The sequence below is a fragment of the Streptomyces sp. NPDC049541 genome (genome assembly GCF_044465725.1).
Taxonomy (GTDB): Bacteria; Actinomycetota; Actinomycetes; order Streptomycetales; family Streptomycetaceae; genus Streptomyces.
In genome coordinates, this window is record NZ_JBITLY010000007.1 from 522,460 (window position 1) to 574,081 (window position 51,622).

Here is a 51,622-nt window from a genome sequence, read left to right on the forward strand (position 1 = left end):
CGAGCCGCCGTTCGCGAGCGCGGCCGCGTACACGCCACCGAAGGCCGAACCCGACTTGGTGGGGTTGCCGTTGAGCGCGACCTGCCCCTTGTACTGCGGCTTCAGCAGGTCCTTGAAGGTGGTCGGACAGGTCTTGACGCGCTTGGCGTCGCAGCCGATGGAGATGTAGCCGCCGTAGTCGTTGTACCAGCGGGCCTGCGGGTCCTTCTGCCCGGCGGGCAGGTCGGCGTACGAGGCCACCTTGTACGGCGCGAGCAGGCCCTGCTGGGCGGCGCTGAGGGCGAAGGAGCTGCCGAGGTCGAGGACGTCCGGGGCACGGTCCTGGCCCTTGCGGGAGGTGACGGCGTTGATCTCGTCCTGGCTGGTGCCGTCCGGGTTCTCCACCTCGACCTTGATGCCGTACTTCTTCTTGAAGCCGTCGATCAGGGCGCCGTAGTTGGCCCAGTCGCGGGGCAGCGCGATGGCGTGCAGCGTGCCCTCCTTCTTGGCGGCCTTCACCAGGGCGTCCATGCCGCCGAAGTCGGCGGCGGAGGTGGCCGTGGCGGCGTTCTTGCCGTTGGCGGTGGTCGACGCGTTGTCGGGAGCGGCGCCGCAGGCGCTCAGGGCGAGTGCGGCTACGACGGCGAGGGAGCCGGCCAGGGCGGCTGTTCTCGGCTGGGACACGGTGACTCCAGAAAGGGGCGCAGGGGAGGACGCACAAGGCTGAGAACTTGTCTGAACAAGTTGGCCTCAGTAATGCCGTCTGTGGTGACCACTTCGTAAACAGTGGCGAAATTGTGACCTCCCATTCCCTGCACAGTTCGGGGCAAGCGCGATCAGTTGCCGGTCTCGATTAGGCTGGTCACGCTGTGCACAGCAGCTGACTCGGAGGGATACGGTGGCGACACGACACGAGGAGATCGCCGACGAGCTGCGGCGGGCGATCGACCGTGAGGAGTACACGGTCGGCAGCAGGCTGCCCGCCGAGACGGAACTCGCCGCCCACTACGGCGTCTCGCGCGGCACCGTCCGCCAGGCCGTCGCCGCGCTGACCGCCGAGGGCCTGATCGGCTCCCGCCAGGGTGCCCGGCGGGTCGTCCTGGCCAGCCGCCGCAGCCAGAGCTTCGCCGAACTGCGCAGCTTCGCCCAGTGGGCCCGCGCCATGGGCCGCGAGGCCACCGGACGGGTCGTGGCCCAGGAGTACCTGCCCGCCACCGCGCAGGACGCCGCCCGCCTCCAACTCCGGGAGGGCGCACAGGTGTTGCACGTCCTGCGGGTCCGCGGCCTGGACGGTGAACCGGTCCTCGTCGAGCGCACCGTGTACGCCGACTGGATCTCACCCGCCGTCGAGGCGCTCGACCCGTGCGCCCCCTCCGTCACCCAACTCCTGTACGACAGCACGGGCCTGGTCTTCGCCTACGGCGAGCACGTCATCGACGCGGTCGCGGCGAGCGCGCAGGACGCCGAACTCCTCGGCATCCGCCGTACCAGCCCCCTGCTGCGCGTCCGCCGCGTCACGACGACCCGCGAGGGACGCCCGGTCGAGTGGTCCGACGACCGCTACCGCTCGGACGCCGTGAGCTTCAGCGTGCACAACTCGATAGACAACAACGCGCTGGCCCGCAAGACGGCGGAGTGACCGATCACGTCGCCTGTCTTCTCGGGAGTTCCATGACTTCCAGCGGTGTTGGTCTGGCGGGGCGCGCGACGGCGATCGTGGTCTCCTCATCCCACGAAAGCTGCTCGGCACGAAGTGCCGCGGAGTCCATGCCCGTTGCGGCTTGACGTCATCGTCCGACGGGGCGGGCCAGCAGATCGGTGACGTGTTCACGCACGGTTTGCCACGCCGCCGCGTGGAGCGTGCCGACCGGTGTGTCCCCCAGAGCCCGGATCGCCTCTTCGGTCCCGGCGTGGCAGGGGACGTCGTCCGTGAGCACCTCGTAGCCGTCGCGTACGGCGACGTGCAGGCGGTCGACCCCGTCGTCCTGGGTGTGCACCGCGGCGGCGACCACGAACGGCGGCTGCCCGCCCGCCTCGCCGGGCAGTTTGCGGTAGCTGCTGGCGAGTGGTTCACGCCAGTGCAGGCTGAGCAGGAGGTGGTGCTTGGCGAGGACTTCGGCGAGGTCGGTCTCGTGGACCCGGTCCTGGTCGAGCACCGTCGCCCAGGCCTTCAGCACCAGCGCGGCCGGCAGCAGACAGCGCAGCGTGCTCCCGACGAGGTTGCCGCCGACGGTGGCCGTCCGGCGCACGGCTCCCGTCCCCACCGCGGCGGCCGCACGGCACAGCACCTCGGGCACGCGGTCGTCGACGGTGTTCAGCACGACGGCACCGCCCAGCACCCCGCGCCCGATCACATTCGCCTCCGGCAACCTGCGCAACGACATGGCCTGCTCGGGAAACCCGTCGCGTTGCCAGTCGGCCCAGATCAGTGTCGCCCCGCCGACGGGTACGGCTCCCTCGACGAGGCACTCCTGCGCTTCGGACACGCACTCGGGCAGACGTAGCAGCACGGGAGCCGACCTGCTTTCTCGACGAATTCCTTCTCGGCGAACTGGAGCGGAGGTGCACGGCGTTCTCGGCCACGCGAGCGCCGACCTGGCGTATTTTCCTCACCTGCGTGGAGGCGCGTACAGGGCTCACTGATCTACTGCGTGCGCCCCCTGCGCGGCGCCTCCCCGGAGGCTCGGGGGAGGATGAGGTGTCCGGAGTGGAGAGGTGCGGTACTGGTGAGGAACCGTGGGGCAGTGCAGCGCAGCGAGTCCGCGCTGATCGTGCGGCACGCGCCGCCCGAAGCCGTGGCCGCGGCGATCGTGACGCTGCACGGCGGCCACGAGCTGAGCCACCGGACGGCGCACCCCTGGCAGCCGGCCGCGCTCCGCATGCTTCCGGTCCTGCGGGCGGCCGGAGCGGCCTCGCCCCCGGACGTCCTGCTGGGCCAGGTCCGCTACCGGCACCAGGGCTGGAACGACGCCGATCCCGTCCACGACGCACTGCGGGCGCTGGACGAACTCCAGCGGCTGGCGGGCACGGTGCCCACCGTCCTCGTCGGGCACTCGATGGGAGCCAGGGCGGCCCTGCGGGCCGCGTCGCACCCGCTGGTGTGCGGCGTGCTGGCGCTGGCACCGTGGTGTCCGCCCGTGGACTCCGCCCGCCACCTCGGCAGCGTGCGCCTGCTGGTCCTGCACGGTGACCGCGACCGTGTGACGTCGCCCGCCGAGTCGGCGGACTACGTGCGCCGGGCGAGGGAGACCGGAGCCCGGGCCGGCCTGGTCCTGGTCCGCGGCGGCGACCACGCCATGCTCCGCCGCAGCGGCGACTGGCACCGGGCCACGGCCGAGATCGTCGCCGGGATGTTGCGGCCGGACACGGACCGCGAAGGGCTGGCCGCACGGGCCTGCGCGGCGGAGGGTGCCGTCGACCTGTAGGGGCCGTCCGCCGATGCCCCGGTTCAGCCGGGGACGGTGCTCAGCAGGCTCCCTCGTCCTGCCAGGGCCCCCAGTCGGTGGCGGTCGGCGTCTCGTTCTGGGTCCACCACTTGGCCTTCCAGTTGTGCTTGTTGTACGAGACCTCGTCGCCGGCGGTGTAGACCGCGCTCGAACTCCAGGCGGCCTTGCACGCGGTGGGTGTCGGCGTGGGTGTCGGCGTGGGCGTCGGGGTGGGCGTGGGAGTCGGGTCCGGCGGGGTGGCGCCCGCGAACTTCACCGAGTACTTCGCGAAGTCCCAGGAGTTCTGCGCCACGCTGGAGCAAGTGCCGGAGGTGCGCCCGCCGTTGTCGGGCGGAGTGCACTGCCGGTCGCGGTTGAGGGACCAGAAGGTGAAGCGGTCCATGTTGTGGCCGGTGGCGTAGTCCAGCACGGTCTGGAAGTCGGCCTGGGTGAAGAACTCGCCGGTGTCGCTGCGCCCGTTCATCCCGGAGAAGCCCTCGTGGGCGTAGGCCGTCGCCTGGTCCCAGCCGAACGTCGACCGGAGGATGGCGTTGAAGTTGGTGAGCGCGCTGGTCTGCGAGGCCGCGCCGTTGAAGCCGCCGTCGAAGGGCATGATGGAGAAGTTGTTCGGCGTGAAGCCCTGCGACTTCGCCTCCAGCAGCATCTGCTTGCCGAACCAGCCGGTGCCGTCGGCCGTGCCGGCCGTGGTGACGGAGACGTACAGGCCGGGGTTGTTCTGCTGGAGGATCTTCGCGGCGCCGATCTCGTTCCTGATCGCCGCGGTGTTCTCGTACTCCGGCTCCTCCAGGTCGAAGTCGATCGCATGGAGGCCGTACTTGGTGATGACCTGCTGGTACGCGGCCGCCGTGGCCGCCGCGTCCGAGCACACCTGGCCCAGCTTCGTGCCGCCGTACCCGCCGACGGAGACGGACACGTCGCCGCTCTTGCCGCGGATGGTGTTGATGACGGACTGGACGGCGGTGTCCGAGGAGACGGGGGCGGTGCCGCCCCAAGTGGGGGAGCACCCACCGCCGTTGGGGGCGAGGACGAAGGCGAGCTGGAAGGCCTTGAGGCCGGTGGCGTCCATGACGGCGGCCGGGTCCGGCGGGTCGTTGTCGAGTGGCATGAGGTACGGGGCCGCCGCGTACCAGCGGTTGCTGAGCGCGGCGGTCGCGCCCGAGGCGTTGCCCGCCACCAGGGCTGTGGTTCCTGCGGCGGTGAGTCCGACGGCGGCGGCTGCGCCCAGGCATGCACGTAGACGTCTCACGGTGTGCCTCCGATGGGGGTGGGGGAGTGCCCCAGCTTCCTGCCGGACCGCGACCGCGTCCATGCTTTGGACTAGACCAAACGCGTTCTTGGTCTAGACCATGCGATTCCTTTGCGTTGCACCTGCCAGGCTGGGGGGGTGGGTCTTGTGCGATATGGCCGGTGTGCGGTAATTCGTCATCTGTGAACTACTACGACCTCGGCAGCCACGGGCGGCGCGTGACGACCTCCTCGTCCGAGGCGCAGATGTGGTTCGACCGTGGACTGAACTGGACCTTCGGCTTCAACCACGAAGAGGCCGTGCGCTGCTTCGAGGCCGCCGCCGCGGCGGATCCCTGCTGCGCCATGGCCGACTGGGGCGTGGCCTATGCGCTCGGCCCCAACTACAACAAGCCCTGGGAGTTCTTCGACGAGAAGGACCTGGCCCGGACGGTGGAGCGCACCCACGCCGCCGTGCAGCGCGCCCACGCCAAGGCCGCCGGCGCCACCCCTGTCGAGCAGGCGCTCGTCGAAGCCCTGCGAGCGCGCTATCCGCAGGAGAGAGCCCCGGCCGTCGAGGAGTGCTCCGTGTGGAACACCGCCTACGCCGACAGCATGCGGGCCGTCCACCGACTGGCCCCCGACGACCTCGACGTGGCCACCCTGTACGCCGACGCCCTGATGAACCTCACGCCCTGGCAGCTGTGGGACATCCGCACCGGCACCCCGGCCCCGGGCGCGCGCACCACCGAGGCCAGGGCGGTGCTGGAGCAGGCCCTCGCCACGGAGGCGGGCGCGCACCATCCGGGTCTGCTGCACCTGTACATCCATCTGATGGAGATGTCCCCGACCCCGGAGGCCGCCCTCCCGGCCGGTGACCGGCTGCGCGGTCTGATGCCCGACGCAGGACATCTGCAGCACATGCCGTCACATCTGGAAGTGCTCTGCGGCGACTACCGCCGGGTCGTCTCCGACAACACCACGGCGATCGAAGCCGACGAGAAGTTCCACGCCCGGGCCGGGGCGATGAACTTCTACACCCTGTACCGGTGCCACAACCTCCACTTCAAGATCTACGGAGCGATGTTCCTCGGCCGCTACCGGGACGCGATCGACACGGTGCGCCGGCTCGAGGCGGCCGTGCCGGAGGAGCTGCTGCGCGTCCAGAGCCCGCCCATGGCGGACTGGGTGGAGAGCTTCCTCGCGATGCGCGTGCACGTACTCGTCCGCTTCGGCCGCTGGGACGACATCCTCGCCCTGCCGCTGCCCGCCGACAGGCGCCTGTACTGCGTCAGCACGGCGATGCTGCACTACGCGCGCGGTGTCGCGTTCTCCGCCACCGGCCGGATCGAGGAGGCCGAGGCCGAGCGGCGGCTCTTCCACGACGCGGTCGCCCGGGTCCCCGAGACCCGCATGCTGTTCAACAACACCTGCGCGGACATCCTCGCGATCGCCGCGGCGATGCTGGACGGAGAGCTGGAGTACCGCAAGGGCAACCACGACACCGCGTTCGCGGCCCTGCGCCGCTCGATCGAGCTCGACGACGGCCTTCCCTACGACGAACCCTGGGGCTGGATGCAGCCCACCCGGCACGCCTACGGAGCGCTGCTCCTCGAACAGGGCCTGGTCGCGGAGGCCGAGGCCGTCTACCGGGCCGACCTGGGCCTCGACGACACCCTGCCGCGGGCACAGCAGCACCCCGCCAACGTCTGGGCCCTGCACGGCTTCCACGAGTGCCTCGTACGGCTCGGCAAGGCCGGCGAGGCACAGATCGTGGCCCAGCAGCTGAAGATCGCCACGGCCACCGCGGACGTACCGATCGAGGCCTCCTGCTGCTGCCGACTGGAGACCCGCTCGCATTAGAGTCCTAAAGCCGGTTCAGGCGACTTGCTGCGGCGTCACCGGGGTCGGCTCGGGTCTCTTAGCGGTGAAGCCGTCTCCCGGCACATGGCCGCGCAGCCGCCGCCACAGCCAGGGCCCGACATGGTCCACGGCCCAGCGCACATCGGCCTTCACGGCACGCAGCAGCGGGACCGGGGACAGCGCGGGCAGCGGGTCGGCCCAGCCGTCATGGCCCGGCAGGCCGAACGTGTGGGCCATGCCGGCGGCGATCCGGGCATGTCCGACCGGACTCGCATGCAGGCGGTCGTCGCTCCACAGCCGCGGGTCGGCCGTGAACGCATGCGGAAACAGGTCCAGGACGGCAACCCCGTGCCGTGCCGCGAGCACCCGCAGCCGCGCATTGAGGTCGAGGATGCGAGGCCTGACCCGGCGCGCGACCGGTGACACCTTCCCCAGGTCCGGAAAGGTCATGGTGGCGACGCGCGCGCCCGACGCGGTGAGCCGGGCGAACGTCTCCTCGATGCTCGCGGCGACGGCCTCCGGGTCGTAGCGCGGCCGTACGACATCGTTCATGCCCGCCGTCACCGTCACCAGATCCGGCTGCAGCGCGAGCGCCGGACCGACCTGGTCGGCCCTGATCTGGGTGCTGGTCTTGCCGCGGACGGCGAGATTGGCGTATGTGAGACCGGGTTGCTGCTGCGCGAGGATCTCGGCGAACCGGTCGGCCCAGCCGCGGTGCCCGCCCGCCGGGCCCGGATCGCCGATGCCCTCCGTCAGACTGTCGCCGAGCGCGACGTAGCGCAGATACGGGTGGGAGACGGTCATGCCGCGTGAGTCTATCTTCGGTTCAACCGGAGTTCAGGCCCGCACGGCCGACCCGCGCTCCCGCATCCGCGGCGCACACAACACCCGCTTCCTGCGCACCCGCCTGCCCTCGACCGCCGCGACCGTCAGCCGCGCCGCCTGGGCCGCGATCTCGCTCAGCCCCCAGTCCACCGTGGTCAGCGGTGGCGTGAGCACCCGCGAGACGGGATGGTCGTCGAAGCCGACCACGGAGACGTCCCGGCCGACCTCCAGGGAGTCCTCCGCCGCGGCGGCATACACCCCGTAGGCCAGCGAGTCCGAGAAACAGAACACCGCCGTCGGTGAGTGCGGACCCTGCAGCACGCGCCGCGCCACCGCCGTCGCCTCGCCCAACTCCTGCGGGCAGGGCACCAGTTCGGCCCGCAGGCCCAGCCGGTCGGCCGCCTCGCCGACGTACACATCGGCCGGCCGGTCCGGTGTGCTCGGCCGGGTCGGCGTCAGGACGGTCACCCGGCGGTGGCCCAGCCCGTGCAGATACTCCAGTACGGCGTCGATGCCGGCCCGGTTGTCGAAGATGACCTGCCCTGCCGTGCGGGCCCGGCTCAGCGAGTCGCCGACGGCCACCACCGGCAGCGCGTCCGCGATATCGGCCCAGCCCTGCGCCGAGGGATCCACGGGAGACACCAGCAGCGCGTCGACCCGCTGATCGCGCAGCTGCTTGGCGAGGACCAGCTCGCGGTCGGGGTCGCCGCCCGCGTCCAGGATCAGCGCATAGCGGTCGCCGGCCAGGAGTTCCCGGCCGATGGCGGCCATCAGCTGCTGCTGCCACAGGTCCTGGAGGTCGCCCGCGAGGACGCCGACCATGCTGGTGCGGCCGCTGGCCAGGGCGCGCGCGATCGGGTCGGCCTCGTAGCCGAGCTCGGCCGCGGCCCTGCGCACCCGTTCCTCGGTCTCCTTGGAGACGTGTGTGCCGCGCAGGGCGTAGGAGACGGCTGCGGTGGAGAGGCCCGTGGCCTCGGCCACCTCCCGGAGGGTGGTGCGCTTGGTGGGCCTGGCCATGCCGGGAAGCCTACCGGGGCGGCTGCGCCTTGTGGTCGCATCGCCCCGCCCAGGGCCTCGTCACCGTTGACACGACTCGATGTCAAGCGGTTAAGTCAACCGCATCAGTGAACCGCTTAACATCGTTCTCCCCAGCGAGGACCGCCGCGTGCCCACCGACGTCCACCAGCACATCTGGCCGCCCGCCCTCATCGAGCTGCTGCGCTCCCGCACGACACCCCCGTACCTCGACGCCTGGACCCTGCACCTGGCCGGCGAACCGCCCTTCACAGTGGACCCCGCCGACCACGACCCCGAGGCCCGCATCCGCCTCGCCGCCACCGACGGCCTCGACCTGGCCCTGGTGTCGCTCTCGAGCCCCCTCGGCATCGAACATCTGCCGCCCGCCGAGGCCGTACCCCTGCTGGCCGCCTTCCACGACGGTGCCCTCGCCCTCCCGGCCCCCTTCGCCGTCTGGGCCTCCCCCTGCCTGACGGCACCGGACCCCGAGGCGGTGGAACGCGAACTGCGCCGTGGCTGCGTCGGCCTCCAACTCCCCGCCACCGCCCTCCTCGACGCGGCAGGCTGGGCGCACTGCGCACCCCTCCTCGACGTCCTCACCCGCCACGACAAGCCCCTGTTCGTCCACCCCGGCGCGGCCCCGCCCGCCGACGCCACCCCGCCGTGGTGGCCGGCCCTCGTCCCGTACGCGCAGCAGCTGCACGCCTCCTGGTTCGCCTTCCGCGCCTTCGGCCGCGCCCGCCACCCGGCCCTGCGCGTCTGCTTCGCCGCCCTCGCGGGCCTCGCGCCCCTGCACGGCGAACGCCTCGCCGCACGCGGCGGCGGACGCGGCGAGATCGACTTCGACGTGTTCTACGAGACCTCCTCCTACGGCACTCGGGCGGTCGACGCACTCGTCCGAGCCGTCGGCATCGACGTGGTCGTCAACGGCAGCGACCGCCCCTACGCACCGCCCGCCGTACCCGACCTCGGCTCGGATGCCGCCCTCCACGCCCTGCGCACCGCCAACCCCGCCCGCCTCCTGCACGGCCGCACCTGACCCCGTGCCCCGAGCCTCTCGCAGCCCCGAAAGGAGCCACCCGTGACGTACGAGTCCCTGCCGGAGCGGACCCTCGACAAGCATGAACTGAGGGCACTGGTGACGGACCTCGCCGCCCGCCCGGACCTCTGGCGCGCCCATGTGGCCTTTTCCGACCACGAGCGGCACTACGCCTCCCTGTACCGCGACGCCTACGTCGACGTCTGGCTGCTGTGCTGGACCCGGCAGAACGACACTGGCTGGCACGACCACGACCTCTCCGCCGGCGCCGTCAGCGTCGTACAGGGCGCACTCGAGGAGTCCATCCCGCGCATCGGCGGCAGCCATCTGCGCGTCACCGTCGAGGCCGGCACCTCCTTCTGCTTCGGCCCCGAGCACATCCACCGGCTCACCGGCGCCACCGAGGACGCCGTCTCGATCCACGCCTACTCTCCGCCGCTGTGGCGGCTGGGCCAGTACGACATCTCCGCGGACGGCCTGATGCGCCGCATCTCCGTCTCGTACGCGGACGAGCTGCGCCCCCTGGACGCTCCCGCCGCCTGAGAGGGGTGGTCGCGCAAATCCCGCCTCCGTACGGCGAGTTCGTACTTCCGGGGGAGTGCCCGGGAAAGCGCCGCGGGGCCCGCCAAGTGTCCGATTCCGCCGGGCTCACCCAATTGGCCGCGCTCGGAGCGAAATTGGCCGCAGGGGTGTGCAAGGTGGCTGCATGAACACAACACAGGGGAACAGCCCCACTCGCCTCGGCCGCGCCAACAAGATCGCTTTCCGACTTCCGCGAATATTCGCGGTGAGTGCCGTGCTGGGCATCGCCTGCGTGGCAGGAGCGGCAACCGCCGCTTCCGCCGCTGACGCGACGCCCACCACGCAGCTCACCACAAAGACGACCGCTGCCGAGCGGACCTCGGCACACGGCCACGGTGAAGGAAGAGGTCACCGTGGCCATGGTGGTGGTGACGACGGCGACAACGAGTGCAATGGCCTGATCGTCCTTCTCTGCGTCTGACCCGCGGCAGAGCCGCCTTCACCCACAGGGCGGGCGGGAAGAGGGAGTTGTCCCTCTTCCCGCCCGCCTTTGACGCCGAGGCGTACAAGCTCCAGCAGTGGCACGGCCCGGCCCGAATCGACAAACCTGCCATCGCCCACCCGGCCGCGTAGGAGCGGATCATGTCCCGGGACGCAGTCCTCGCGGAGGTGACACGCCGAGCCCTTCCGCGGCGAAGAGGCGGCGGGCAGCGGCCGGGGTGAGATCGCGGTTGCGCTCGGCGTCTGCACGCGGTTTCGCCTCGGGCTGCACGGTGATCAGCGCCCTCGGTCCCGCCCTGAAACGGTCCACGACAGGCACCCAGGTGACCGACGGAACCCGCTCCCTCGTGCAGGTCATGGACAGGCAGCAGGGTGACCCGCTTCATCAATGACCGAGGCGTCCCCGGCTGCCTCGACCACACCATCGCCGGCATCACCAACCCGACCGCTGTGCCGGACGCATCCGTTCCCGCTTCCTTGGCCACGACACGGTCGGCTCCGCCAGGAGCCGCGCCGGCATCGCCGACCCCGCGGAGCGCCTAGTGTCGTCGCCATGGCAGAAGACTCCCTGCGCTCCATCACCGTAGAGCGCACCAGCACCGGACACTTCGTCGCGACCAACGCCCGCGGCGGCACGATCAGCTTCGGGACCGGTTCCGAACCCGGCCGGGAGGACGAATTCACCCCGGTCGAGTTGCTGCTCGCCGCACTCGGCGGCTGCACGGCGGTCGATGTGGACATCGCCACCAGCCGTCACGCGGAGCCGGCCAGGTTCTCCGTCGCGGTCACCGGCAACAAGATCAATGACGAGCTGGGGAACCGGATGACCGATCTCCAGGTCACCTTCTCCGTCGCCTTCCCGGACGGCGAGGGCGCGGACCGGGCCCGCGCGATTCTCCCCCGGGCCGTCAAGACGTCCCACGACCGGCTCTGCACGGTCAGCCGCACGGTCGAGACCGGCACGCCCGTCACCGTGACGGTCGCGGAAGCCTGACCACACGTCACGTATCGGCCGAACTGGTTCGGTCGCCCGGCTCGGTGTCACCGCTGAGCCCGCACGGCGAGCGCGGCGGAGAGCCCGGCGCCGACGGCCATGGCGATCCGTCGGCCGGGGCGGCCAGGGCGCAGGGCAGTGGGGGCCGGGCGTCCTCCAGTCGTGCCTTGGGACGCCAGGCCCCGGAAACCCGGTGTACGGGTCAGATCCGCCCGGTCACCCGGCCAGCTCCTTCGTGATGCGGTCGAGCATGAAGGCCGAGGATTCCTCCGCGCTCCTCCCAGGCGAAGACGCAGGCCGTGGCCACGCCGTCGAAGTTCAGTTCGCGCAGCGTCCCGAAGAAGGCGTCCCGGTCGACCTCGCCCTGGCCGATGTCGAGATGCTGGTGGACAAGGGCCGGGGATCAGGGCTTCCACCCGGACCTCATCGACGGCATCACCCGGAGGCGGGACGGCTCGGCTACGACGTCGTGCTCTCCGCCGCCGCCCAGGCCCGAAGCGAGGCCAAGGCCCTCGAGGCCCTGCTCGGCCACCGCTGCGAGGCGCTGATCCTGCTCGGCCCCGACGCCGAGCCCGCCTACCTCGACGGGCTCGGGCAGCGCGCTGTCACCGTCTCGGTCCGCCGCAGGGTGCCACGCGCCCGCGTGGACTTCGTGCACAGCGCCGAGGGCGTACGGCAGGCGACGGACCACCTCGTCGAGCTGGGGCACCGCGGGATCGTGCACATCGACGGGGGCCGCGGCCCGGGCTCCGCCGGCCGCCGGCACGCCTACCGGGCGGCTATGCGCAGCCATGGTCTGGAGGCGGACGCGTGGGTGATCCCCGGCGAGCACAACGAGCAGTCCGGCATCGAGACCGACCGGTGCTGCTGGCGGAGCGCGACCGGGGGCTGCCGCTGCTGACGGCTGTTCTCGCGGGCAACGACCGTTGTGCGGGGGCCAGCTGGTGGTCCGGGGCACCAGCGGACCGGCCCCGCGACCGCCGGCCTGAGAGGCGACCGGCGTACGGCTCCACCGGGTGCTGGTTCGTCAACCCGTAGAGCTTGAAATATCAAACACACTCGTCCAGACTCTCGTTTGATACTTCAAACGCATCGTGGAGCTCTCCGCGCCCTTCTCCCTGGAGTCGCCATGTCTGTTGCCTCTGACGCCGTCGCCGTGCGCCGTGGTCCACTCGTCGTGGCGGGAGGTGTGCTGGTCGCGATCGTCGTGGCCTCCGCGGCGGACGCGGTCCTGGCTCTCCTCGCCCTGGCCGCGGGCGCGCCGGATGACTTCAAGCCGCTGAAGGCGTCCTCGTACATATTCCTGACGGCGGTCGGCGTGGTGGCCGGCGCGGTCGGCTGGGCCATTGTGCGCAAGGTGGCGAAGGAGCCCGAGGCGCTGGTGCGGTGGTTGGTGCCGACCCTCGTCGTGGTCTCGTTCGTTCCCGACTTCCTGCTCTTCGGTGCCGGCGGTGCAATCGGTGTCGGTGCGCTGCTCCTGATGCACGTCGTGGTCGCGGCGGCCGCGGTGTTCACCTACCGCAAGGTCATGCCGCTGTCGTAGGAACAGACCGGCAGGCGTGAGTCGGGGATGCACGCCCCCCGGCTCACGCGTCGCGGCGCAGGGCGTCCGAGATGGGCATCGCGCCGCCGTGGGAGGTGAGGCCGCCGTCCACCGGGATCTCGGCTCCGGTGATGAAGGCGGAGTCGTCCGAGAGCAGGAAGGTGACGAGCGGGGTGATGTCGTCCACCGTGCCGGTGCGGCCGAGCGGGGTCAGGCGGAGGTTCGCCTCGCGGAAGGCCGGAGCCGCGGAGGCGGTCATGTCCGTCTCGATGAAACCGGGGTGGATGGTGTTCACACGGATGCCTCGGGGCCCCAGTTCCATGGCCGTGGTCTTCGACAGGCCGCGCAGCGCCCACTTGGAGGCCGTGTAGGCGACCGGGTAGTGAGCGGTGAGCGCCGCGGACGAACCGACGTTCACGATCGACGCCCCCGCACGCATCAGCGGCACCAGGTACTGGATGCCGAGGAGCGGTCCGGTGACGTTGACGGCGTGGACGCGGGCCATGTCCTCGGGGCGTACCTCGTCGACGCGGGCGCGCCAGGTGACGCCCGCGTTGTTGACCAGGCCGTGCACCTGCCCGTACGACTCCCGCAGTTCGGCGGCGAGGCCGGCCCAGTCCTGCTCGCTGGTGACGTCGAGGCGGCGACAGCCAGGCCCCTCCGCCACATCGGTGGCGATCACCCGGGCGCCCTCGCGGGCGAGTGCCTCGGCCTCCGCGGCGCCCTGGCCGCCCGCCGCACCCGTCACCACGACGACCTTGCCGAGCAGCCGCTTCCGACCGAGGCCGCTCACGGCCGCTCCCGCGAGCGGCGCCGGCCGGCCGGGACGGGCAGCGGATCGGGCCCGCTCACCACGGTGTTGGAGACACTGCCGAGGCCCTCGACGGTGAGCGTGACCGTGTCGCCGGGCCTGAGCGGCGCCGGGTCCTGTCTGCCTCGTACGCCCCACAGCTCGGCGAGGCAGCCGCCGTTGCCGCAGGTGCCCGAGCCCAGGACGTCACCGGGGCGCACCCAGGTCCCGCGCGAGGCGTAGGCGACCATCTCCTCGAACGTCCAGCTCATGTTGGACAGCAGGTCCTTGCCGACCACCTCGCCGTTCACCGCGGCGGTGAGAGCGAGCCGCAGGAACCCGTCCTCGTCGCGGTACTCGTCCAGCTCGTCGGCGGTGACCAGGTACGGGCCCACAGTGGTGGCGGTGTCCTTGCCCTTGCACGGGCCGAGACCCACCCGCATCTCGGCGGACTGCAGGTCGCGGGCGGACCAGTCGTTCAGGATCGTGTAGCCGACGATGTGCTCGCGGGCCTGCTCGGGAGTGAGGTCGCGGCCCTCCTTGCCGATCACGGCGGCGACCTCGAGCTCGAAGTCCAGCACACTGGACCCCGGCGGCATGGGGATGTCGTCGCCCGGGCCGTACACCGCGTAGGGGTTGGTGAAGTAGAACGTGGGGGCCGCATACCACTGCTCGGGCACGCCCGCGCTTCCGTCCACCGACCGCCGTACGCCTTCCACGTGCTCCTCGAAGGTGACGAAGTCCCGCAGGGTGGGCGGCTGGAGCGGTGCCAGCAGTCGTACGTCCGAGACATGGGGGCCGGCCGGTACGTCGACCATCACTGAGCCCGCGTCGAGCAGTTCGGGCAGACCGCTGCCCTCGGCGAGCAGACCGGTCAGCGAGCTGACGCCCGGCAGGGGGTAGAGCGTGCCGTTGTCATCGACGACGGCCACTTGGCGTCGGGTGCGGTACTCGTACGTGGCGAAACGCATGGGCGGTGTCCTGTCGGAGGGGAGGGCGGGCGCGAAGACCGGGGGCGCGGCGGGGAGTCAGGGCATGACAGGGCTGCCGCGCCCCCGGTGACAGGGGGTGCCGGTCAGACCGGCGGGGCGACGAAGACGCCCCGGTCCACGTCGTTGAAGGACTCCTTGGCGACCAGTTCGTTCATGGGGTTCGCGGTGCCCCACTGGTCGGTGACCTCGGGCTGGGAGAAGTCGTAGACGTGCGGGTGCCAGGTGTCCTCGTCCAGGACCTCCAGCTCCGTCGTGTACTCGACGGTGTTGCCGTGCGGGTCGAGGAAGTAGGTGAACGTGTTGTCGCCCGCCATGTGGCGGCCGGGACCCCAGATCTTGCGGATCCCGGCCCGCATCACCCGCCCGGAGCCGCGCATGTACTCGTCCAGTCCGCGCATCTCGAAGGAGACGTGGTGCAGGGAGGTGTGGGGACCCTTCGCGATGGCCATCGAGTGGTGCTGGTTGGAGATCCGCATGAAGTGCATGACCTCGCCCATGTGCGGCGAGCTGAGCGTGTCGGAGAGACGGAAGCCCATGTGGCGCTCGTACCACTCCCGGGTGCGGTTCAGATCGGGGGAGTTGAGGACGACGTGCGACAGCTTGACCGGGATGGACTCCTTCTCCTCGATCCTGCGGTGCTGCCGTACCTCGACGTCGGCGGAGACCTCGATGGTGCGCCCGTCGACGTCGAAGAAGCGGAAGCCGTAGCCGCCGCCGGGGGTGTCCACCTTGCCCGGCTGCGAGATCAACTGCACTCCGTCGGCCAGGAGTTGATCGGCGAACGTGTCCACGTCGGCCGCGCTCGCGGCGCCGTAGGACACGAGGTCGAGGCGCTTCTCGTCGGCCTTGCGCAGGCGGATCACATACTGCTCGGGGCTGCCTTCGGCGGCCAGGAAGGAGATGCCGGAGTCCTCGGCGACCTTGGTCAGACCCCATACTCCGGAGTAGAAGTCGAGCTGCTTGTCGTAGTCGGGCACGGCGAGGTCGACATGCCGCAGGTGGGTGAGCAGACGGTTGCTCATGGGGGCTTCCTTTTCAGACGAGGTTGAGCAGGGCGGCGGCGTTGCCGCCCCGCACCGCGTGGAAGTCGGGCTCGGGCAGGTCCGCGGCACGCAGTGCGCCCAGCGGGTCGTCGGTGCCCATGTCGAAGGGGAAGTCGGAGCCGAGCAGGACCCGCTCCGGCCGGGCGGCCCGGAGCAACTCCCGCAGTACGTGGGGGTCGTGGACGAGGGAGTCGAAGTAGAGCTGCCGCAGATAGCTGCTCGGCTCCCGCGCGCAGCCCCGGGCGTCGGGGCGGGCCCGCCAGGCGTGGTCGGAGCGGCCGATGTGGGTGGGCAGATAGCCGCCGCCGTGCGCCGCGATCAGCTTCAGCCCCGGATGGCGGTCCAGGACGCCGGAGAAGATCAGATGGGAGAGGGCGACCGCGTTCTCGGTGGGCTGGCCGACTGTGTTGGAGAGGTACCACTGGTCCAGGCGCTCGTCGAGCGTGCAGCCGAACGGGTGCAGGAAGACCAGCGCGCCGGTCTCCTCCGCCCGGGACCACAACGGTTCGTACGCGGGATCCGACAACTCGCGGCCGGGCGCGTGGGAGGAGATCTCCACGCCCTTCAGCCCCTGGTCCAGCGCGTGGTCGAGCAACTCCACGGCCAGGCCGGGGTGTTGGAGGGGGATCAGGCCCAGGCCGTGCAGCCGGTCGGGGGCCTTCGCGCAGTGCGCGGCGGTGCCCTCGTTCGCCAACCGGCATACCCGCCGGGCCAGTTCGGGCTCGGCCCAGTAGTGGTAGTGCGACGGGGAGGGGCTGACCAGCTGGACGTCCACACCCTGCGCGTCCATCGCCGCCAGCCGCACGTCGACGTCCGTCAGCTTCGGCACACGGGCGCCGACCATCGGACCGCTCACGGCCAGGGCCGCCGGCCCGTTGCGGCGGGCGTCGAGCTCGCGGGCCCCGGCAAGTCCGGGATGTCCGGCGACGGCCTCCTCGACCTCCGCGAGCAGGAGGTGGGCGTGGACGTCGATCGTCGGTGTCGACGAGAGGTCGGCGGGATCGGTCACGGGAGCTCCTTCAGCGCGTTCATGGTGCGGCCGATCAGCCCGGGCACGTCGGCGTCGTGCACCCCGTCGAGCACCCACTGGCCGAGCTGGACGGAGGCGTCGACGACCATGCGCACCCGGGGCAGCCGCCGGTCCCGGTAGTCGGTGAAGAGCTGGTCGTCCCAGTCGTCACGGGTGGTCAGCAGCTCGCAGAGGACGGAGGCGTCCTCGAGGGACATCGCCGCGCCCTGCGCCAGGGTGGGCGGACAGCAGTGGGCGGCGTCCCCGACCAGCACGACCCGGCCGCGGTGCCAGGGGCCCTCCACCAGGTGGCGGTCGAACCAGGTGTAGTTGACCTTTGCCGGATCGTCGATGTGCTTCACGATCTCGGGCCAGAAGCCGCCGTAGCCCTGTGCGAGGGCGCGCATCTCGTCGGCGTACGACTGCTGCGGGATCGACGCACGGTCCCGGCACCCCTCGACGACGTAGGCGTAGAGGGTGCTCTCGCTGGTGGGGCAGTATCCGGCGATGTAGGCCGGTCCGCCGTAGGCGAGGTCGGTGCGTTCCAGGCCCTCGGGGCGAGGGGCGGCGATGCGCCAGATGGCCATGCCGGTGGGTTCGGGCTTGTCCGTGATGCCGATCGCGGCGCGGGTCGCCGAGTTGAGGCCGTCGGCGGCGACCACCAGGTCGTACCGGCCCTCGGTGCCGTCGCTGAAGCGCACGGAGACGCCGTCGCCGTCCTGCTCCAGGGACTCGGCGGTGACGCCCAGGTGCACGGTGGCGCCGGACGCGCGGACCGCGTCGCTCAGGATCTGCTGCAGACGGGGGCGCTGCATGCCGACGGTGGCGGGCAGGTCCGGGCCGCCGGTCTGGATGTCCTCGGCGACGAAGAGCACGGTGCCGTCGGTGGCGGTCATCCCGACCGAACCGAAGGCGAACCCGGAGGCGCTCACCTGCTCCCAGACGCCCAGTTCGCGCAGCACCCTGAGGGCGTTGCCCTGGAGGGTGATGCCGGAGCCGGTGGAGGAGTGCCAGTCGGGGCTGGCCTCGATCAGGTCCACCGTGATGCCCGCACGGCGCAGCAGGATCGTGACGGCGTTGCCGGAGGCGCCCCCGCCGACGACGAGGACGGAACGGGCGTGAGGATCGGTCATGTAGGGGATACCTCCCGGACGGGGCCGCACGGCTTCGGGCGGCGGGGGATGCGGCTCGCCCCGTGAGGGCGGCTGTGGGCGTTACTTGACGGCGATGGGGTTGACCGGGGAGCCGACCGCACCGGTGATGGGCAGCGGCGCGGCGGTGAGCCAGAACTCGTACACGCCGTCTTCGGCGCAGTCCGCGCCGAGCGCGTCGAGGTCCCACATCTCACCGATCAGCAGGCCGATGTTGGGGATGGCGACCTGGTGCAGCGGCTGGAAGGCGTTCTCGAACTCGTTGGGCCGTACCTCGAAGCCCCAGGTGTCGGTGGCGATGGCGGCGATCTCGGTGCCGTGCAGCCAGCCGGCGGTGGTGAACGACAGGCCCGGCGCCGGCCCGCCCGCATAGTCGCCCCAGCCCTCGCGCCGGGCGCGGGCGAGGCGCCCGGTCCGTACGAGGACGATGTCGCCGCGTCCGACGGCCACCCCGTGCGCCGCGGCGGTCGCGGTCAGATGCTCCTCGGTGATCGCGAACCCGTCGGCCAACTCGCCTTCGCTGCCCACCACTCGGCCGACGTCGAGGAGGACTCCGCGCCCGGCGACATGGGGTGCCATGTGCTCGATGCCGGTGACGAGGTCCCCGTCGGAGGTGACGACCTTCTCCGCCGGGCGTCCGTTCCAGGCCTTGCCGTGGTCGAAGATGTGGCCGAGCCCGTCCCACTGGGTGGAGCACTGCAACGGCATGGCGATCACGTCGTCGGCGCCGCCGATGCCGTGCGGGAAGCCCTGGTTGCCGAGGGCGGCGTCGGTGCCGGTGTCGAGCATCGTGTGGACGGGGTTGGTCCGCCGGCGCCAGCCCTTCTGCGGACCGTTCATGTCGAAGGACTGCGACAGCGAGAAACTGACCCCCCGTCGCACGAGCGCAGCGCCCTCGCGCCGCTTGGCCTCGTCGAGGAAGTTGAGGGTGCCGAGCACGTCGTCCTCACCCCAACGCCCCCAGTTCGAGAAGGCCTTGGCGGCCTCGGCGATCGCCCCTGCCGGGTCGTGACGGCCGAGCGTCATGACGCCTTCTCCGCCACACAGCGGGTGCGCTGAACACCCAGACCGGTGATGGAGCCCTCCATGACGTCGCCGTCGCGCAGCAGACGGCCCCAGTGGATACCGTTGCCGGCCGGGCTGCCGGTCAACACCAGGTCGCCGGGCAGGAGTCGGGAGGTCTGGGAGATGTACGACACCAGCCGCGCGACGCCGAAGAGCATGTCCTTGGTGGACTCGTCCTGCATGGTGTCGCCGTTCAGCTTCAGCGTGACCCGAAGGTCCCCCGGATCCGCGATCGACCCGGCCGGCACGAGCCACGGCCCGAGCGGTGTGAAACCGGGGGCGTTCTTGCACCGCAGCCAGTCGGTGCCGATGGCCTTCATGTCCCGGCGGAAGACGGTGGCACGGTCGGTGAGGTCATTGGCGATCGTGTACCCGGCGACGTACTCCAAGGCCTCCTCGACCGGCACCCGGTAGGCGGGCTTGGCGACGACGGCCGCCAACTCCAGCTCCCAGTCCGGCTTTTCGGCCCACTCGGGCAGTACGACGTCGTCGTACGGTCCCGCGATGGTGCTCGGCAGGCCGATGAACACGTACGGCAGGTCCTCGGCGGCCCGGCGGTCCATGACCGCGGCGATCTCCGCACGCGCCTCCTCGACCGTGCGCGGGTCGTCCGGCGAGCGGTGGGCGACCTCCAGGTCGATCACGTGCTGCCGGTAGTTGGCGCCGGACTGGAAGATCTGGCGGGGCTCCAGCGGGGCGTGCACCCGCAGGCCCTCCAGCGGCCGCCAGTCGAGGGCGGTGTCGGCCGCCAGGGCGTGCAGCACGGGGAGGGCCTGCTCCCACCGCTCCACCACGGCACGCATCCCGGACGGTGCCCAGTCCAGGGCCTTGCTCAGGTCGAGTACCCGGTCCTCGGCCAAGAGGCCGGGGAAAGGCTCTGCGTCGTCCTGGGCCGAGAACGTGCCGAGTGCGAACGGGCCGGCAGGTTGCGCGAGCGTTGCCATCAGATTTCCTCCTGCTGGGTTGCGGACTACTCTGGCCCTGATCAACCAATCAGGGAAATCAATCCTGTGAATGCACCACATCCATGGCATGGATGGCCCGCGGGATGGCCGCCCTCACCCGTCAGCTCGCTCCAGGTGGTAGCAAGTGAACCTGTCCCGTCTCGACCTCAACCTGGTCGTCGCCCTGCGTGCGCTGCTGGAGGAGCGCAACGTCACCCGGGCCGGCGAGCGCATCGGACTGAGCCAGCCCGCCATGAGCGCGGCGCTGGCCAGGCTGCGCCGTCATTTCGGCGACGAATTGCTCGCCCGCACCGGGAACTCCTACGAGCTGACACCGCTCGGCGTCGCCCTGCGGGACCGCAGCGTGACCGCCTGCGACCTGCTGGAACGCGTCTTCTCCAGCCAGGCCGACTTCGACCCGGCCGCCGAGACCCGGGAGTTCACGCTGCTCGCCTCCGACTACGGCACGGCCGTGTTCGGCGCCGCACTCGCCCGCGCCCTGCACCACGAGGCGCCCGGCATCCGGCTCACCTTCCAGCACACGCCGCCCTCCGTCGTGGAGAACCCCGCCACCGCGCTGAGCACGGTCGACGGCCTTCTGATGCCGCACGGCGTCATCGACGGCCTGCCCGCCGTCGACCTGCACCAGGACCGATGGCTGTGCCTGGTCGCCGACGACAATCCCGAGATCGGTGACGAACTCACCCTCGACCACCTGGCACGTCTGCCCTGGGTCGTCTACCAGCGCCCCTACGACGCCCCGGCCGCCCGCCAGCTCAGCATGATCGGCATCAGCCCCCGGGTGGAGGTCTCCGTGCAGGCCTTCCAGCTGCTGCCCCACATGGTCGAGGGCACCAGCCGGGTCGCGATGATCCAGGAACGCCTGGCCCGCGGAGCGGTCCGCTCCGCCGCGGTACGCGTCCTGCCCTGCCCCTTCGAGGCGGTACCGGTGCAGGAGGCGATGTGGTGGCACCCCGTCCATACCCAGGACGCGGCCCACATCTGGCTCCGGCAGAAGGCGGCTGAGGTGGGCGCGACGCTGACGGGCAACGGCCACGGGCCGGCGGTTGCCGGGGCACGGGGCACCGGGCGGACGCCGGGCCGGCCGTGATCCGGTTCGGGGTCTGCCTGGTGGGTGGGCTCGGGCGGGGTGGGCGGCGTGTGGCCGAGGGGTGACGGCACATCTGGTTGCGGCAGAAGGCGGCTGAGGTGGGCGCGACGGTGAGGGGCAACGGCCACGGGCCGGCGGTTGCCGGGGCACGGGGCGCTGGGCGGGCGCCGGGCCGGCCGTGATCCGGTTCGGGGTCTGCGTGGTGCGTGGGCGGGTTGTGGCCGAGGGGTGACGGCATATTTGGTTGCGGCAGAAGGCGGCTGAGGTGGGCGCGACGGTGAGGTGCAACGGCCACGGGCTGGCGGTTGCCGGGGCACGGGGCGCTGGGGGGCGCCGGGCCGGTCGTGATCCGGTTCGGGGTCTGCCTGGTGGGTGGGCTGGGGCGCGCGCCGGGTCGGCGGGTTGTGGCCGGCGGGCTGCGGGCCCGGCGCCGCCAGGGGCCGGGCCCGCAGCCCGCTGTCGACCCCTGAACGGCGCGTCGGTGGCCGTCGGTGTACGCGGCCTCAGGCGAGCGACTCCGGCAGCGCCCTGGACTCGACGGCGGGCGCGCGGCGGTGGGCCGCCAGCAGTCCCGCCGCGACGAGAGCGGCGGCCAGCCCCAGTACGCCCACCGCGCCGGCGAGGGTGCCGACCGCCGACTCCACGGCGAGCAGCACCAGCGGGCAGACGAACTCACCGGCGAAGAACGCTGCCGTCCACAGTCCCGTGCCGCGACCGCGGTCCTCGAAGGCCAGCCGGGACATGGCGCCGGTGAGCAGGGCGGGCAGCAGCATGCCCGTACCCACACAGTTGATCACCGCTCCGACGACCAGCAGCGGCGCATTGCCCGCGAGGAACATCACCCCGAAGCCGACCCCGCAGACGGCGAGAACGGCCGGCAGCATCCCGTCCGGGGAGCGCCCGAGACGGGCGAAGGTGATCGCCCCACCCACGGTCGCGGCACTGGCGAGCGCCGTGGCGAGGCCGATCACACCGGAGTTCTTCGTCCCGAGGTCGTCCAGCAGGTACGACATCTCCACCGGCACGGTGTAGAAGACCATCGCACCGAAGAAGGTCAGGACGCAGCTGCCCCGCAACTGCCGCCAGGGGAAAGGCCGCCGGACCTCCGGCGCGGCCGGCGCCTCGACGGCGGCCGGGCGTGCAGCAGGGTCGGGCAGGGCGGTCGCCATCAGCGGGGCGAGCGCCAGGCTCACGGCGTACACCCAGAAGGGCGCGCGCCAGCCCGCCGATCCGGCGGCGCCGCCCAGCACGAAGAACGCGGTCGCCGAGGCTGAGGCGCACATGGTCTGCAGGGCTAGGTACTTCACCCGCCGCGGTCCCGAGTAGTAGTCGCCGATCAGCGTGGTGCAACACGTCATGATCGCGGCCTCGGCGACCCCGACGAGGGCGCGGCTGGCGATGATGGCGCCGAGCGAGTCCAGCCAGAGCGGCGCGGTGCCGAACAGGGCGTACAGCAGGGTCGCCACGATCAGCAGACGCTTGCGGCCGAGCCGGTCCACGATCACGCCGGCGAACGGGGCGAGCAGGGCCAGCGCCAGCGCCGGAACGGTCAGCGCCAGAGGCACCAGCGTCTTGGCACCGGGAACGGATCCGAAGTGGTCCTGCATCTTCGGCAGTACCGGCGCGATGAGCACTGCCCCCAGGATCGGCAGACAACTGCCCGCCATCAGCAGGGTCACCCGCAGCAGATGGGCTGGCCCCGATATGGCTACGGGTGGCGAAGCGGCGTCCTCGACCGCGGCGGCTGAGGGCGGCGGGGCGGAACCGGGCATGGCGACTCCAGGCGACGTGTAAGGAATGGGGCATGCCTGTCAGGGGCGCCGTCGGCGCTCGGCATGCAGGCGACGGTGCCGCGCGACTGCGGCTGGTCCGGACAGCGGCGCGCGGGCAGGGACGACTATGGGCCCCTTTGGAGCCCGGCCGCCATCCTTGGCGCGATCCGAATCCCGTATCCGGAGCATCCACGCGATGGATGAGGCCGATCTGGGTTTGAAATTTCAACCACAAGCCGGGCGGGATGCGCCCGGCGAATGCTGTGGCCTCAACTGCCTTGCATCCAGGCACGTGTGCCGAACGACGCACACGCCCGCGAGGCCACCGCGGCCGCACCCCGCAGTGCCTGCACGAAGCCCTCCGACGTCAGGGGCCCCTGAACGGCGAGCTGATGAGCGAGCGCCCCGTGCAGCACATCCCCCGCGCCCAGGGTGTCCGCCACACGGCCCGCGGGCACGTCCACCGTCCCACTGCTGTCGGGGCCCGCCCACACGATGGGCCGACCGCCCCGGCTGACCGCCGACCAGGGGACCCCGTGCTCCCGCAGAAACCGCAGCGTGTCCGCAGGCGTGCTCGCGCCGGGCGGGCGGAAGTCGGCCGAGCAGACGGCCACGTCGATGAAAGGCAGCAGGTCCCGCGTGCCGTCCTTCCAGCTGCCCCCGTCGAGGACGGTCGGACGGCCGGCGGTGCGCGCGAGCCGTGCGGCGGCCACGGCCAGGTCCATGTGATGGCCGTCGAACTCCGCGATGTCGCAGGCGGCCACCAGCAGGTCGAGATCGTCGGGCGGGGCGAGCCGGTGGCCTTTCGCGTTGGTCGAGGCGACGGCGCGTTCCCCGGTGGACGCAGTCACCAGAACGGACGAGACGGCCGGTGGCTCGGCCGACTCCGCCGCCAGGTCCGACACGGCCACGCCCAGGCCGCCGAGGTCTTCCTTGATCCCGAGCCCCAGCGGATGGGAGCCGATCGCGGTGAGCAGCCGGGCCGTGCCACCCAGGTGGCTGAAGGCCGCGGCCGCGTTCGCCGCCGGACCGCCTGCCGCGACGACCTGCTCACGAGCCGTCAGTTTCTCGTTCGAAGCCGGCGCATGCTCCACGAGCTGAATGACGTCCAGCGTGCACAAACCGACGAACAGCCCTCGGGGACGTCCTTCCGTCGCCTGCACCACCCACCAGCACCTCCTCCTGCACGGCATGCGGTCACACCCATTGGAGTACTCCGACCCCGGTAATGCCTTCATTGGGCGGTACATGGCGTGCGGTGCGGCGCGCGCCGGGGTCAGATGGGTTGCGTGCCAAGCTGCTTCCGTCCTCAGCACGGCCGCTCGCGCTGGCGTCTCATCGCTGCCCTGACCGGCCTCCTCCTCACCCTGCCCGCATTGCCGCCCGCGTACTCGGCGGCCGGACCCTGGCCCGATCCACCCGTGCGTGGCGGCGCCTACATGGGAATGGGCGTCGGAAAGTACGAAGGAATGGGCGCCCACTCCGACCCCGATCCCGACCCGCCGCCCCTGCAGGTCGGCCAGACCGAAGGTGTCGACGTCTCCAGCTACCAGGGCGAAGTCGCCTGGTCCGCCTTGTGGAGCAGCGGCACCCGCTGGTCCTACACCAAGGCCACAGAGGGGACGTCCTACCAGAACCCCTACTTCGCCCAGCAGTACGACGGCGCCTATCGCGTCGGCATGGTCCGCGGGGCGTACCACTTCGCCACGCCGGACTCCAGCAGCGGCACCGCGCAGGCCGACTACTTCGTCGACCACGGCGGGCGCTGGTCCGCCGACGGCCGGACCCTGCCCGGTGCCCTCGACATCGAGTGGAACCCCTACGGTGACGCCTGTTACGGCAAGACCAAGAGCGGCATGGTGGCCTGGATCCGTGCCTTCCTGAACCGCTACAAGGCCCGCACCGGTCGCACCGCCGTGATCTATACGGCCACGAACTGGTGGAACAGCTGCACGGGCGGCTACAAGGGCTTCGGCTCCACCAACCCCCTGTGGGTCGCCCGGTACGCCTCGACGGTCGGCGAGCTTCCGGCGGGCTGGTCGACGTACATGATGTGGCAGTACACCTCCTCCGGTGCGACCGTCGGCGACCACGACAAGTTCAACGCCCCCGCGGACAAACTGCGGGAGTTCGCGGCCGCCCACCGGGGCGACGACTGACCGTTTCCTTCGCCGGCGGAGGCCGGCCGCCCGTGCAGGAACGGCCGCAGGGAGATGCGGCCGCGCCTGCACGGGCGGGGCGCCCTGCAGGAACGGTCAGGGCCTGCGGGAACGCGAACGCAGCATGCGGCGGACCGTGTCCGAGCGTTCGAGGAGCGTGTTGCGGACCACCGGGACCGCCTCGGCCGCGATCTGCTGGGCGGTCTCGATGTAGCCGGAGTCGATGGCGTGGGGCGGGAACAGGTGGCTCGTGTACCCCATCGCCGGGATCATTCCCCCCTGGTGCAGATGGGGGATCACCTCCAGGTAGCGCTGCGTGTAGGGGCTGAGCAGGTCGTCCTGGCCGGGACGCCAGAAGGCCGCCGCCACCTGGCCGACCCCGGAGACGGGAACGGTGCGGTCGACGACGAGCTGCTGCCAGACCTCTGCCTTGGCGGCCGCGTCGGGCACCGCGGCCCGCACGGTGAGGGCGCGGATCCAGGCGTCGGGGTCCGGGTCACGTTCCAGCAGGAGACGGGCCTCGGACGAGACGTCCCCGCCCAGTTCGGCCGCGCGGACGAGCGCGCGCCAGTGCAGGTCGACGTCGTCGCCCGCCTGTTCGCGCAGCCAGGCGAGGTCCTCGTCGGTCGTGGCGGAACGGGCCAGCCCGCGCAGGGCGACCTGGCGGCGGCCGGGGTCCGCGGCGAGCTCCCGACAGGTCCTGGCCACCGCCGCCGTCAGCTCCGCGCGGTCGCCGGGCGGCGCCCACAGTTCGGCGATGTTCGCGGCGAGCGTCAGATACGGCTCGATCACGGCGTCCGACGTCTCGGCCGCAAGGACCGCGGTGATGCACTGCCCGGCTTCCACGGCCGTGGCCTCGCCCGTGGTCAGCATGTCCCACACGGTGGCGGCGGCCACGCCCCGGGAGAGGGCCGTGGGCAGGTCCGCGGCCGAACGGAAGAGGGCGTCCCGGGTCGTGGGGTCCGGGCGGGCCGTGGCGAAGGTCAGATCGTCGTCGTTGATCAGCAGCACGTCCGGCGCGGGAGGCAGGCCGAGGACGGGGGTACGGGGCTGTGTCACCTCGATCCGTTCCAGCGCCGTGCGCTCCAGCGCCTGTCCGTTCCGGGCGTACGCGCCCACCGCCAGAACCTGGGGGCGCGGGGTGCCGGCGGCCACCAGGGTGACGCTCCCGCCCTCGCGCTCCAGCCGGAAGCGGTCGGTGCCGGCCGTCGCCAGCCAGGCGGTGCGCCAGCCGTCCAGGTCCCGCCCGCTGGCCTTGCCGAGGGAGTCGATCAGATCCTGGAGCGTGGTGTTGCCCCACGCGTGGCGGGCGAAGTAGGCGGCCATACCGGCCCGGAAGCTCTCCTCGCCGACATACGTCATGAGCTGCTGCAGGACGGAGGCACCCTTGGGATAGGTGATGTTGTCGAAGATCGACGCGGCCTGGGCGACATCGTGGATGGGCTGGTGGATCGGGTGGGAGACCGGCCCTTGGTCGGCCAGATAGGCCTTCAGCTTGTCGCTCACCAGGTGCCCCGCCCAGGCGTCCGTGTAGCGGGTGGCGCGCTCGGCGGCCCAGTGGCAGGCGAACTCCGCGAATGCCTCGTTCAGCCAGAGGTCGTCCCACCAGCGCATGGTGACGATGTTGCCGAACCACATGTGCGCCATCTCGTGCAGCAGCACCTTGGCGAGCAGCTCCCGCTCGGCGGGCGTCGGCGCAGCCCTCCGCAGGAACACGTCCGACCAGGTCACACAGCCGTAGTTCTCCATCGCCCCGCCGAACTCGGGCATGAACACCTGGTCGTACCTGCGCTGCGGGAACGGCATCGCGAAGGCCTCGCCGTAGAAGGCAAGACCCTGCTGAGTGAGGGTGAAGATCTCGTCCGCGTCACGGTCGAGGACCTCGGCGAGCGAGCGGCGCGCGTACAGGCCGAGGTCGTGGCCGTCGGCCTCGCGGCGGATCTCGTGGAAGGGACCCGCGTTGACGACCGTGTTGTACGTGGACAGCGGCGGCGTGTCCGGGAAGATCCAGCGGCGGGCCGTCCCCAGCTCCTCGATACGTGCCTCGCCGGAGTTGCTGGTGACGGTCCAGGCGGCGGGGGCCGTGACGGTGAAGGCGTGCGGGGCCTTGAGGTCGGGCTGGTCGAAGCACGCCCAGACGAACCGGGCCTCGTCCGGTTCGAAGCTCGTCCACACATAGACCTCGCCGTCGGCGGGGTCGGTCGCCTTGTGCACGCCCTCGCCCGCGGTCGTGTCGGCCTGGATGCTCTCCACGCGCAGCACGTTGTGCCGGGCCAGGCCGGGCAGGGGGATCCGGCCGTCGTCGCCGGGGGTGAGAGCGATGCCGTTCAGGGTGGCGCCGACGACCTGTGCCGCGCAGTCCACGAAGCTTTCGGCACCCGGCTGGTGGCAGGTGAAGGTCACGGTGGACACGCACCGCACCTCGGGTCCGTCGGGCAGTGCCGTGAGGTCGACGTCCACGTCGTACCGCTCGACGGTCAACAGCGCGGCCCGGTGCTCGGCTTCGTCACGGGTCAGGCTTCGGATCCCCATGCATCCTCCTCGTCAGACAGCGGGCGTCAGCGTATGCCGGACCGCGGCGGAGCGCGCAGGGTTTTCCGGCGCACCGAACGGGCGCCGGGTGCCGGGCGATGGGCGGAGGGCGCGGGTGGCCGACACCGGCCGCCCGCGCCCTCACTGCTGCTTGCCGAGGAGGTCAGGCGGCGCCTGCTCCTGCTGCGGAGTCAGCCTGCTGACGAACTCCTGCAGCGGGCTGGCGCCTGCGGAACTTGGGCAGGCGTGGCGGGGTGAGGAAGCCCTCCGCGCAGGCGCTGGCGATGCCGATGCGCGGCAGGTCTGCCGTCTTCTCGAACAGCAGGAAGCGGGGCTCCCAGACCGGCCGGTACTTGGCGTTGGCGCGGTAGAGGGACTCGATCTGCCACCAGCGGGAGAAGAAGGTGAGGATCGAGCGCCACAGCCGTAGCACCGGTCCGGCGCCGAGGCGCGCGCCGCGCTCGAAGACGGCGCGGAACATGGCGAAGTTCAGCGACACCCGTTGTACGTCCAACTCCTTTGCGCGCAGCAGCAGTTCGACGACCATGAACTCCATCAGGCCGTTCTCGCCGTCCCGGTCGCGGCGCATGAGGTCGAGGGACAGTCCGTGCTCGCCCCAGGGCACGAAGCTCAGCAGCGCCCGCAACTCGCCTTCGCCGTCGCGGCACTCCAGCATCACGCAGTTTCCGTCGCCCGGGTCGCCGAGCCGGCCGAGCGCCATGGAAAAGCCGCGCTCGGTGGCGCCGTCGCGCCATTGGTCGGCGCGTTCGACCAGCGTCGCCATCTCGTCGTCGGGGATGTCCGCGTGGCGGCGCATGCTCACGGTGTACCCGGCCCGCCGCACCCGGTTGTGCGCCTGACGTACGACGCGCATCGCGCGGCCCTCGAGGGTGAAGTCGGCGACGTCCACGATGGCCTCGTCGCCGAGTTCGAGGGCGTCCAGGCCGTGCCGGGCGTAGATCGTGCCGGCCTCCTCGCTCGCGCCCATCACGGCGGGCGTCCAGGCGTGGCGGCGGGCCTCGGCGAGCCAGGCGTCGATGGCGCCGGGCCATGCCTCCGGGTCGCCGATCGGGTCGCCGGAGGCGAGGGTGACGCCGCCGACCACGCGGTAGGCGACGGCGGCCTTGCCGGTCGGCGACCAGATGACCGCCTTGTCGCGGCGGAGCACGAAGTAGCCGAGGGAGTCGCGCTCGCCGTGCCGGTCGAGCAGCGCGCGCAGCCGCTCCTCGTCCTCCGCGCCGAGCAGGTCCCGGCCGCGGGGCGAGCGGAAGAAGACGTACAGGACGAGGCAGAAGGTCGCCGCGACCATGATGTTGACGATGACGTCCACCCAGCGGGGCGCCTGCACGGCATCCACGCGGTCGGCGAGCGGGCCGACGCTGATGCCCCGCAACAGCGTGTACGCGACCTTGTCGAACAGCGTGGCACCGTGGAGTTTGTTGGTCGCCCCGACCAGCAGCGTGCCGATCGCGCCGCTGACCAGCATGCCGCCCGCTCCGACGGCGAGCGCCAGCTTCGGGTTGGACGGGTCCCCGACCGCCTCGAATTCCCGGCGCCCGATCAGCAGCGCGGCCACGAACAGGCCGGTGAGCAGGGCCGACCCCCAGTTGAAGACGTGCCCCCGGAACGGGCTCTGGGTGAGTGCGACGGCATACAGCACGAAGAGCGGCCCGGCAAGGACCATGTTGACCGTCCAGGCGGCCCGCTTCCTGCGCCGCATCACCAGCGACAGGAAGATCGCGAGTGCGGCCGAGACCAGGCCGGCGGTGGCCAGGTACGGAGTGAAGTAGTCACCCGCGTGGTGCGCGTGGAACCGGTGGGCCGTGTGGGAGGCGTAGATCCGGCCGGTGTTGTGCTCGTCCACCTCGCGCCGGAACGGCACGGACACGACCGCCACGATGTTGACCAGGGCGATCAGCCGCAGGTACCAGACGGTGAAGGCGGCTGCCCGTGCCCGCAGCCGGGAGGGGGCGGGCGGTTGTTCGGGGGCGGAGCGCCGGCGGGGGATCAGGGCCGACTGCTGCTGGGCGGTCATGACTGGGGTCACCTTGGGGAGTGGGCGGTGGGATCGGTACGGGTGGGGACGGGACACGGGGCAGGGCCGTCGCGTGCCCGACCCCTTCTACCCTGTAGTCCGGGCGAACGCCAGCGGGAGGTGGCCTCGGCGAGGTCCCTCACCGGCCTACAGGTCCCGGCGGATCGAGAGCCTGACCGTACGAGACCCTGAGCCTGAAGCCGGCCGGGCACGCCGTGTACTGTCTCGCGGTCGGAGCGCAGCTCCTTGTTCATCTCTCTTCCCGCGTGCTTGCCGTCCACCTCGCCCTACGTCTTGTAGGGCGAGAGCACCCTACATCTTGTAGGACTGCTGAGGTGCGGTCCGGACGGCGAAGACCGCCGGCCCCGGTGGCCGACCAGTTCACCTTCGCGCAGTTGAGGACGGAAGGCTGCCGGTGCCGGTTGTCTGTGCGGACAGATCTGCCGGTCACCTTGACCGTCCCTTGGTGCTCTCTTGGTGAAACGCGCCGTTCCGCGGGGAGTTGATGCGCTATGACACCCTCGCGCCCGGATGGTGCGGCGGCTCGCGGCGGTGGTGCTCTGCGGTGGTCTGCCGGCCGGGTGCACGACGGGGGACGACAGCCCCGTACCGGCCCCGCGTTCGCTGCCCCCGCAGAGCCGGTCGGCGGCACCACCGGGCAGCCGGACCGGACGGCGTACCACCGAGTGCCGGTCGCGACAGGTCACAGGCATGGTCAAGGGCCGGTCATAGGCGGGAAAGTCGCGCCCTGACAGGCGTATCCTGTGAGCGGTTTGACCAGACACCTCGTTCGGTGAGGCGTCTTCACGGACACAGGCCACTGATCCCACCCGTCGAGAGACGCTCCGGATCAGGACAGGTCTCCCCGGCCCAAGGGGTGACCCCAAGTGGCTTCCCCCGCGCGGTCGGCGGGGGATCACGCCGTGGAGTGCCAAAGCTCTGACGAGTTGGGGTGCGGCGGAGCCGAGTGCTCCCGGTTGCCCCTTGCCGTATGGCCGCGACGCCCGTTGCGTGGCCGGGACCGGGAGGAGGCGAGATGGACAGTAGTCCGGGCCACAGTCGGCCCTTCTCCGTGTTGTCCGCGCTGTCCTTCCGTGGCCTCGGACAGCCCGTCCTTCCCTGACTGCTGCCGCGCACCCGCCTTGCCGGGCCGGGCGCCGGCGTGCCGTCGTCGTGCTGTGTGCCGACGGTTCGGGAGGGCGCGTGCTGCCCAGGGCTGCCCGGTGCCCCGCCACGGTGGGGCAAGGGGGTGTTCGTCTTGGCTGCCCACACTCTGCTCATGTCCACCTCGGCCCGCCTGCGCGACCGGCGGGTCACTCTGGAACGCCGTGCCACCGCGTCCAAGGCGGTCCGTACGTCACTGGTGTCGCTCGCGGGGCTCGTCGGAGGTCCGGTCACCAACCAGTCCGGCGAGGAGGTCGGGCGCGTCGTCGACGTCGTCGCACGGCTGTACGGGCCCGAGCCCTACCCGCCCGTCACCGGGCTGATCCTGCGCATCGGCCGGCGGCGGACCTTCCTGCCGGCCGACGCCGTCGGCAAGTTCCATGCGGGACAGGTACGGCTGCGCACCGCGCGGGTCGACCTGCGTGACTTCGCCCGCCGCCCGGGCGAGGTGCTGCTGGCCAAGGACGTCCTCGACCACCAACTGGTCGACGTGGACGGGGTCCAGGTCACCCGCGCCGCCGACCTGTATCTCGCGCCCCTGGTCGACCAGGTCGTCCTGGTCGGGGTCGACGTCTCGCTGCCCACGCTGCTGCGCCGGCTCGGCCCCCGCCGCTGGCAGGCGAGGCCGACCCCGGAGCGGGTGCTGGACTGGCAGGCGGTGGCCCCCTTCGCCGAACAGGCCACCGAGGGGCCGCCCGAGGTGCGGCTGCGCGCCTCCAGGACCGCACTGCGCCGGCTGCGCCCGGCAGATCTGGCCGACATCCTCGAAGACCTCGGCCGCGCCGAACGCCAGCAGCTGCTCGGCTGGCTGGAACCGGAGCAGGCAGCCGACGCACTGGAGGAGATGGAACCGGCCGAACTGGAGAACCTGCTGCGCGAGGCCAAACCGGAATACGCCGCCCGGCTGGTGGACGAGATGGAGCCGGACGAGGCCGCCGACGCCCTGCGCGACCTCACCGGCGAGGAACGCGAGGCGCTGCTGACCCGTATGCCGAAGGGGGAGGCGGCCGAGCTGCGGAGGCTGCTGACCCACCGTGAGGGCACCGCGGGCGGCGCCATGACCACCCTGCTGGTCACCGCCCGCCGCGACGCGACCGTCGCCGACATACGGGCACTCCTGGCCGAACAGGTCGAGCACCGCACCGAGGTCGACGCCGTCGCCGTCGTCGACGACGAGGGCCGGGTCGTGTGCGACATCCCCCTCTTCGACCTGGCGGTGGCCGAGGACACGGCCCCGGTCGCCGACCTGGTGACCTGGCGGGCCCAGTTCGGCCCGCCCGTCACCGTGCAGGCGGACACCCCGCTGTCCGACGCCGCCGACCAGCTGGTCGCGGCCCGCGCCTCCTCCCTCCTGGTGGTCGACGACGGCGACCGCCCGCTCGGCCGGATCCTGGCCGACGACCTGCTCGACGCCCTGCTGCCCGAACGCGGGCGCCTGCACTTCCGGAGGTTCCTGCAGTGACCCGCGACCTCGACACCACCCCCGCCACCCCGGAAACCCCCACGCGCCGCGCCGGCTGGCGGCGCATCACCCTGGTCGCGGCGATCGCCGGCCCCGGCCTGGTCGCCGCGAACGCCGGCAACGACGCCGCCGGCATCGCCACCTACGCCTCCGCGGGCGCCCAGTTCACCTACGGCACCCTGTTCTTCATGGTGCTGGTCACCATCGCCCTGGTCATGGTGCAGGAGATGGCCGTACGCCTCGGCGCCCACACCGGCAAGGGCCTCGGTGCCCTGATCCGCGAGCAGTTCAGCCTCCGTCTGAGCGCACTCGCCGTGTTCTGTCTGCTGCTGGCCAACACCGGCCTGGTGGTCAGTGAGTTCGCGGGGATCGGCGCAGCGTTCGAACTCCTCGGCGTCCCCAAATGGGCGGTCATCCCACCCGCCGCGATCCTCCTGTGGGCCCTCGTGCTGTTCGGCTCCTACCACTGGGCCGAACGCATCTTCCTGATCATGTCGCTGGCGTTCTTCGCCTACCCGGTCGCGATGATCCTCGGCCACCCCGACTGGGGCGCCGTGGGCCACCACCTGGTGGTCCCGCACGTCGAGCCGAGCAAGGACTTCATCCTGCTGGCGGTCGCGCTGATCGGTACGACGGTCAGCCCGTACATGCAGTTCTACGCCGCCGCAGGCGTCGTCGACCGGGGTGCCAAGCCCGCCGACTACCCCCTCATCCGCGCCGACGCGATCCTCGGCGCCGTCTTCGCCTGCATCATCAGCCTGACCATCATCATCGCCACCGCCTCGGCCATCGGCGGAACCGGTCCGCTGAACTCCGCCGCCCAGGCAGCCGAGGCCCTCAAACCGGTCGCCGGCCAGAACGCGGAACTCCTCTTCGCCCTCGGACTGATCGGCGCCTCCGCCCTGGCCGGAGCCGTGGTCCCCCTCTCCGCCAGCTACGCCATAGGCGAGGCCGCCGGTGTGGAACGCTCCGTCTCCCGCAGCTTCCGCGACGCCCCGCTGTTCCTGGGGCTGTTCACCGCCCAGATCGTGCTCGGCGCCACGGTCGCCATGACACCGGTCGACGTCATTCAACTCCTCATCGGCACCCAGGTCCTCCAGGGCCTGATCAGCCCCATCGTCCTGGTGTACCTCCTGGTGCTGACCAACCGCCGCTCCGTCCTCGGCCCAGCCGCCAACGGCCCCCGCTACCGCATCGCGGCCACCGCCGTGGTCGTCGGTGTCGGCGCCATGTCCACCATCCTTCTGATGCAGACAGTGCTCGGCTGGTTCGGCCTCGCCTGACACCCCCACCGGGGGCGTCAGGCGTCGCGCTCCATGACTACGAGCTTTCGGAGTGCTCCGGCGCCTGGAAACCGCCGAGCTTCGGCTCGAGCAGTTCGGCCAGCCGCAGCGGGGTGCGGTCCTCGAACATCGGGCCGATCAGCTGCACGCCCACCGGCAGACCCTCGGCGGACCGGCCCGTCGGTACGGCGGTGGCGGGCAGTCCGGGCATGGTGGCCAGACCGGCCCACACGAGCTGGTCCAAGTACGGGTACTCGACGCCGTCGATGTCGAGCCGACGACTCATCAGATCGGGATTGTGGTCGTGCGGGAACGCCGGAGTGGGCGTGACGGGACACACCACGGCGTCGAACTCGGCGAAGACCTGCCGCCAGCCGTGGCGGTGCAGTTCACGGCGGTGGTTCGCCTCCATCCAGTCGCGGTGGCTGAGCACCGTGCCGCGCAGCCGCGCCGCGCCAAGACTCCGGTCCTCCGCGCTCAGTCCGGCGGCATGGGTTCGCAGCTGCTCGTACGTGTCGACGGAAAAACGTGCGGCGGAGTTCGAAAACAGCAGCTGCGTGTAGATTTCGGCAGCTTCGGTGAGGCTGGGCAGCAGCGGACTGTGCCGTTCGACGCGGGCGCCGGCGTCGGCAAGAGCGTCGGCCACCCGCCCCACGCCCGCCCGCACAGCGGACCCGGTCGGGATGAGCGGATGCTCGTCGAGAACCAGAACCCGGAAGTCGCGGAGCTGCTCGTGGCGCGCGGGCGGCAGCCGCAACTCGTGCGCCACACCGAGCGTCAGCGGGTCAGGTCCGGCCATGACGTCGAGCAGCAGCGCGAGGTCGCGGGCGCTGCGCGCCATCGGACCGACGACGGCGAGGTCGGGCTCGGCGGGCAACGCCGGCGCGGGCGGCGGGACCATACCGCGGGTCGCCGCCAGCCCCACGGTCGGCTTGTGGGCGTACACACCGCAGAAATGTGCCGGGGTGCGCAGTGAACCGCCGATGTCGGAGCCGATGGACAGCGCGCCGAATCCGCAGGCGAGGGCCGCCGCTGATCCACCGGAGGACCCACCCGGGGTTCGGCCGTGATCCCACGGGTTGTTGGTGGTGCCGTAGATCTCGTTGAAGCTCTGCACATCCTGCAACAGCAAGGGCACATTGGTCTTGCCGAGCACCACCGCTCCTGCGGCCTTGAGCCGCGACACCTGCACCGCGTCCTCGGCCGGCAGATAGTTCCGGTGCGGCGGTATGCCCCAGGTCGTGGGCAGTCCGGCGACGTTGTAGGACTCCTTGACCGTGACCGGAATGCCGAGCAGCGGCCGGTCCTCGCCGCGGGCGCGGGCCTGGTCCGCGTCGTGCGCGGCGGTCCGCGCACGGTCGAAGTCCGGCACACAGATCGCGTTGACCGCCTTGTCGTCCCGCTCGATACGGGCGATCGCCTCGTCGGTCAGCTCCACCGAAGTCACTTCACCGGCGCGCAGGGCAGCGGAGAGTTCTTCGGCCGTCAGAAAATTCCACTCCATGAACGGACCGTACAGGTGTCCCGGAGGGGCCATGAAATGCCTTTGTGCGCAAGGCAGTCAGCGGAAAACCATTGGCCGCGGACCTGCTGTTCATGCCAGGCTCTCCTCCATCAAAGGGGCGTAGCTCAGCTGGCCAGAGCGCCGGTCTCCAAAACCGGATGTCGCAGGTTCAAATCCTGCCTCCCCTGCCAGCGAGCATGTCGGCGCGTCCGGCTCGGCCGCGACGCGACCCCGGCCCCGGCGGGTGCGACCGTCAGTGAACTCCTCCCTCAGAAAGTCCGGTTGGCCTCGTTGACATCCCATCAGCTCAGGCGTTTCACTCGACACTCGTGGATGGCAACGTTGTCAGGTCGCCGCAGAAAGCTTCCGACAACGTTGTCTGCCGTCGGCGCTGCGCCGTTCGCCGAGCGCCGGCACCTGATGTGCGAAGCACGAACCGCTGCGGAGGCAACCGATGGTGAGACCCCGACGTTCAGCTGCGCCACGTGATCGAAAGAGACGCCGTCAGCGCCTGGCGGCAGTCTGTGTGCTGGGCATGGCCGCCCTGCCGCTCTCGGCAGTGGGCAGCGCCGATGCCGCGAGCACGGCGACGCCGCCCTTCGTGAAGGATCCCGCGTCCCTCGTCAACCCGCTCATCGGCACCTCCGGTGCCGTGGACACCTTCCCCGGTCCCGACATGCCGGCGGGCATGGTGCAGTGGGGCCCCGACACGACGCCCCACCGTCCCGACGGTGGCGGCTACGAGTACAACGACAACAGGATCTCAGGCTTCAGCCTCACCCACGTTTCGGGCCCCGGCTGCCCCGTAGCGGGCGACCTGCCCATCCTGCCGGTGACCGGCGCGCTGTCCGGCAGCCTCGGCGACACGTCCGTCGGCTTCAGCCACAGCGACGAGAAGGCGGCCATCGGCTCCTACAAGGTCACCGACGCGAACGGTGTCAAGACGGAGCTGACCGACACCACCCGTGCAGGCCTCGGCCGCTTCACCTTCCCGGCGGGTCGGCAGGCGAACCTGCTGTTCAAGCTCAGCGGCGGTGCCACACAGGTGGACGGCACCCGGGTCCAGGTGGTGAACGACCGCGAGATCAGCGGCGCGATCGACAGCGGCCACTTCTGCGGCGCGAAGAACAGGTACACGCTGCACTTCGACATCAAGTTCGACCGGTCCTTCACCGAGAGCGGCACCTGGGTCGGCACCACCATCAACCCCGACGCGAGGTCACTGAAGGCGGGCAAGGTCCGGCAGACCCCGCAGGCCTCCCCGTCGGCACCGCTGAAGGAGAAGCACTTCACCGTCCCGGCGAAGCCGGCCCCCACGATCCACGGGAGCAGCGCCAACGCCTCCGGCACTTCCTCCCCGGCACCGAGCGCCAGTACCGCGCCCCGGTCGTCGGCCACGACCCGCGCGGCCCAGCCCCCCACCACGGGCGCGAACGGCATGTACCTGACCTTCGACACCTCCGCCGACCCCACGGTGAGCGCGAAGGTCGGCATCTCGTACACGAACGACGCCAACGCGGCGGACAACCTCGCCACCGAGATCAACACATGGAACCTCGACGCCGTCGAACAGGCCAACCACCAGGCCTGGAACGCGGTGCTCAACAAGCTCCAGATCGGCGGCGGCACCTCCGACCAGCAGACGCAGTTCTACACCGCGCTCTACCATGCGCTGCTGCACCCGAACGTCTTCTCCGACGCCAACGGCCAGTACATGGGCATGGACAACCAGGTCCACAGACTGGCCAAGGGCCAGAGGGCCCAGTACGCCAACTACTCGGGCTGGGACACCTACCGCTCCCAGACCCAGCTGATGGCGATGGTGGAGCCCAAGGTCGCGAGTGATGTCGTCACCTCGATGCTCAACGGCTACGACCAGACCGGCCTGCTGCCCAAGTGGGCCTCGAACAACGGCGAGAGCTATGTGATGGTCGGCGACCCGGCCGCCGGCATCATCGCCGGCGCGTACGCCTTCGGCGCGACGAACTTCGACGCGGACAAGGCGCTGGCCGCTCTCCAGCACGAGGCCACCGTCCCCAACAACAACCGCCCGGGCGAGGCCGTACGGGACGCGAAGGGCTATCTCCCGCTGGACGAGAACGACTACGGTTGCTGCAACTTCTACGGCCCGGTCTCCACTCAACTGGAGTACGACTCGGCCGACTACGCGCTGGCCGCGTTCGCGAAGTCGTTGGGCAAGACGGACGTGTACGAGAAGTTCGCCACCCGGGCCCAGGACTGGATGAACGTCTTCAACCCGCAGACCGGCCATCTGCAGGCCAAGAACAAGGACGGCCAGTTCGCGGGCGGATTCACCCCCGGTACCTCCAACGGGTTCGTCGAGGGCACCTCCGCCCAGTACACCCCCATGGTCCCGTTCAACCTGCAGCAGCTGATCCAGGCTCGTGGTGGAGCCAAGGCGTACGCGTCCTTCCTGGACAGCCTCCTCGACAACATCACCAGCCCCGGCAACACCGACGCCGACCTGAGCAACGAGCCCAGCGTGGAGATCCCCTGGGAGTACGACTACACGGGCCAGCCGTGGAAGACCCAGGCGGCCGTCCGCGAAGCCCAGCAGAAGCTGTACTTCAACGCCCCGGTCGGCTCCTTCGGCAACGACGACCTCGGCGCGATGAGCTCCTGGTACGTCTGGTCCGAACTCGGCATGTACCCCGAGACTCCGGGTACGGACACCCTGGCGCTCGGCAGCCCCGCGTTCCAGGTGGCTCAGGCGACCCTGGCCGGCGGCAGGACGGTGCGGATCAACGCACCGCAGGCCGCGCCCGACGCGCCGTACGTGCAGTCCCTCAACGTCAAGGGCAAGGAGTGGAAGACCTCCTGGCTGACGTACGGGCAGTTCAAGGGCGCGGGCAGCATCGACTTCACGCTCGGCACCCAGCCCAACACCTCCTGGGCGTCCGACCCCTCGGCGGCACCGCCCTCGGACACCACGGGCGGCAACCGGGTGCTGGCCGCGACCGGCCCCTCCAGCGACGGCCTGGTGCTCCAGCCGGGCGCGTCCGGTGACGGCACCCTCGACCTGACCAACCTCGGCAGCAAGGCCGTCACGGTCGACTGGAAGGCCACGGCTCCCTCCGCCGTCACCTTGGACACCTCGTCCGGATCGCTGACCGTGCCGGCGTCGGGCAGCGCCGAGGCGAAGGTCCATGTGACGGCAGGCACGAGCGAGGGAACCTATCCGGTCACCTTTGCGCTGACCGACCACGGCTCCGGCGCGACGCTGAGCGGCGCAAGCCTGCGCGTGGCCGTGGCCAAGGCCGGCGCCCTGTGGCCGTACCACACCAATGAGGGCATCTATCCCGACGGCGCCACCTTCTCGGGCGGCTTCGACAACGACGGCTGGGCCTACTCGCAGAACGCGCTGTCAGCGGCGGGTGTCACGAGCGGCTCGACCCTCACCGTCGACGGCGTCTCCTACACCTGGCCGACCGTGACATCCGGTCAGCTGGACAACCTGGAGATGGCCGGCCAGACCATCCCCATGCCTGCCGGTACCTCGGGTGCGTCGCTGGGCCTGCTCGGCGCGGCGACCAACGCGCCGAGCGACGGCATCTCGGGCACGGTGACCGTCACCTACACCGACGGCACCACCTCGAAGGCGACGGTCGGCTTCTCGGACTGGACACTGAACGGCGGGGCCGGCAAGCCCATCGAGGGCGACACCACGGCCGTCACGACGTCGTACCGCAATACCGCGAGCGGAGGCCGGGACAGCGTGAAGACCTACGTCTTCGCCACGAAGGTCCCGCTGGACGCGTCCAAGCAGGTCGCGTCGATCACGCTGCCGGTGACGGGTTCGACGGGCACCGACCACCTGTTCGCCTACGGCTTCGGCCAGTAAAGGCTCTGGCGGCAGTGATGAATCAGGGGCCGCTTCCCGGGCGTCCGCCCGGGAAGCGGCCCCTGTGTCAACCGCACGTCAGTGTCGGCGTCGCCCAGTCGCCGTGGTCGTTGCCGTTTCCGTCACCGGCGTCGCCGACCTTGAGGTCGACCACCTGGGCGCCGCTGACGTCGACGTCGATCGGCACCGCGGCCTGTTTGCCGTGGATCGTCGGCGTGGTCACCAGGGTCTTGCCGTCGGCGATCACGGAGAACGTGACCGTTCCCGCACCTCCTGTCTCGTCGTCGACGCCGACGTCCGCCGTCAACCGGGAGCAGTTTCCGGCGAGATAGAGCTGGACGTCGCTGACGGAGTTGGTGCCCAGGCCCTTGCTGTAGCGGACCTGGTTGATGGTGATCGGACGGCCGTCCCCGGCCGCCTGTTCGCCGACGCTGCTGTCGCGCTCCACCGGGCCCCAGCCGTTGGTGGACGACAGGAACGGCAGGTCGCTGACCGCGCTCGTGCCGGCCGGCGGGGCGGGCGGGATTCCGCCGACGATGCGCTCGTCACCGCCCACGGCCTGCCGTCCGCTCTGCCGGTAGTGCACCGTCGCCGTGAGCGCCGAGGCGGACGGCAGTGTCCCGGTCGGCGGCTGGACCTTCCAGGTGAAGGTGGCCGATCCGCCGGGCTGTACGCGCTTGACCGAAGTGGGGCTCGGGGCGCCGACGCTCCAGCCGTCGGGGGCGGAGAGCGAGGCCGTCACCTGGGAGGCGGACGGCCGGTCCTCCGGCACCCGTACCGTGGCCTCGGCCGTGAAGGCCTGGCCCGGCTGAGCCGTGTCCGGTACGTCCAGGGCGACGTCAGCCCCCGGACGAGCGGGCATCGCGTACTTCTTGTGGTCGTAGCGGGGGCTGTCGTTCTGCGCCACACGCAGGGACGAGGCGTAGCTGCCGTAATCGGTGAGTGAGACCTTGCCCAGCCCGCCGGTGCTGCCGTCCAGGTTCCACACGGCGATCGCGATGCTGTTGCGGCCGTTCGGGTTGAGGATCCCGTTGGGGACCGGGAAGGTGTGCTGGGGGCCGAGGTAGTTGACGTAGTTGCCGACCTGCCAGCCGTTCACGAAGATCGTCGCGCGGTACTTGCGGGACGGGTCGTCGGTGAACGTCAGCCCGAGCGAGGTGTCCTGGCCGCGCGGCAGGTCCAGTGTCGCGTCGGTCCGGTACCAGGAGACTCCCGGACGGGTGTCGGTCGTCGGCAGGGACACCCGGTTCCACTTGTCGTCCGGGTAGCCGGGCAGGGACCAGCCGGCGCGTTCGCCGTACAGGCCGCCCGTCGACAGCGGGCCGCGCACGGTGTCCTGGAGGTCCTCGCCGCCGCGTACGCCCTGCAGCCTCCAGGTGACGGAGGTCAGCGGCGCCCCGACGAGGGAGGCGCTGGTCAGTCCGCGTGCGGTCTTGTTGCCGTTGGTCGAGTTGTAGTCCTCCTCGTGTCCCATGTTCACGGTGAGCACGGAGAGGACGTTGTCACCCTTCTCCTTGACCGAGCCGGCCGGGAAGGTGAAGTCGGCGCTGCCTGTGGTGGAGCTGCCCAGGAAGGTGCCGTTGAGCCAGGCGGAGAAGGCCTGTGCGTCTCCTCCGGAGTCCGAGACCAGGTGGATGCCGGTCTCCTTGCCGGTGGCGCGGAAGCGGCCGCGGTACCAGGTGTTTCCGGTGTGGAAGCCGTAGTCGTCGGCGTAGAGCACCGGCAGCGAGTTGACGCCGGAGACGCTGTTGGTGGTGGTCTTGTCGGCGACCTGCCAGCTGGTGTCGTCGAAGGCGGGGGCCGCTTCGGGGGACTCGTCGGCGTGCTTCCAGGTCGTTAGGGCCGGGAGGTGCACCGGGGCGGCCACGGGGATCGTCCCGGTGAGGCTGTCCGTGTCGGTGGCCCGGGTCTTCAGGGTCCTGCCGTTCCAGGTGACCTGGTCGGCGGAGGTGAACACCTCGATGTTCTTGTCGTCGGCGTTGTCGCCGGTCAGTGCAACGGTGCGGCCGCCGTCCAGGCTGGTCGCCGTGCGCAGCAGGTGGGTGCCGCGGACGAGCACCGGGCCGCTCGCCGTGTCCTGACGCCAGAAGGTGTTGGCGGTGGCCTTGTCGCCGACGAGCAGCAGGAGCGGGGGCTTTCCGCCGCCGCTGATGCTGATGCGGAGCAGACCCTTGTGCGTGTAGTTCAGCCGCAGGTCACCGGTGTCCTTGTCCCAGGTGGTGGTGACCGTGCCGCCGCTGGTGGTCACGGTGGGCTCGGAGGAGTAGCGCAGCACGGTCTCTCCGTCGCTGCCCGGGTCGCCGTAGAGCACGGCCACATCCCGGTTCCCGATGGCGGCGCTGGTCATGATCTCCGAGGTCGAGTACTGCAACTGCGCGTCGCCGAGGCGGTAGTTGGCGGTGATCACGTGGGAGTCGCGTCCGTCGAGGGTGATCGCGGTGCCCGGCTGCTGGGGCACGACCGGGTAGGTCGGCTCCTCGGCGGCGGCACCCGTCGGGACGTCGATGGCGTCGACGGCCACGTAGTTGTCCGTGGATCCCGAGCTGTGGGTCCCGGCGACGACGATCTTCAGCGTGTGCGACCCGGCCGTCAGACCGGTCTTCTGGAAGATGACCGCCTGGTTCTCGCCGCCGGAGTCGTCGACCGTGGCCACCTTGGTGCCGTCGAGGTAGACGTCGGCGTTGCCGTGGTTGTCGGTCTTCGAGCCGATCCAGCGGATCGCGGTGCCGTCGAAGGGGACGGTGAGCGAGTCACCGGCCTTGTTGGAGAACGACTCGGTGTGCTTGTAGTCGCCCCCGGTGTAGCTCGTGTCGGCCACGTGCGACCAGGAACCGCTGTACTGCAGCGCGGGGTCGGGGTCGTCCCAGGTGTAGGTGGTGTCCGCGGACGGCTGGGCGTTGAAGTCCAGCGAGATGTGGGTCTTGTCCACCGCCGTGGAGGTGGAGTTGCCGTGCCGCAGGACGTGGAACTGCGTCTTGGTGTCGGGGTTCATCCGGGCCGTGTCGACGACCGCGGAGTCGTCCGGTGGTGTGGTCCTGATCGCCTCGGTCTTGGTGAGCGGGGCGACCGACTGCGTGAAGTACCCGATGAGCTTGTCCTCGTAGTACTTCGGATCGAGCTGACGGTTCTCGCGGATCGCGGCGCCGTAGTCGTAGGACGTGTAGTTCTCCGGCATGCCCAGCCAGCCCCAGTTGGTGCCGCCGTAGGTCATGTAGAAGCTCTGGGCGGTCGCGCCGACGGCTATGTTCTGCTTGTAGAACACGTTGGCGAACTGGTCGTTGATCAGCTGGGCGCACTTGTCGTAGCCCGGCCCGCCCCAGGGGTCGAAGGCGCCGCCCTGGAACTCGGGCGAGTACAGCGGCTTGCCGTCCGGGTGGTCGTAACTGATGTCGGGGACGCCGTTCCACTTCGAGGGATTCGAGCAGTTGAATCCCTGCGGGTACGAGTCCGGGCCGTCGACGTCCAGGGCTCCCGCACCGGAGTTGAAGGTGCCGTTGTTGTTGCCGGTCAGCGGTACGGTGATGCCGTCGGCGCGGGCCTTGTCCTCCAGGTGCTGCATATAGGAGCGGCCGGCCGCCGAGCCGTTGTAGTACTCGTTCTCGACCTGGTAGGCGATCACCGACCCGGTGCCGTTGGTCAGCTGGTGCCGGGCGATGATCCGGTCGATCTGCGTCAGCCACTCGTCCGCGTACTTCAGGAACTGCGGGTCGTCACTGCGGTTGTGACCGGCCTTGGTGGTCATCCAGCCGGGCAGACCGCCGCTGTCGACCTCCGCGTTGATGTACGGCGCCGGGCGGGCGATGACATAGAGCCCGGCGTCCTGCGCCATGTCGAGCAGCTTGTCGACGTCACGTACCCCGCTGAAGTCGTACACACCCGGCTTCGGCGAGTGGTATCCCCAGTCGAAGTACAGCGAGGTGGAGTTGAAGCCGGCGGCCTTCATCTTCTGGAAGATGTCCCGCCACAGGTCAGGACTCGGGAGCCGGAAGTAGTGGAACTCGCCGGACCACAGATAGGTGCGCTTGCCGTCGACGAGGAAGGAATAGCCGTCGAGCTTCACCGTGTGCGTCGGTGGACTTGCGGCAGACGCGGCGGGGGCCTGACCGCCCCTGTCCTGCGCCGCCGCGGGTGCGGTCATGCCCGCCGCCAGGGCGATGGTCGCGGCTGTCGCAAGGACTGCCCTCCACCACCTGCCGCGACGGGGTCTCGCGGCCTCCGAACCGAACCGATCACTTCGCACTGCGGCCTCCATACCGCCTGAGCGATCAGCATCAAACAGACTCAGGCAAAGTCGAACAGTAGAGCCACGCAAGACGCAACACAATGGGGCGGGAGCACACGGTTGCGATGGCAGTGGTGCCATGAAATCCGTAGGCATGGCCGGAGTTGAGGACTGGTGAGGGAACGCGGCCACGGAACGGTCGGGACGGGGTCCCCAAGGCCGAGCTGATGCTCCATCAGTTCGGGTGGTCCACCAAGGCGTTGCGGTACGACAGGGCCGGGAGCCCCGGTCTGCGTGAAGGGCCGTTGTCAGTGCCTCCCCATAGAGTGAAAGCATCATTCGGGGCAGCTCGGAGGGGGAGCAGAAGCATGTCCGCAAACAAGATCCAGCACAAGGTGAACCATGTCGCGCTGGTGGTGGACTGTTCGGGTTCCATGCGTCCGCATGAAAGTCAACTCATCCGTGTCGTGGACGAGTTCGTGGCGGGACTGAAGGCCGAATCAGACAGCCTGGGCCATGAAACCAGGATCAGCCTCTACTCCTTCGACCACAAGGTGGAGAACCTGGTCTGGGACATGGACGTGAAGCATCTGCCGTCCATGCGGGGTCTGTACCGGGTCAACAATGGCGCGACGGCCCTCATTGAGGCTTCGCTCAAGTCCCTGGACGACCTAGGTCATATCTGGGAGGAATACGGCGAACACAGCTTCCTCCAGATCGTGGTGACGGACGGCGAGGAGAACGCATCGGGGGGCGACAGGCGGCACGACGGCGACATGACCATCCTCGGCCCCTGGCTCGACAAAATCACGGCGAAGATGGGCGGGCTCCCGGGTCACTGGACGTCGGCGATCCTCGTTCCGAACTCCCTGGCCAAGCGGACCGCCCAGAACTACGGTTTTCCGGCCGGGAACATCGCCATCTGGGATGCGGATTCCCAGAAGGGCGTCGAGGAGGCGATCGGCACCGTGCGCGCTGCCGCGACCAGCTTCCTGCGGGGGCGAGAGCAAGGCGTGCGCGGCACCAAGAACCTGTTCGCCGTGGGGCAGGACATATCACTGGACGAGGTCCGGGCGAACCTCGAACCGATTCCGGCGAACAAATACCGGCTGCTGAAGGTGGACCAGGAGGTCGAGATCCGTCCCTTCGTCAACTCCCACCCAGGCGTGACGTACGAACGGGGTTCGTGTTACTACCAGTTGGGCGCCCGCGCACAAGTTCAGCTGAACAAAGAAGTCATCGTGGTCGACAAGGACACCGACCGTGCCTACACGGGCGACGCGGCGCGCACCCTGCTGTTCGGCACGGGTATCCAGGGGACCGTCTCCGTGAAGGCGGGGAACAACCCCAAGCTGGAGGTATACGTGCAGAGCCGTTCGGTGAACCGGAAACTCAAGCCGAAGACACGTCTGCTCATCATGCTCTGAAACCACACGGGTAAGAACCCGGGGTCCGAGGACGAGTTCGCCTTCGGACCCCGGCGTGGACGCGTGTCTACTCGCGGTCGTCAACAGTGCAAACGTCGCCTCAGGCAGCCGTACCCCGACGGAACAACGCGGTCCACAGGAATGTGACGCCGAACAGTGCGGACTCGGGCGGTTGCTCCCGCATGCGGCGCAGTTCCACCTCCACCAGGTCAGAAAAGATCCAGCGCAGCGACTCGGGCGTGTAGGCGAGGCCGCCCTGCAACTGGCGTTCACGGTAGAGGTCCGCGTCGGTGAGTTCCGAGCCCATGCCCGCCTCGCCGGCGGCGAAGCTGGTGAGTGCGAGGTGGCCGCCCGGTGCGAGGACGCGGTCGAGGAGGGCCAGGTAGCTGACGCGGCGGTGCGGCGGTAGGTGGTGGAAGCACCCCGAGTCGACGACCAGGTCGTATGGGCCACTCAACTCGGCGGTGGGGAGCGCGAAGGCGTCGCCGCACAGGAAGCGGACGTCGACTCCCGCCCTGTGAGCCCGGTCCTCACCCCAGGCGACGGCCACAGGGGAGAGGTCGACGGCGTCCACCACGAAGCCGCGCGAGGCGAGGTACAGGGCATTGCGGCCCGGCCCGCATCCCAGGTCCAGGGCCCGGCCGGGAGTGATCAGGCCCTGGTCGAGGTGGGTGGCCAGGTTCTCGTCCGGTTTGGACACGAAGAACGGGACCGGCCTTGAGCGGTCGGCATAGAAGCGGTCCCAGAAGCCCTTGCCGTCGCCCGTCGTCAGGCGGTCGGCCTCGGAATCAGATGCGAAGAACCCGTCCAGGAGCGCGAGAACGTCCTCGACGGTGCGTACGGTCCGGTCCATCCGGCCCCCTTTCGACCGACGTCGATCGTAGGAGCGAGGATCAGAAGAGACCAGGTCAGGCGATTTGTGTCGACGACGGGAACGGGTTGCTGGCCGCCCCGGGGGACACCATCAACCACCCCACCCCAGGCCTCGACTCTGCGTCCGCTCAACCCCCCGTCAAGGGCCGGAAAGGGGCCATCCCGGGCTGCGGCGGGGAGACCTTTTCGACGAGTTTTCCAGCGGTGAAGGGCGTCGTAGGTCCGGCCAGGCTCAGGAGGCCTCCGGGGCAGTGGCGTGGTCCGCTGTCTTCTGGACGGCGGGGATCAGGTCTGCGAGCCGTTCGAGTTGGTCGCGCTGGGAGTGCAGGTCCAGGGCGCCGAGTCGTACGACGATGTGCCGGGCACCGGCGGCGGCGTACAGCCCCAGGCTCTCGACCACGTGGTGGGCGGAGCCGGCCACGACGGTCTGGATCCTCTCCAGCTCAGTCAGCGGCATGCCGTAGGTGGCTCGTGCGTAGGCGTCCAGTGCTCGACGGCCCCGCTCGGTGTCGTCGTCCAACCGTACGGAGACGAACAGTGCGGGGGTGATGTCCTCGGCGGCGCGCCCGGCGTCGGCTGCCGCCTGGTGGACATGGCGAAGACCGGAGGCGTAGTCGGCGGGATCGGGCGGGTAGGGCAGCCAGCCGTCGTACATCCGTCCGGTGCGGGACAGTGCTGCGGGTGCTGCGCCGCCGAGCCAGATCGGCGGGCCACCGGCCTGGGACGGCCTGGTCGTCGGCGGGATGTCGTCGAACCGGAGGATCTCGCCATGGAAGGAGTCTGCGCCGTCCCACAGGGCCCGCCACAGCGCGACGGTCTCGTCCAGGCGGGCGAAGCGCCTTTCCCATGGCAGCTCGGACAGCGTGTAGAGGGGCTGTCCGAAGCGGCCGGGGAAGCCGGCACCGACGGTCACGGTGAGCCGGCCACCGGACAACACGTCGATCGAGCCGAGCGACTGCGCGGCCTGGATCGGCCGCCGCAGGAACGGCAACAGTGCAGCCGTACCCAGCGTCACGGTGTCGGTCGTCGGGGCGAGCGCGGCCAGCATCGTGAGCGCCTCGATGCGCGGGCTGATCAAGGAGTCGTTGACGAAGAGCGAGGAGAATCCCAGGCGTTCGGCCTGGCGGCCGAAGGCGACGAGCTCGCGGGGGTCGTCGGCCGGGCCCCACTGGGCGGTTCCGGTCGGAAGCAGTACGCCGATGTCCATGCCGGCGATCGTCGGCGACCGGTGCGAGAGGCCACAATTCCCTGCGGGGAATGGCCAGGGAACCGGCGCCACCGTTAGAACAGGCCCGTGGACTTCCCCCGTGCGCTTCGCGAACGTCGTACCGGCCGGCATCTCAGCCAACTCGAGCTGGCGCTCCGGGCGGGCACCACGCAGCGCCATCTCAGCTTCATCGAATCCGGCAGGTCCGTCCCCGGCCGGAAAATGGTCGTACGTCTGGCGGAGTCGCTGGAACTGCCCCTGCGGGAGCGCAACGAGCTGTTGCTTGCCGCCGGGTATGCGCCCGCCTACCCCGAGAGCACGCTCGACGACCCGGCGCTGGCTCCCGTGCGCACGGCGATCGATCACATCCTGCGCGGGCATCTGCCGTATCCGGCGCTGGTGGTGGACCGCAGCGGTGACCTGATCGCCGCGAATTCCGCATTCGACCGGATCACCGAGGGGGCGAGCCCCGAGCTGGTCGGCCCGGGCACGAACATTTACCGCCTCGCGCTGCATCCCGACGGCCTCGCTCCCCGCATCCGTAATCTAGCCGAATGGGCACGCCACATCCTGGCGCGCCTCGGCCACCTGGAGGAGTTGCGTGCCGAACTCGCCGAATATGTTCCTCAACTCGATCCGTCCGCCGGGCTCCTCGGTTTCGCAGTCCCGCTCCATCTGCAGTCTTCGTACGGTGAGCTGCACCTGATCACGACCGTGACCACCTTTGCCACAGCCGTCGACGTAACCCTTGCCGAGCTGAAGCTCGAGGCGTTCCTGCCCGCCGACGCGGCGACAGCCGAGGCGCTCTCGGTGGCCGCCGCGGGCGCCGCTGCTGCGGATTAGGCCCCCCGGGTCGTGGCGCGTGGTCTGTTCGGAGTGTCCGGTGTGTTTGACGGAATTGGCGATTATTTGCTGTAAAAATCCCGGTGCCGAGTGTGCGAGTGAAGAGTAGGAGAAGTCATGTCTGTGATCCTGACTTTGGTGGTCGCCGGTGATCCGAAGGGGATGGAGCAGTACGCCTCAGCCAACACGGAGAAGATGGAGGCCGTCCTCGAAGCCGCGAAGCGGCATGGCCTCATTGCGCACCGCTTCTACGGTTCCGAGGACGGCGGCAGCTTGATGGTGCTCGACGAGTGGCCCGACCGGCAGAGCTTCGAGTCGTTTTTCCAGGAGCAGGGACCCGAGATCAGGCCGATGTTCGAAGCCGCAGGGGTGTCAGCGCAGATCGAGCCGACGTTCTGGCGGGAGCTCTCGACAAACGACGCCTATGGTTGGGGCGTCTGAGAGGAATTCTCGGCGTCGTTGAATTTGGCGGGCGCTGTTCGGTGTCACAGGGTCCGGGCCGCGGCGGCGTCGCGGAGGAGTGCGGTGAAGGTCAGGGCGGCGGGGGTGGGGGAGTGGTCGGCCATGCGGACCAGGAGGATGCGGCGGATGGGGGCCGGTGGCTGGAGGGGCAGGACGGTGACGCCGGGGCGGGTGCCCTCCAGGGCCAGGGTGGGGGCGAGGGCGACGCCGATGCCGGCGGCGACCATGGCCTGGGCTTCCTGGTAGTCGTGGGCCTCGTAGGCGATGTGGGGCTCGAAGCCGACGGCGCGGCAGCCGCGGACGAGGGCCTCGGCCACCGGGTGATGCTCGGCGCGGGTGATCCAGGGGTCGTCCGCGAAGTCGGCCAGTGAGGCGGCGGCACGGCCGGCGAGCGGATGGTGGTCGCTGACGAGAAGGGCCGGCGGGTCGTCGAGGAGTGGGGTGACGACGATGTCCTCCCGGTCGATTCGGCTCCAGTCGTAGTCCCACATCAGCGACATTTCGATCTCCCGGTTCTCCAGCATGGTCCGGAGTCCGGCGATACGGGCGCTGCGGACGGTCAGCCGTACGTCGGGGTGGGCGTCCCGGAAGGCGATCACGGCCTGCGGGAGGAGCGACGCGCCGACGGTGGGGAAGGTGCCGATGCGCAGCGTGCCCGCGCGCAGTCCTGCGTAGTCGGCGAGTTCGTTCTCCGCGGCCCGCAGCTCGCGTTCGATCCGGTGGCCCCGTTCGGCCAGCGCCCGTCCGGCGTCTGTGAGGGTGACGCCGCGGGCGTGCCGTTCAAGCAGCGGCTGGCCCGCCTCCGTCTCCAGGCGGCTGATCTGCTGCGACACCGCTGACGGGGTGTAGTTGAGGGCGCGGGCCGTCGCGGTCACCGAGCCGCGCCGGGCGACCTCCGTGAACAGCAGGATGCGCCGGACGTCGAGCACGTCGCCACCTCCAGCGTTTACTTCAGCTTAATAGCCATGCAGATTTCCGAGATTGTACTTCACGCTGACGTAACCCACCGTGGAGGACACCACGCACGGCGAGGCCGTCGGTGGACTTCCCTTTCCACGTCTGTGAGGAGTCGGTTGTGCTGCGTCTGCAGGGCGAGATGATCCGCGGAGGAACCAGCAAGTGCTGGATCTTCGACCACCGCGACGTGGTCGCCACGGGTGTGGACGTCGACGCCGTGCTGCTCGCCGCCTTCAACGCGGCGGACCCCCGTCAGATCGACGGCGTGGGCGGCGCCTCCTCCACCACCTCGAAGGCCGCGGTCGTACAGCCGTCGAGCCTGCCCGGCGTGGACATCGAGTACGCCTTCGCACAGGTCGGGATCGGCGACGAGCGCGTGGAGTGGGCCAGCAACTGCGGCAACTGCGCCACCGCAGTGGCCCTGTACGCCGTCCACCACGATCTCGTGCCGATCGCGTCGGACACCACCACCGTCCGCATGCTCAACGTCAACACCGGGGCCCGCCTCACCGGCACCATCCCCACCCCGGCGGGCGTGGCCCCGGAGCAGGGGGCGGCCGTGGTGCCGGGGACCTCGGCGCGCGGTGTACCGGTCCTGCTCGGGTTCGAGGACCCGGCGGGCTCGACGACCGGACGCGCTCTGCCGACCGGCCGGGCACTGGACGAACTGACCGGCCCGGACGGCCCCGTCGAGGCATCCCTGGTGGACGCCGGCGCTCCGGCCGCGCTGTTCGAGGCCAAGGCGTTCGGCCTCGACGGCACGGAACCCCTCACCGAGTTCGCCACCGCAGTGCCCGCACTGACCCTGCTGCGCCGCCAGGCAGCGCTGGCCATGGGCCTGGCCCAAGAGGGCGATCCCATCAGCCACGCGGTGCCGAAGGTGGGCATCGTCGCCCGACCCGCCCCCTACCGCACCACCCAGGGCACACTCGTCAACCAGGACGAGTACGACCTGGCCGTACGCATGGTGTCCATGCACGCGCCGCACCCGGCGATCGGCCTGACCTCCGCCGTGGCCCTGGCCACGGCCGCCGCCACCCCCGGCACCCTCGCCCACCGCGTCGCCCGGCAGACCGCCGACGGCACGCTGCGCCTGGGCACCCCCGCCGGCGTGGTCACCACCCGAGCCGTCCCCGCACCGGACGGCGCGTCCCCCACGGTGCTGCTGCACCGCGCCGCCCGGCGTATCGCCCGAGCCGAACTCCTCGTTCCCGTCCTGGAAGGACGCCCCGCATGAGCCGCAACGACGCCGCCCCGGGTACCGTCACCGCACCACCTGGCCGCGCCCGCCGCACGTTGTCCCACCTCTACGTCCAGTGCCTGATCGGCGTTCTCCTCGGCGCCGCCGTGGGCGGGCTGTGGCCCTCCTTCGGCGCCGACCTCAAGCCGCTCGGGGACGGCTTCATCGCGCTGGTGAAGATGCTCATCGCGCCGATCATCTTCTGCACGGTCGTCCACGGCATCGCCTCCATGGGCAACGCCCGCGCCGTCGGCCGCGTGAGCCTGAAGGCCCTGGTCTACTTCGAGGTGCTGACCACCGTCGCCATGGTGATCGGCCTGGTCGTCGTCAACGTCGTCAAGCCGGGCAGCGGTCTGCACATCGATGTCTCGACCCTGTCCACCAAGGGACTGCCGCCGGAGGCGACCACGGCCCACGAGGGCTTCGCCGAGTTCGTCCTCGCCATCATCCCGGCCACCCTGGTCGGCGCCCTGACCGGCAACGAAATCCTGCCGGTACTGCTGGTGTCGGTGCTCTTCGGCTTCGGTCTGCACGCCAGCGGGGAGGCCGGCCTGGGCATCGCCCGGGGCATCGAGAAGTTCTCCACGGTCCTGTTCACGCTCATCCGCTGGATCATGCGGCTCGCCCCCATCGGCGCTTTCGGCTCCATGGCCTTCACCATCGGCAACTACGGGCTGGGCACCCTGCGCCATCTCGCCCTGCTGGTCGGCTCGTTCTGGCTGACCGCGCTGTTCTTCGTCCTGGTGGTCCTCGGGACCGTGATGCGCCTGAACGGACTGCGGCTGCTGCCCTTCCTGCGCTACATCAAGGAGGAGCTGCTGATCGTCCTGGGCACCTCCTCCACCGAGCCCGTCCTGCCGCGCATGATGGCCAAGCTCCAGCACGCGGGCGCCTCGAAACCGGTCGTCGGCATCACGCTGCCCGCCGGGTACTCCTTCAACCTCGACGGCACCGCCATCTACCTGACCATGGGCTCGGTCTTCCTCGCCCAGGCCCTCGGCATCGACCTCAGCCTCACCCAGCAGCTGACCATGCTCGCCGTCATGCTGCTCACCTCCAAGGGCGCCGCAGGCGTCACCGGCTCCGGCTTCATCGCCCTGGCCGCCACTCTCAGCGCCGTCCCGCACGTGCCGGTCGCCGCCCTGGCGCTGATCTTCGGCATCGACCGGTTCATGTCCGAAGCCCGCGCCCTGACCAGCCTGGTCGGCAACGGCGTCGCCACCCTGGCCGTCGCCCACTGGGAGGGCGAGCTCGACGAGGCCCGGGCCAAGGCCGTCCTGCGCGGCGAAATCCCGTACGCCCCCGCCCCCGCTCCTGCTGCGGCGACCGCCGAGCCCGGCACGAAGGAGACGCCCGCACCCACCCGCGATCCGGTCCCCGCCGCAAGCTGACGCCGCGGGGGGGGGGGGGGGGGGGGGGGGGGGGGGGGGCGGGCGGCGCCCCCCCCCCCCCCCCCCCCCCCCCCCCCCGGCTCCGCGGCATGCGCGTCGTTGATCTGCTTCACGTCTGGTAGGACGTGCCGGGGTCCGCAGAAGTCCTCGTGCCTGAGGGGCTTCACCC

The 51,622-nt window shown here is 70.6% G+C and carries 39 protein-coding genes, 1 tRNA gene, 2 pseudogenes and 1 riboswitch (1 of these 43 cut by a window edge); of the genes and pseudogenes, 20 read left to right on the forward strand and 22 right to left on the reverse strand.

Translation table 11 applies throughout. The features are described from left to right. On the reverse strand, positions 1 to 663 hold the 5' portion of the coding sequence (locus tag ACIBW9_RS27940; protein ID WP_398959577.1) for an ABC transporter substrate-binding protein. 489 nt of this gene lie to the left of the window's left edge; 663 of the gene's 1,152 nt are visible here — the first part of the coding sequence; the start codon lies at positions 661 to 663; its stop codon lies off the left edge, out of view. Positions 664 to 877: 214 nt separating this feature from the next. Here ACIBW9_RS27940 and ACIBW9_RS27945 point away from each other — a divergent pair, with 214 nt between their 5' ends. Next, complete coding sequence (locus ACIBW9_RS27945; protein ID WP_398959579.1) at positions 878 to 1,618, forward strand: GntR family transcriptional regulator; 741 nt, start codon at positions 878 to 880, stop codon at positions 1,616 to 1,618. A 148-nt stretch (positions 1,619 to 1,766) separates the two neighbouring features. On the opposite strand, the gene ACIBW9_RS27950 is transcribed toward ACIBW9_RS27945, so the two are convergent. Beyond that, entirely contained in the window at positions 1,767 to 2,489 is a 723-nt protein-coding gene (locus ACIBW9_RS27950; protein WP_398959581.1) for an FAD binding domain-containing protein, read from the reverse strand. 234 nt (positions 2,490 to 2,723) lie between these two features. On the opposite strand from ACIBW9_RS27950, the gene ACIBW9_RS27955 reads away from it, so the two are divergent. Next, positions 2,724 to 3,404, forward strand: a complete 681-nt coding sequence (locus tag ACIBW9_RS27955; RefSeq protein ID WP_398959583.1) for a dienelactone hydrolase family protein — start codon at positions 2,724 to 2,726, stop codon at positions 3,402 to 3,404. Positions 3,405 to 3,444: 40 nt separating this feature from the next. On the opposite strand, the gene ACIBW9_RS27960 is transcribed toward ACIBW9_RS27955, so the two are convergent. Further along, a complete protein-coding gene (locus ACIBW9_RS27960; RefSeq protein WP_398959585.1) occupies positions 3,445 to 4,671 on the reverse strand; it encodes a carbohydrate-binding protein in 1,227 nt (408 codons plus the stop codon). A 182-nt stretch (positions 4,672 to 4,853) separates the two neighbouring features. Between ACIBW9_RS27960 and ACIBW9_RS27965 the strand changes: the two genes are divergently transcribed. Next, entirely contained in the window at positions 4,854 to 6,512 is a 1,659-nt protein-coding gene (locus tag ACIBW9_RS27965) for a hypothetical protein (RefSeq protein WP_398959587.1), read from the forward strand. Between the two features lie 15 nt (positions 6,513 to 6,527). On the opposite strand, the gene ACIBW9_RS27970 is transcribed toward ACIBW9_RS27965, so the two are convergent. Further along, complete coding sequence (locus ACIBW9_RS27970) at positions 6,528 to 7,316, reverse strand: SGNH/GDSL hydrolase family protein (RefSeq protein WP_398959589.1); 789 nt, start codon at positions 7,314 to 7,316, stop codon at positions 6,528 to 6,530. A gap of 33 nt (positions 7,317 to 7,349) precedes the next feature. Then, positions 7,350 to 8,354, reverse strand: coding sequence for a LacI family DNA-binding transcriptional regulator (locus tag ACIBW9_RS27975; RefSeq protein WP_398959591.1), 1,005 nt, complete (start codon positions 8,352 to 8,354; stop codon positions 7,350 to 7,352). Positions 8,355 to 8,502: 148 nt separating this feature from the next. On the opposite strand from ACIBW9_RS27975, the gene ACIBW9_RS27980 reads away from it, so the two are divergent. From ACIBW9_RS27980 to ACIBW9_RS27995, 4 genes are all read left to right on the forward strand, one after another. Beyond that, a complete protein-coding gene (locus tag ACIBW9_RS27980; RefSeq protein WP_398959593.1) occupies positions 8,503 to 9,393 on the forward strand; it encodes an amidohydrolase family protein in 891 nt (296 codons plus the stop codon). Between the two features lie 42 nt (positions 9,394 to 9,435). Beyond that, a complete protein-coding gene (locus ACIBW9_RS27985; RefSeq protein WP_398959595.1) occupies positions 9,436 to 9,936 on the forward strand; it encodes a cysteine dioxygenase in 501 nt (166 codons plus the stop codon). 163 nt (positions 9,937 to 10,099) lie between these two features. After that, a complete protein-coding gene (locus ACIBW9_RS27990) occupies positions 10,100 to 10,396 on the forward strand; it encodes a hypothetical protein (RefSeq protein WP_398959597.1) in 297 nt (98 codons plus the stop codon). Positions 10,397 to 10,969: 573 nt separating this feature from the next. After that, complete coding sequence (locus ACIBW9_RS27995; protein WP_398959599.1) at positions 10,970 to 11,410, forward strand: OsmC family protein; 441 nt, start codon at positions 10,970 to 10,972, stop codon at positions 11,408 to 11,410. Positions 11,411 to 11,626: 216 nt separating this feature from the next. Here the strand turns inward: ACIBW9_RS27995 and ACIBW9_RS28000 are convergent. Next, positions 11,627 to 11,807, reverse strand: a pseudogene (locus ACIBW9_RS28000) (sugar phosphate isomerase/epimerase); the annotation flags it as partial. Between the two features lie 7 nt (positions 11,808 to 11,814). On the opposite strand from ACIBW9_RS28000, the pseudogene ACIBW9_RS28005 reads away from it, so the two are divergent. Together ACIBW9_RS28005 and ACIBW9_RS28010 are read left to right on the forward strand one after the other, a co-directional pair. After that, positions 11,815 to 12,343 (forward strand): annotated as a pseudogene (locus tag ACIBW9_RS28005) (substrate-binding domain-containing protein); the annotation flags it as partial. Between the two features lie 196 nt (positions 12,344 to 12,539). Then, a complete protein-coding gene (locus tag ACIBW9_RS28010) occupies positions 12,540 to 12,953 on the forward strand; it encodes a DUF6069 family protein (protein WP_398959601.1) in 414 nt (137 codons plus the stop codon). 43 nt (positions 12,954 to 12,996) lie between these two features. On the opposite strand, the gene ACIBW9_RS28015 is transcribed toward ACIBW9_RS28010, so the two are convergent. From ACIBW9_RS28015 to ACIBW9_RS28045, 7 genes are all read right to left on the reverse strand, one after another. Further along, a complete protein-coding gene (locus tag ACIBW9_RS28015; RefSeq protein WP_398959603.1) occupies positions 12,997 to 13,746 on the reverse strand; it encodes an SDR family oxidoreductase in 750 nt (249 codons plus the stop codon). Then, positions 13,743 to 14,714: a fumarylacetoacetate hydrolase family protein gene (locus ACIBW9_RS28020; RefSeq protein ID WP_398959605.1), complete on the reverse strand. Its 972-nt coding sequence runs from the start codon at positions 14,712 to 14,714 to the stop codon at positions 13,743 to 13,745. The genes ACIBW9_RS28015 and ACIBW9_RS28020 overlap by 4 nt, the downstream gene beginning before the upstream one ends. A 104-nt stretch (positions 14,715 to 14,818) precedes the next feature. Continuing rightward, on the reverse strand, positions 14,819 to 15,757 hold the full coding sequence (locus tag ACIBW9_RS28025; protein ID WP_398959607.1) for a VOC family protein: 939 nt from the start codon (positions 15,755 to 15,757) through the stop codon (positions 14,819 to 14,821). A gap of 13 nt (positions 15,758 to 15,770) precedes the next feature. After that, positions 15,771 to 16,787 (reverse strand): amidohydrolase family protein, encoded by a 1,017-nt coding sequence (locus ACIBW9_RS28030; RefSeq protein ID WP_398959609.1) that lies wholly within the window; start codon positions 16,785 to 16,787, stop codon positions 15,771 to 15,773. After that, positions 16,784 to 17,920, reverse strand: coding sequence for an FAD-dependent oxidoreductase (locus tag ACIBW9_RS28035; RefSeq protein WP_398959611.1), 1,137 nt, complete (start codon positions 17,918 to 17,920; stop codon positions 16,784 to 16,786). Before ACIBW9_RS28035 ends, ACIBW9_RS28030 begins: the two co-directional genes overlap by 4 nt. An 81-nt stretch (positions 17,921 to 18,001) precedes the next feature. Beyond that, positions 18,002 to 18,964, reverse strand: coding sequence for a cyclase family protein (locus ACIBW9_RS28040; protein ID WP_398959613.1), 963 nt, complete (start codon positions 18,962 to 18,964; stop codon positions 18,002 to 18,004). After that, entirely contained in the window at positions 18,961 to 19,947 is a 987-nt protein-coding gene (locus ACIBW9_RS28045) for a fumarylacetoacetate hydrolase family protein (RefSeq protein WP_398959615.1), read from the reverse strand. Before ACIBW9_RS28045 ends, ACIBW9_RS28040 begins: the two co-directional genes overlap by 4 nt. Before the next feature lie 145 nt (positions 19,948 to 20,092). Here ACIBW9_RS28045 and ACIBW9_RS28050 point away from each other — a divergent pair, with 145 nt between their 5' ends. Beyond that, a complete protein-coding gene (locus ACIBW9_RS28050) occupies positions 20,093 to 21,058 on the forward strand; it encodes a LysR family transcriptional regulator (RefSeq protein WP_398959617.1) in 966 nt (321 codons plus the stop codon). Positions 21,059 to 21,561: 503 nt separating this feature from the next. Here ACIBW9_RS28050 and ACIBW9_RS28055 read toward each other — a convergent pair. Beyond that, positions 21,562 to 22,830 (reverse strand): MFS transporter, encoded by a 1,269-nt coding sequence (locus ACIBW9_RS28055; RefSeq protein WP_398959619.1) that lies wholly within the window; start codon positions 22,828 to 22,830, stop codon positions 21,562 to 21,564. Positions 22,831 to 23,099: 269 nt separating this feature from the next. Next, positions 23,100 to 23,996, reverse strand: coding sequence for a PfkB family carbohydrate kinase (locus ACIBW9_RS28060; protein ID WP_398959621.1), 897 nt, complete (start codon positions 23,994 to 23,996; stop codon positions 23,100 to 23,102). A gap of 114 nt (positions 23,997 to 24,110) precedes the next feature. Between ACIBW9_RS28060 and ACIBW9_RS28065 the strand changes: the two genes are divergently transcribed. Continuing rightward, complete coding sequence (locus ACIBW9_RS28065) at positions 24,111 to 24,989, forward strand: lysozyme (RefSeq protein WP_398959623.1); 879 nt, start codon at positions 24,111 to 24,113, stop codon at positions 24,987 to 24,989. A gap of 96 nt (positions 24,990 to 25,085) precedes the next feature. Here the strand turns inward: ACIBW9_RS28065 and pepN are convergent, their stop codons facing one another. Together pepN and ACIBW9_RS28075 are read right to left on the reverse strand one after the other, a co-directional pair. Continuing rightward, positions 25,086 to 27,521: an aminopeptidase N gene (pepN, locus tag ACIBW9_RS28070; RefSeq protein WP_398959625.1), complete on the reverse strand. Its 2,436-nt coding sequence runs from the start codon at positions 27,519 to 27,521 to the stop codon at positions 25,086 to 25,088. A 163-nt stretch (positions 27,522 to 27,684) separates the two neighbouring features. Beyond that, entirely contained in the window at positions 27,685 to 29,556 is a 1,872-nt protein-coding gene (locus tag ACIBW9_RS28075) for a phosphatidylglycerol lysyltransferase domain-containing protein (RefSeq protein ID WP_398959627.1), read from the reverse strand. 778 nt (positions 29,557 to 30,334) lie between these two features. Then, positions 30,335 to 30,515, forward strand: a riboswitch (M-box (ykoK) riboswitch). A 320-nt stretch (positions 30,516 to 30,835) separates the two neighbouring features. Between ACIBW9_RS28075 and ACIBW9_RS28080 the strand changes: the two genes are divergently transcribed. Further along, entirely contained in the window at positions 30,836 to 32,182 is a 1,347-nt protein-coding gene (locus ACIBW9_RS28080; protein ID WP_398959629.1) for a magnesium transporter MgtE N-terminal domain-containing protein, read from the forward strand. Further along, entirely contained in the window at positions 32,179 to 33,465 is a 1,287-nt protein-coding gene (locus ACIBW9_RS28085; protein WP_398959631.1) for an NRAMP family divalent metal transporter, read from the forward strand. Before ACIBW9_RS28080 ends, ACIBW9_RS28085 begins: the two co-directional genes overlap by 4 nt. Positions 33,466 to 33,502: 37 nt before the next feature. On the opposite strand, the gene ACIBW9_RS28090 is transcribed toward ACIBW9_RS28085, so the two are convergent. Next, entirely contained in the window at positions 33,503 to 34,969 is a 1,467-nt protein-coding gene (locus tag ACIBW9_RS28090; protein WP_398959633.1) for an amidase, read from the reverse strand. A gap of 114 nt (positions 34,970 to 35,083) precedes the next feature. Here ACIBW9_RS28090 and ACIBW9_RS28095 point away from each other — a divergent pair. Both ACIBW9_RS28095 and ACIBW9_RS28100 read left to right on the forward strand, forming a co-directional pair. After that, positions 35,084 to 35,160: transfer RNA gene (locus ACIBW9_RS28095), tRNA-Trp, on the forward strand. Between the two features lie 344 nt (positions 35,161 to 35,504). After that, positions 35,505 to 38,831 carry a lectin gene (locus ACIBW9_RS28100; RefSeq protein ID WP_398959635.1) on the forward strand — a complete coding sequence of 1,109 codons (3,327 nt, stop codon included), beginning with the start codon at positions 35,505 to 35,507 and terminating at the stop codon, positions 38,829 to 38,831. A gap of 67 nt (positions 38,832 to 38,898) precedes the next feature. On the opposite strand, the gene ACIBW9_RS28105 is transcribed toward ACIBW9_RS28100, so the two are convergent. Continuing rightward, positions 38,899 to 42,969, reverse strand: a complete 4,071-nt coding sequence (locus tag ACIBW9_RS28105) for a beta-galactosidase (RefSeq protein WP_398959637.1) — start codon at positions 42,967 to 42,969, stop codon at positions 38,899 to 38,901. A 452-nt stretch (positions 42,970 to 43,421) separates the two neighbouring features. Here ACIBW9_RS28105 and ACIBW9_RS28110 point away from each other — a divergent pair, with 452 nt between their 5' ends. Next, complete coding sequence (locus ACIBW9_RS28110) at positions 43,422 to 44,480, forward strand: VWA domain-containing protein (RefSeq protein WP_398959639.1); 1,059 nt, start codon at positions 43,422 to 43,424, stop codon at positions 44,478 to 44,480. A 100-nt stretch (positions 44,481 to 44,580) separates the two neighbouring features. On the opposite strand, the gene ACIBW9_RS28115 is transcribed toward ACIBW9_RS28110, so the two are convergent. Together ACIBW9_RS28115 and ACIBW9_RS28120 are read right to left on the reverse strand one after the other, a co-directional pair. Continuing rightward, positions 44,581 to 45,333: a class I SAM-dependent methyltransferase gene (locus tag ACIBW9_RS28115; protein ID WP_398959641.1), complete on the reverse strand. Its 753-nt coding sequence runs from the start codon at positions 45,331 to 45,333 to the stop codon at positions 44,581 to 44,583. Between the two features lie 252 nt (positions 45,334 to 45,585). Then, a complete protein-coding gene (locus ACIBW9_RS28120) occupies positions 45,586 to 46,560 on the reverse strand; it encodes an LLM class flavin-dependent oxidoreductase (RefSeq protein ID WP_398959643.1) in 975 nt (324 codons plus the stop codon). An 87-nt stretch (positions 46,561 to 46,647) separates the two neighbouring features. Here ACIBW9_RS28120 and ACIBW9_RS28125 point away from each other — a divergent pair, with 87 nt between their 5' ends. Together ACIBW9_RS28125 and ACIBW9_RS28130 are read left to right on the forward strand one after the other, a co-directional pair. Then, on the forward strand, positions 46,648 to 47,403 hold the full coding sequence (locus ACIBW9_RS28125) for a helix-turn-helix domain-containing protein (protein ID WP_398959645.1): 756 nt from the start codon (positions 46,648 to 46,650) through the stop codon (positions 47,401 to 47,403). Between the two features lie 117 nt (positions 47,404 to 47,520). Further along, positions 47,521 to 47,844, forward strand: coding sequence for a hypothetical protein (locus tag ACIBW9_RS28130; RefSeq protein ID WP_398959647.1), 324 nt, complete (start codon positions 47,521 to 47,523; stop codon positions 47,842 to 47,844). Positions 47,845 to 47,888: 44 nt separating this feature from the next. On the opposite strand, the gene ACIBW9_RS28135 is transcribed toward ACIBW9_RS28130, so the two are convergent. Then, on the reverse strand, positions 47,889 to 48,794 hold the full coding sequence (locus ACIBW9_RS28135; RefSeq protein WP_398959649.1) for a LysR family transcriptional regulator: 906 nt from the start codon (positions 48,792 to 48,794) through the stop codon (positions 47,889 to 47,891). Positions 48,795 to 48,940: 146 nt separating this feature from the next. Here ACIBW9_RS28135 and ACIBW9_RS28140 point away from each other — a divergent pair, with 146 nt between their 5' ends. Both ACIBW9_RS28140 and dctA read left to right on the forward strand, forming a co-directional pair. Then, a complete protein-coding gene (locus ACIBW9_RS28140) occupies positions 48,941 to 50,059 on the forward strand; it encodes a PrpF domain-containing protein (protein ID WP_398959651.1) in 1,119 nt (372 codons plus the stop codon). After that, a complete protein-coding gene (dctA, locus tag ACIBW9_RS28145; protein WP_398959653.1) occupies positions 50,056 to 51,453 on the forward strand; it encodes a C4-dicarboxylate transporter DctA in 1,398 nt (465 codons plus the stop codon). The genes ACIBW9_RS28140 and dctA overlap by 4 nt, the downstream gene beginning before the upstream one ends. Positions 51,454 to 51,622: the final 169 nt, after the last annotated feature.

What these genes read in the sequence shown, in the direction of transcription:
- dctA (WP_398959653.1), top strand. Translation starts at nt 50,056, where the DNA reads ATGAGCCGCAACGACGCCGCCCCGGGTACCGTCACCGCACCACCTGGC.
- ACIBW9_RS28110 (WP_398959639.1), top strand. Translation starts at nt 43,422, where the DNA reads ATGTCCGCAAACAAGATCCAGCACAAGGTGAACCATGTCGCGCTGGTG.
- ACIBW9_RS28130 (WP_398959647.1), top strand. Translation starts at nt 47,521, where the DNA reads ATGTCTGTGATCCTGACTTTGGTGGTCGCCGGTGATCCGAAGGGGATG.
- pepN (WP_398959625.1), bottom strand. Translation starts at nt 27,521, where the DNA reads ATGGGGATCCGAAGCCTGACCCGTGACGAAGCCGAGCACCGGGCCGCG.
- ACIBW9_RS28040 (WP_398959613.1), bottom strand. Translation starts at nt 18,964, where the DNA reads ATGACGCTCGGCCGTCACGACCCGGCAGGGGCGATCGCCGAGGCCGCC.
- ACIBW9_RS27970 (WP_398959589.1), bottom strand. Translation starts at nt 7,316, where the DNA reads ATGACCGTCTCCCACCCGTATCTGCGCTACGTCGCGCTCGGCGACAGT.
- ACIBW9_RS28115 (WP_398959641.1), bottom strand. Translation starts at nt 45,333, where the DNA reads ATGGACCGGACCGTACGCACCGTCGAGGACGTTCTCGCGCTCCTGGAC.
- ACIBW9_RS28055 (WP_398959619.1), bottom strand. Translation starts at nt 22,830, where the DNA reads ATGCCCGGTTCCGCCCCGCCGCCCTCAGCCGCCGCGGTCGAGGACGCC.
- ACIBW9_RS27975 (WP_398959591.1), bottom strand. Translation starts at nt 8,354, where the DNA reads ATGGCCAGGCCCACCAAGCGCACCACCCTCCGGGAGGTGGCCGAGGCC.
- ACIBW9_RS28035 (WP_398959611.1), bottom strand. Translation starts at nt 17,920, where the DNA reads ATGACCGATCCTCACGCCCGTTCCGTCCTCGTCGTCGGCGGGGGCGCC.
- ACIBW9_RS28120 (WP_398959643.1), bottom strand. Translation starts at nt 46,560, where the DNA reads ATGGACATCGGCGTACTGCTTCCGACCGGAACCGCCCAGTGGGGCCCG.
- ACIBW9_RS28065 (WP_398959623.1), top strand. Translation starts at nt 24,111, where the DNA reads ATGGGTTGCGTGCCAAGCTGCTTCCGTCCTCAGCACGGCCGCTCGCGC.
- ACIBW9_RS28010 (WP_398959601.1), top strand. Translation starts at nt 12,540, where the DNA reads ATGTCTGTTGCCTCTGACGCCGTCGCCGTGCGCCGTGGTCCACTCGTC.
- ACIBW9_RS28090 (WP_398959633.1), bottom strand. Translation starts at nt 34,969, where the DNA reads ATGGAGTGGAATTTTCTGACGGCCGAAGAACTCTCCGCTGCCCTGCGC.
- ACIBW9_RS28075 (WP_398959627.1), bottom strand. Translation starts at nt 29,556, where the DNA reads ATGACCGCCCAGCAGCAGTCGGCCCTGATCCCCCGCCGGCGCTCCGCC.
- ACIBW9_RS28020 (WP_398959605.1), bottom strand. Translation starts at nt 14,714, where the DNA reads ATGCGTTTCGCCACGTACGAGTACCGCACCCGACGCCAAGTGGCCGTC.
- ACIBW9_RS27990 (WP_398959597.1), top strand. Translation starts at nt 10,100, where the DNA reads ATGAACACAACACAGGGGAACAGCCCCACTCGCCTCGGCCGCGCCAAC.
- ACIBW9_RS28045 (WP_398959615.1), bottom strand. Translation starts at nt 19,947, where the DNA reads ATGGCAACGCTCGCGCAACCTGCCGGCCCGTTCGCACTCGGCACGTTC.
- ACIBW9_RS28025 (WP_398959607.1), bottom strand. Translation starts at nt 15,757, where the DNA reads ATGAGCAACCGTCTGCTCACCCACCTGCGGCATGTCGACCTCGCCGTG.
- ACIBW9_RS27995 (WP_398959599.1), top strand. Translation starts at nt 10,970, where the DNA reads ATGGCAGAAGACTCCCTGCGCTCCATCACCGTAGAGCGCACCAGCACC.
- ACIBW9_RS28080 (WP_398959629.1), top strand. Translation starts at nt 30,836, where the DNA reads ATGTCCACCTCGGCCCGCCTGCGCGACCGGCGGGTCACTCTGGAACGC.
- ACIBW9_RS28105 (WP_398959637.1), bottom strand. Translation starts at nt 42,969, where the DNA reads ATGACCGCACCCGCGGCGGCGCAGGACAGGGGCGGTCAGGCCCCCGCC.
- ACIBW9_RS28100 (WP_398959635.1), top strand. Translation starts at nt 35,505, where the DNA reads ATGGCCGCCCTGCCGCTCTCGGCAGTGGGCAGCGCCGATGCCGCGAGC.